Here is a 55,626-nt window from a genome sequence, read left to right as displayed (position 1 = left end):
TGGTCCTTTTTCATCTAACAGGAAGTAAAAGGGTTGCTTGATAACCCCTGCACTTCTCGAAAGCCCGTCTGTTCCCGCAGCCGGGCTTTCCCTTTTTCAAGGGTAGCCGTTAGTCTGGGGACTTGGTAACGCGAGTGGGTCAAAGGTAATAGCGCTTTTCTGGCGTAGCCCTACGAATACATCATATTTTCCATCATTCCTTTCATCATACTTTTTCTAATTGCTAGGACAGCTAAGAAAAGCTCTCACAGCTAGTTGACTGTGAGAGCTTTTTTGTGGAGTAAGCCATCTGCTGGCACGGGATTCAAGGAGGAAAGCCTCCACGATGAATCTCGTCCAGTTCGCACTAGACCTCAAGGATAACCTGACCGCCCCGCTCCAGCGCGCGTCGAGCTCGGTGAGCGACTTCGTGGCCAAGTTCAAGGGCGCACAGGAGGAAACCAAAAAGGGTAGCTCGTCGATGGGTGGGGCCTTGGGTGGACTAGCCCGCATGGCCGCCGGCGCGTTCGCAATCGGTGCGGTGGTCTCGTTCGGTAAGAGCATCATCAGCGCTGGGGCCGACATGGAAGCGACCCGGGTCCGCTATGAGGTGTTCACGGGCTCGGCGAAAGCAGCGGGGGAAGCAATCGATGTCGTAGCGAAACTGGCCACCAAGACGCCATTTGCTAAGACCGAATTGTTAGAGTATGGTCAGCAACTGTTAGGGGCCGGCCTTACCACGGACGAGATGGGCAAGAAGCTCACCACGCTGGGTAACATCAGTTCCGCCACTGGCAAGAACCTGGGTGAGCTGACGAGCCTCTACGTCAAAAACCGAGGGAACGGCAAGATTCAGGGCGAGGACCTCAACCAATTGGCCGACGCCAAGATTCCGCTGCAGGACTTTGCCAAGCAGCTGGGCACCAACGTGCAAGGCCTGCGCAAATTGGGCGAGCAAGGCAAGCTCTCGTTTGGGGACCTCGATAAATACTTCGAAAGTTTAGGTGGTACGCAGGGCAAATGGGGTGACCTGAACGGGAAGATGTCCAACACGCTCACGGGCAAGTGGAGCAACCTGCAGGACACCATTGCCCAGATGATGAGCGATGCCGGGGAAGGCCAGGTACCCTTCTTGTCGACCATGCTCGACAAGCTCAACGAGGTGCTGAGCTGGGTGCAAACCAACAAGGCCAAGTTTGGCGCCATCTTCGAGCCGCTACGCATAGCTGTTCAGCCAGTTATCGACTCCATCTCCCAGGTATGGGAGTCAATGGGCGTGGGTGCTGACGTTGGGAAGACACTGGAGGGTGTCTTCAATGGCATTGGCGGGGCCGTCCAGTTGGTGAGTCCCATCATCCAATCAGTGAGCGAGGTGCTGGGTTCTTTCTACTCGAACTTCGCCCGTATTTTCTTGGCCTTCAAGGAGTTCGCGGCTACCAACCAGACCTTCCAGACCATCATGCTCAAGACCTACAACGTCATCAAAATCATCTTTAAAGGTATCGCCGACATCGCGAAGGGCGTGTTTGGTGGCATCGCCGATACCATTCAATCCATCCTCAAAGGTGACATCAAAGGCATCGCCGCCGGGCTGGGTAAGATTGCCTTCACCCCCGGGGAAGTGCTTGCCAACAAGGATACCTATAAGGCCTGGGACGACAAGGCTCCTTCGTTCACCAACTTCTTCCAGAAGAAGGATGAGGCCGCGGCTGGGGCTGCTGCTGGTGGCAAGGGTGCTGCTGGGGCTGGCACCAAATCGTCTACAGACACCAAGCTGAGTACCAAAATCGGCGACGTCGCGGGGACCAAGCTCACTACCATTACCATCAAAATCGACAAGCTGGTGGGCGTTGAAACCCAGCACGTGAGCTCCATGCGCGAAGCCAACTCGATGGCCAGCAAATCCCTGAAGGAAGAACTGCTCACCGCCATCAACGACGTCTCTATCCTTGCTAACCAGAACTAAACTATGGCTATCACCGACATCCTTATCCCTACCAATCCTCCCCGAACCCCAGCACCACAACTCGATTTGGTGCTGGGGGCGTTCGGGCAGCAGTTGCGTACCGTGCTGTTCTTCAATGCCGGAACATATCCCTCCCAGCCCTCCGATAAGCGCGACGTTCCACAGACCTCGCGCGATAATGTGGAGCTGTACGCGGGCAAGCCCGTAGTGGCGAAAATCCAGCTGGAGTACGAACCGTACGACGTCGAGCAATTCAACGAGGTCTCGGGGAAGTATGAGAAGGCCAAGGTGAACCGGGCGATGATTACCTTGGACACTGTACTCGTCGACGTGAGCCTGACCAAGAACATCGTCACCACTGCCCTGAGTGGCCGCAATGGCCGGGTGAAAGAATACATCGCGGACGATGACTATAAGGTCAGCCTGCGCGGGGCCCTGGTCAATGCCGCCGGTACGGCCTACCCGACGGCTCAGGTCAAGCAACTGATGAAGATATTAAAAGCACCAGTCACACTGACAGTCACGAGCGATTACCTCGCTCAATATGGCATCTACTCACTGGTAGTCACTGACTACAATTTGCCACAACGCGAGGGCTATACCAACACCCAGCTATTTGATATTAACTGCCTGTCAGATAACCCGGTGGAGTTGGTAAAACTGAACTAACGCTGCTGAATTCAGGGCTTTATTTTAATTATCTTCCTCCAATCTTCTGTGAAAAAGATGATAGCTATCTGCATCCATATCATCCATGTATTTCACACGAATATGGTTGAGTAAGGCAGTCCTTGCTTTGTCTGACGCAATTATCAGCATGGATTCCTGTGCCATACTAGTCAACAGATGTTGTTCACCATCATTTTTACGTCCGGGCTGTATCTCAAAACCACCTTCACTAGACAGGTTCTCTACAGAATCATATAAGGCATATACCTCTTCATAGTCACCTGTATCAACATTGTCCGTAATCCATTCCTCGTAACTAATTATTCTTTTCATATTATAAAAATATTTAATGTTTAACTATACTGCAAATATAAGTAAAAGTATTCAACTTAAAAAATATAATACAAAATAAATAGGGGGTCTCGCTCGTGGCGGGAAGCCATCCGGGCCCGCGGGATTCAAGGAGGAAACCCCACCTGATGTATCGCCTCACCTCCCGCCTTACCATTGGTAACTATCAAACGACCTACGTCACGCAGGTGGAAACTGAAGAGTCGTGGAAGGACCTCACCTCGACGGCCACTATCACGCTACCTAAGAAGCTGAGTATCGGCGGCAAGCCCGCCGTGAACGGCAGCCAGGCGGTGTTCCGGGTTGGGGACCAAGTGACCATCGAGCTGGGTTATGACTTCAACTACGACACCGTTTTCCAGGGTTACGTCTCGAACGTGAAAACCACCATCCCTCTCGTCATCAAGTGCGAGGACCCGATGTGGTTGTTCAAGCAGTTCAGCGTGAAAAAGACGTACGAGCAAGTCACCGTCAAGGCTTTGGTTGATATGCTCATTAGTAAAATCCCGGCAGCCAAAAGGCCTCGGGTCTTGTATTCTTTCGCTCAGCTCGGGTTAGGCAAGTTCCGCATCTCGAATGCCACCGGCGCCCAGGTCTTCGAGGAGCTACGCAAGAAGTACGGTATCCAGTGCTTCTTCCGGGGCGGCGTGCTGTACGTGGGCTTCGCCTATACCCATTCAGATTCCGACCGCTCCTATCGTAAGACCATCCCGCTGACCTTCCGGGAAAATGTGATTGATAATGACCTGCAATTCAAGTCGCGGGATGAACGCAAGGTGAAAATCAAGGCCACCTGCGTTCTTCCCGACAACAAACAGTTTACCAAAGAGGCGGGGGCGGCTGACGGCCAGGTAGTGCAGCTCTTCTTTTATAACGAAAGCGAGTCGGACCTCCAGGCCCTGGCTACCGCCGCGGCGGCCAAGTACGACTTTGCCGGGCTCGAAGGTTCCTTCACCACGTTTGGTCGCCCCTACGTGCGCCAGGGTGACGCGGTACAGTTAACCGATGACGTGATGCCCGAGCGCAGCGGCACCTACCAAGTGCAGAAAGTAACCCGCCAGTTCGGCAGCGAGGGCTACCGCCAATCCATCCACATCGACCGTCGACTAAGCTAACCCTATGGATTCGATACGTGACATGATTGCCGCGCTGGCGGCTAATCCGAATGCCGATTTATTCTGCACCCCAGCTCGGGTAACCAAGGTCAATAAGGACACTAAGACCATTGACTGCGAACCTCTTGACGATAGCGCAGACCTCCTCGGTGTGCGCCTACAGGCCGGCGCCGGGCACGGCATGGTAGCCTACCCCAAGCAGGGCTCAGTGGTCATCGTTTCCTACTTATCGAAGGATGAGGCCTACGTCTCCCAGCTCGGAGAGATTGAATCCTACGAGCTGTCAACCGCGGCCGGCGAGTCGCTTAAAACGCTGCTCGTCGACTTCATCGATCAGGTGATTAACCTGAAGGTAGCCACCAACTCAGGTGCCTCGCTGAAGGTAATTAACGCCGTGCAGCTCAGCCAGATTAAGAATCGCTTCAACACCTTTTTCAACGCGTAACCATGCCTCTGTTACCTACCACGCTCAAAGCGCAGCTCACCACGCTCTTCAACCAGCTCGCGGCCAACGAAGATGGTGAACAAGGTCGCCAGGTTTTTATTGATGGCCTGACCAACGCGATCGACAGCTATATCCGAACCGCCACGGTGACGGTCACGGTGGCCACTGCGGGCACGGCCGTGGCCCAAACCGGGGGTGGCACGGGACAACTGTCCTAAGCCATCCCCGGTTTGGGGATTCAAGGAGGAAACACTCTTCCTTATGTCGTATCCTGTTGGACAGCTTGTCAGTGGTCCGCTCACAAATGGTAACCCCGCGGCCAAATTCGGTACCCATATCGACTACCTGGGTGTGGGTGGCTACCGCACGCTCGCGACCTTGGCTGAGCGCGACGCTATTCCCGCGAAGGCCAGCATCGAATTCGATGGTCAGGGCTCCGGGCAGCGTCGCCACCTCATGCTGGTTGGCGTGCAGGAAACCAATCAGATTTACATTCTCAGCATTCCCGCCTACCAGGCGATGAGCGATGTCGAGCGCCAGGCGGCCTTGCAGGACAACAGCAACTGGCTGGACTTAAAGGAGTACCTGGGTGCCATTGGTGGTCCCACTGGCGACTTCCTGAAGCTATCTGGAACTGATCCAGGTAAGCCAGTCACTGGCACAGTGCAATTTGGTCCAGATTTCCAGGTTACTGGTGGCGAAGGTAATCTGGTGTTCTACAACATGACAACCACTGGTGCCTATGTGTTTGGTGATGGAGAAATTACTGTAGAGACGCCGTTTCCGGATGGTTTGGGTACCAGTACTACCATCTTGAAGTTTGGACAGGATGGTATGTTAGTTAACAGTTCAGTATTGTTAACGCCTAACTACGTTTACGCTACCACTGTACCAGATAAACAGGCTCAAGTAATAAGCCAGTTCGGACCCAACGATTTATCCACACCTGACGTGTTTTTGCCGGGTACAGTGGATTCGCACGTTGCCAGGAAATTCGCAGACCCTGCGGGAGAATACATCTATGAGTGTTTTCTCTTTGGTAACCAGCGTATTGCCACCTGGTTCCGGACTCCACTAAAAGGAGGTGTTAGCAAGGACTACGTAGATAGTAAAATTGTTGGTGGCTTGTTTCCGCGTGTGGCTGACGCTGCGCCATCTGTCGAAGTCGTGGCGCTGGTGTACGATGAGTTGCAGACCGCGATTGATCGCAACAATACCAACGCCTCCAATCGTCTGGATGACCTGGAAAGCCTGGCTGCCAGCTCTCCTCAATTACGACTAAACAGCGCGGCGTACAATACGTCCAGATTTACCTCCGAGCTGGTAGGCTACACCAGCCTGGCCAATGCGGTTACGGCCGCGACGAACGAGGAAGCCGAGCTAAATGGCCCAGCCGCGCTGACGGGTTCCAGCATTTTCCTCAACCCTATCAACGTCGACAATGCCATTACCACTACGCCGGCCTGCGGCGTGCTCGGTATTATCGCAACCACACCAGACCCTCTCCTTATCAGTCTGGCCACGGGGGTACGACTAGCTGTATCTCAACTAGTTCGTTGCCAGGTTGGTGGGCTGGGTACCTTGGCGCTGGTAGCGAATGGTGGGGCACGTGTGAGTGGTGGTAGCGTTGCCAAGTTGGAATTTGACGTGCCAACTGGTGGCGTACAGAACGTTGAGCTGCGCGACACGCTCATCAGCAGCTGGACAAACCCGTCTGGGAATCCCGTCACTGTGACGTTGCGCGGCCTTACCACGGTCCCCGCCACGGTACCAAATGGGATTACGATTGTAGACCGCCGCAACGTGATCAAGCCGGACCTCACAGACCTTTACAAGGTCCCGAGCGGTCTAAAAACTGCTGTAACACAAGCTGTTTACACCAATGGCGAGGCAACCGGGCTAGGTGGTGCGGTGGGCCAGAAGTTCTTCGATACCAACTACCGCTACGAGGCCATGCTGGCGGCCGACGATACGACAATCACCTGGGTGAGAACCACAAAAGTTTAAGCGAGTCGGTAACGGGCTACTTTCAACCTTCGTAAATGGAGTGTGATTTAAATTAGGGAAAAGAAAAGACCCACCGATGAGTGGGTCTTTTTTCGTTAACAGTTAGCGATGGTCTGCAGGACGCGCTGCTCGTGTTCCCGCTCCCGCAATAGCTTGGCGACGTCGGGGTCCTGCAGGAAGGCATTGACCTGTAACAGCCTGTCAGTCACCAGTCTCAGATCGTCGCACACAGCAAGAAAATCGGTAGTAAGTGATTCATGATCAGCCTGCAGGTCGCGGAGTTGCTGTTGGTAAGTGCAGGTGTTGGTGGTCTTAGCCATGGTGGTGTTGGTTGGAGGTGTGTGCCACTAAGTAGCCTACCTCGCCCGTCCCGCGCCTAAAAAAGCGCTCTTTCAGCGAAAAAAGATTCAAGGAGGAAATGGCCCCTCCTACCCCACCGCGACCTTGAAACGTTTCATTTTTGGCTTCCTTAATTTCCACGATTTGTGGACCACCGTCTTTTCCAAGTCGTGGCTGACTACTGTGGCCATTTCCAGCCTGGTCACCTGGACGAGTGCGGCCGCGGGCTTCATTCATAGCGACCCGCACGTGGTATATGGTCTCGTGTTCTTCATGTTTCTGGACTGGATAACCGGGGTGCTGAAGGCCATTAAACGAAAGGAATTCAACTCGTTCACCTTCCAACGTTTCTTCTTCAACCTGGTGGCTCGCTGCGGTCTCATCGCGTGTGGCCACCATATGGGTGAATGGTACAAGATCCTCGCCTATCTGCACATCCAGGACGTGCTGGCCATTGGCTTCATTCTAACTGAATTCATTTCCATCGCGGAAAACTTGGGACAAATCGATTCCCGGATCGTACCCGCCAAAATGCAAAAATACCTGTCACAAATAACCGACCTCGATACCGTGGTCGCTCGTCTGTGGCCCGGCAATACTTCACCCCAATCCCCTCTTCCAGATGTTACGCCTACACAAACTGAATCTCCTGTGGCCGCTCCTGATCGTGCTCCTGTGCCTGAGCTCGTGCCGAACGAGTAAGGAATCCACCACCATCACCTCCGACTCCACCGTGACCGTGCACCACCGTGCGGTCCGGCTGGCCTTGGCCCGGGATTCTGTCGCCTCACCTGCGCAGCAACTAGATACCTTCACTGAGCTACTGGCCGCCACCAAACCGGATGGCGTCGTTGTCGCTGGCAAGTCTGGTCGCGTCTTGTACAAGGTGCGTCGCAGCTCGCAGATTGGTGCACCACTTGCCTTCCACATCGAGGCTGTCGCCGAGGGCCGGGATACCACCGTGACGGCTACCGATACGACCAAAACGATACGACATACCATTACCAAAACGCGAGTCGTAGAAGAGAAAAAAACGGGGCTATTCGGGTGGTTGAACCGGGCCCGGGCAAACTTCCAGCGAGCGGGTCAGTTGCTGGCCGTCGGGGCTGTTATTACACTGTTGGTCTGGCTAGTAGGCCTCTTTCGCAGACGAAAAGAATAGACAAAAGAAAGCTGACCTCGGTAGGAAAGAGGTCAGCTTTTTTGTTTAGGCCGGCAGGGTCATCCCGTATTTTTTGGCAAGCCAGGTGAGGCCTTTGCCTGTCACTTTCGTGGTCTTGGTGAGCTTGGCGCCGTGGCTGTTGGTGTCGTACACCTGGCTGACCACCTTGAAATAGCCAGCCTGCAAGTAGCTGGCGTACGGTTGGTTGTCCTGCATCAGGATGCGGTCCTTACGCAGCTGGCGCATCAGTTTGGTCCGCCCCAGCTCTTTGTTGTTGAGGCGGGCCGCCACATCCTGGAACGACAGACAGTCGTCTGAGTTGGTGAGCGTGTCGACCACTACCTGATTCTCGCGCGCTTCTTCCTTCACGACCGCCAGCTCGTGCTGTACCTCCACGACACGTGCGCTGGTGGCGATGAGCTTTTGCGTGGCCTCTTCGGCGCGGTGCTGTGCCAGTGCCTTTGCCTCTACTTCGTCGGCCCAGGCCCGTGCGGCCGCAGCTGGATTTGAGAAATCCGGGAGCATAGTCTTGGTGGCCAGCTGGCGAACGAGTTGGAGACACGCGCGGTACACGTCGAAGACCTCGCGGTTCTGGCGAACCACAAAGTATTCCAAGCATGAGACGCTCAGGTAGTAAACGTCCTCTGGACGACCACCCAGAGGGTTTTGCGGAAGTTGCCGTAAAACCTGGTAATCAATGCCTTCCACGAAGTTCTTTTTCAACGCGGCGACGGCATCGGATTTGCGGCTGTAGCTGATACGCCACACGTGGTCCAGTGCTGCCGGGAAATCGCTAAGGGTATCCTGTGTCTGGAACAGGCCTTTGAAGTAACCTTCGAGTTTGGTGGTGGTAGTGTGGTCGCCGTTCTTGAGTTGGATCGTGGTGGCGGAGGTGAGCTGAAGGGTTTCCATGATGGAATTAACTATTTAGGTTCGCCCTAAATAGGGGTCCTCCTTCGTCCTGCGCAGCTCTAAGTCAATCTTTTTGATTACTATTCCCAAAGACAGTAGAATCCTGTAGAGGCGCAGGATTTTTGACCCAGTGGGGGGCACCTTCTTTTCCATACCACCAGGCGAAGCCGATGAAGCTGATAATTGACCCAACGAAGACGAATGACCAAGAAGCATCGCGGAAAATATCGACCAGCGTCTGCTTGAATGACAACACTTCCTGCTTTTCCCTTACGCGAATGAGTGCTATTTTGGACTGATACTCAAGTTCGTGTAGCTGTTTCTCCGCAGCAGAGGCACTGTCCATTGCTGTTTGGTTCAGCAACGCCAGCCGCTGCGCCGATGTAACGGGCATGGACGGGGCTTTCAAAGTATTCGCTCGGCGAGTAATTTGGCGGTATGTGGCGATGAGGGCTTGAGATTCTTGATGAAGGTTTTTGTATTTGAGTTCGACTATTTTGACCTCAGCAGACAAGTGGATGGCGTCCAAGGCGTTTTCTGTGGACAATGTCCACAAATAGGCAGGCGGCACGATTGCCAAGACCAGCCCCGCGATGGCGACAAACTTGTGAAGCGAATCAGTTGGAATTGCAGGTAGATATGGCGACATACAGGCTTATTCGATTCGAGAAACTAATGTACGAAAAGCCCCGCCTTGGCTGTTACGCTGGCGGCTTGGCCTTGGTTAAAAGTTTGGCACAGGTGTTGAATAAGGTCAACAGTACAATAACCTTTAATTTATAAAATATGACAAAGCATACCTCTACTCTTTCTTCTTTACAATCAGCTGGACGCGATATTAACTCAGCGCTCAGCCTTATCAACGTAGTGGACGCTGGCGCTGGCGCCCTGGGCGCAGATGCTAAAACCCGCAAGGAATTAAAGCAAAGTCTTATAGTGGCAAGCTGTGTGTTTGCCATTTTCCTTTTGGTAAGGAAGCTGGTTGACTAGGAGTTATAATATTAATTACCAAATTGTTATCAACAAAAAAAGCTGGACCAAATATCGGTCCAGCCTTTTTGTTGACTAGACCGGCGTACCTTCAACCAGCCCGTCGAGAAAGGCCGTGAAGGAAGGGGCCAGGAAGTGCACGCCCGTACCATAATCCAGCGGGGCGGGCGGGGTCGATTCGTCGGTCTCCTCGTCGTATTCGTACTCGGGGGCCTTATAGAATTCGTGGCCGATGTAGTAGACACTGCCGTAATCCTGCGGGCCCACGCTTAAAACAAACTGGTCGCCGCCTGCTTCGCTGCCAAAAGGTACTAGGTCGGGGTGCAGCTGGTCATACAAATCTTCCAGACTCTCCTCCAGCGTCCCCGTTCCGTGACCCACGGAATAAAAATCACTAATGTCGCGCTCCACCTGTTCCCCGTCCGGTTGTACTTCCACGAACGTGCGGCGCTTGGGCCACCCGCCATTGTAGCGCAACAAGTGCGCTTTGTAATCTTCCGGCAGCGTAAAGCCGTACTGCTGCTCAATAGCTTCCAGGTCGGCCGGGGTAGCGGGCTGCTCTGTGCCGACGAAAGGATTGGTTTCCAGAGGAGAGGGTGTCATAATAGTCTACTTATAAAGTTTACGTCCGACGTGTTCATTGCATTGGTCACACGAGCCAAAATGTTCAAACGTTCCCCGATGTGCTTTATCTTCTACTAATTCCATCGTGCAGGTGCCGTAAGGTGGCGGATTGGAATACGGATTAAAATCGTCGCGGTGGTGCCAGGTGTAGCCCTTGGGTGGTTGGGTCAAGTCCCTGTTTTGTGACGCTATCAAGTCTTCCAACCCTGCCGCGATATTGGCCGCCTTGGTGTCTCCTTTGCGGTGGCCCACCATCTTAATTTGGACTACATTCTTCTGGTTTCCCGTAACCGGAAACATGTGTTCGGTTCCGGCGTAAGTTGGCTCTCCTCCCAAGGTGAGCGGGATGCGCTGGTAGCCCTTGCGGGTGCCGGTAACATTATAAGCTTGCTGGTTCTGAGCATCATACACGTCCGTTACCCGCCCATCGTCGCCCACCCGATACGTGAAGGGGTCGCCGGCAACGTGAATTTCCGAATTGTGATACGGTTGAAGCAGCTTGAATTTCTTCTTCTTGGAAGCATCATTACGCTCCCACCTGCCTTCGATGAGGGCAGCCCACTCGGCTTGGCTCAGATGCACTTGAGCGTGGTCGGGTGAAGGATTGGGAATAGGGGCCGGCAGGTGCGGGGGTACATCGTCCGGGGAGACAAGCTTGCGGGGGCCACTGGGAGAAGACGCTGCTTGACCACCAATGGCCGCATTGAGCAGTGCCGCCACGGGTGGGGTGCCATGGTCCCGGGCCGCAGGCGCCACAAACGCGGCGGCGGGCCCACCGATCTTCATCGTGAAACCACCGGGTCCGGTCAGCTCCACGTAAGCCACGTAGGACCCGTTTTTGCCTTCCTCGAACTCCTCCTCATAGCCCGTACAGTAGGCCGTGGCCATACTCACCGTTTCGATGGCACTGCCCCCGGCGCTGTCGAAGAAGATAACATCGGCCGGGTAATGGGTAGCGTGCGCTGCCGCCAGGGCTTCGAGGAAGGTATCGTTCGGCACATCCAGGACCAAGGCCATCTTACCGTGGCGGACCCGCTCGATGGCCCGGCCCCGCTCACTGGTAGCCTGGTGCACCCCATAGGTACAGGTGATGAGGGGATAGACGTTGCCGGCGATGTGCAGCTCGGCGTAGATAGCACCCATCGGTAGAAAGATATAAAGGTGAAAGGAGACTGCAAAGCTACAGCGCATCCATCTTATTATACCTTTCTACTGTTGGGTGCCATTTTAGGCGGCTTGCGCAAGGTGAGCCAGCGGCGGGGTCGGTCCGGCGGCCAGGATGGCTTTCCACTTCTCTGGTAGCTCGTCGTAGGATCGGTAAACGCGGATGTGGCCCCGGGGCTCGGGTACCTGGCCGCGGAATTCAATAGGTTGGGGTTCTTGGTTGGGGGTGGGCATGGGGATTAACATTGGGGTGGTGACAGTTTGAATGGTTTCGACGTGGTATACTTTACCATCTTTCTTAATCGTGGGCTCATGGCCAGTTGCGGTAAATAGGACCTCGCGCATGATGCGGGCCACTGTCGCCACGTGCTCAGGAAGGCAATAAAAGGAGTCGTGGACGGTAGTAAGAAATACGTCTTCACCGAGCTTGTCGTGCAGGCGCGGAAGCATTGTTTCGAGAAATAAATTGCTTTCTACCCGCTGCAGTTCGATAGCCAGATTATGGTATATTTTCTTACCATTATCCGTCACCTTACCGGTCTCCACGATTTCCATCAGTGCTTGGTTAATAATCGGGTATGCCTTGCTAAAAGCACGACGATAAGGAGTATTGCGATGTTGTTTGGAATACATCACGTTCCGGAAAAACTCCACCTTCGCTTCCGTGGCTGGCGTTTCCAGGTCACTCTGTTGTTTCACTTCGCTCAGAATTTGCTCGTAGAAATCGCCACTGGTAACCTTAGCTGCAAACTGGTCGATGGCCTCCGTGTTAGAGCGGCCAATCGGCGTCTGGCGCATCTTGTGTAGCAGCAAAAACACTTGGCTCGCAGCCAAATCGAGCGAAACCATTTTGATGCGATGACCATCTAGCTTGGTGTAGTCACGACCACATGTGAATAAGCGTGTGAACGCGGTATTGAATCGACCATTGGTCTCGCTCAGCTTGCCTTCCGCCTGGCTTAATTCCGCCCGCTTATTTAACATCAAAATGGTTTCTTTATAGAGCTGACCAATTTCATTGGTGCAGGTACGGTCAGCCTTAATTACGTAGTGATTACCCTCTTTCACGCGCTTAGGACGAAGTGGATAGGCTTGGCCAACCATTTCGTCAATGCGCGCAAAGGCTGCTTCTTGGTCGATGGTGAGGCGATTTAAATTCTTTTTATGCCATAAGTGGTGAGGCGCCGATTCGTTTAGTACGAGCGGGTCATAGCCTTTGCTTTTCAGCGTTACTAGCTTCTCACGCAGTTCCTGGTTTTGGACGGCCCGACTCTTGGTTTTGGACACAGAGGTGAACGTCAGTTCAGCACCTTGGAAGGTGGCACCTATCCTGTACGACTTGCAATGTCCTACCTCATTTTCTGTAGCGAGTGACCACTGATGATGGACCTCCAAGACAGACCAAGCCTCAAGGCGCTCACGAACCACCTTATAACTAAATGGAAGGTCAAAGCCAACATGTGCACCTAACACTGAACCCTTGATTTCGAGTAGCTCGGAATCAACAGCTTGTTTTAGGTGGTGCTCCAGGATGACCGAGTGGACGAATCGAAAGAATCGGTGGAGGTGCTTGTGAAGCTTGCGGTCCGGAAACTCCGCGAAGAAGTTTTCCCGGATGGTTTGCTCGATGCCAGATTTGCTCAGCAGTGCCTCCTGCTCGATGATCTTGCCTTTCGCACGCTTGGCGGCTTTGCGTTCTGCGTCTTTTGCTTTTCTTCGCTCGGCCCGCGTATGGATAATGTTATTCTGCTCCTCTACAGAGCCTTGCAGCACGTTTAGCTTTCCAAGTTCGCGTTCGATAATGCGTACTTCTTCAAAAGATTTGTTGCGACGAGGCTGAGGGCGTCCTGCTGCAGGTTCTAGCGACATGATTATGCGTATTGTAATTAGTTAGTGCATATCCCGGGTTCCAGCCAGGCAATGCGTTCGAAGCGGGCCACCGGGGGCGGTGGAACCCGGGGGGTGGGACGCATTAAAACCACCCCCCGGCCGCCAGCTTTTTTAATGAGGTGCTGGTCCTCGAACTAAATAGGGATCCTCCCTTATGTCTGGTAAATATTTTTTTCAGATTCCATACAAGACCAATCTACAGAATTGAAAATAATTTCCGACCGTGTTTTCGCCCTTCTATCAATAATATTTTTTATTTGATTAGGTGGACTTCACTACTTGAACATTACAAAGTCCAGCATAGGATTATTACGTGCGGACAAATCCAATATCATAGGGAAGCCTGTCAGGTGAAACCGTACTGAATACCGATGGTCGCCTTTTCCTATTATGATATGAGATTTGTCCGCATGGTATTCAGGTATGGGATCCCATACCTGAATACCAACACTACCAAAAGATTGATTGTATAGGCGTAGCGTGTAGTACCGCCCGCGAAGCGGTGAACGTAGCGCAGCGGAGTGAGAGGGACGTCAATAGCTATCCCGGTTTTAATATGTAGCTTAGGGACTCTTTAGCTCTACTCTCAGACGATCAAGGTATATGGCTCCCAAATCTATCCGGAATATTATCCCAGGTTCACACAGCTACCATATTTCTAAAATATTCGATGGTATACACACCGGGCATCCACTGGCGAAACTGAACCTAAAAACAGTTCGGGATTACTACGCCAAGGTCAAGGAAGCATTGGATGAGAAGGACCCATCTTGGCGCGACCGTCAGGGCCTAGCCGGCCAAGTCGATGAGATTGATTACGCATTGGACCGTTTATCGGGATGGACTGAAGCGGGTAACTTAGAGGGCAACCGGGATGCTTCCGTTTTCCTGGATGCATTGGGAGGCTACTTCGAGGTGTTCATTTCAATGCTTGACGAAGTCGATGCCGAATAACGCTTCCTGACTCACCAAATTCATGTAACCTGTTACTTCAACTAACCTTCTACCCTAATGAGTGATAACAAAAACTACCGAGGGAAGATAGACCGCATTCGGGTCGCATTTGGTCAAGACCAACGTTACGAGGTAGACTATTTCGTGTACCAGTATATCAAGAGTCGTGGGTACACAGTAACCTCGAAAAATCAAGGAATTCTACACGAGTATTTAGAAAAGTACCCCCACTCTGGCACCGTAATGCGTGACGCCCTCACTGCGTGGCTCGATGAAAGAATACCCAGAGGCTGGATTCACTCCGCCATCCCAGAACCACAAGAGTAACCCCGCTCCGTTACTACCGCGCGCGATTGGCTTTGTAGAACGCTTCGTAATCCGCCTCCGCCACCCGGTAGGCTGGCCGAGCCAGTGTACCATGGTTCGACGCGTTGATGCGACCAGAGCGGATATAGCGCACGACCGTCTTTTCGTGCAGCTTCAGCCGGCTGGCCAGCTCATCCACGGTAAGTAAAGCAGTCGCGGCCTTGGTTTTGGCTGTAGTGGCCGAAGCCGCGGCTAATTCGCGCCGGATTTCAGAGGTGATCGTTTCAACGAGCGTGGATATAAGATCGGGTGGAAGCGTGATAGTAACTTGCATGTGAAGGTGTTGAATAGATTCTACTACCTTTACGAAAGCTACAAGTAGCCCGTTACCACGCGCTACAGAATAATAGCGACCAGCTTCGCTACTGCCTGAAGAAACCAGAGACTAGTGGAGTACCCGGGCATCCTCTCCCACCGTTCCGGTACTCATATGGTACTAGACTATGAAAAAAGCCCCTCCACATTGCGTGAAGGGGCTTTTTAGTGGTGATGCTAGGAATCGAACCTAGATCAAGAGCTTCGGAAACTCTCATACTATCCGTTGTACGACATCACCAGAACGAGATAGGACTGCAAAAGTAGCCTCAAAAGCGAAGGCGACCAAATTGTAACACTAAATTCCTCATTCCTTCTCTGCAACCAACACAACCCAAGAGCTCAGAATCCAGTTAAGACAACAGTTCTTTCGCTTTAAAACTTCCATTTCACCTTTGTTTATGAAAAAGACTCTGTACACGGCCGATGCCTCGGCCGTAGGTGGCCGCAGCGGCCACGTGCGCTCCGCCACGGGCGTGATTGACATGGAAATGTCCGTTCCCGAAGGCTTGGGCGGAAAAAAAGGTGCTACTAATCCCGAAGAGCTTTTTGCGGCCGGCTACGCCTCGTGCTTTCAGCAGGCGCTGCTCGTCACGGCTCAGCGCGCCGGCGACACGCTCGATAAGGAAAGCTCAGTTAAGTGTTCCGTCACACTTTTTCAGGAAGGCGAAGGCTACGGTCTGAGTGCCATTCTGGACGTGGATCTGAAGAAATTTGACGAAGCGAAAACCATTGAAATGGTGCGCCAGGCTCACAAAATCTGCCCCTACTCCGTAGGCACCCGCGGCAACATGGAAGTAGAACTGCGCGTGCTGGGCAACCCCGTACCGGTCGAAGCCGAAGAAAACGTCGGCGTCGCGGAGGGGAAATAAATACAGTAGTTGTCTCCAGGTAGTGTATACAGCGCGGCTAGAGAAACCTCACCCCCAGTGCCTCGCCCAAGGAGAGGGGAGCCAAACGAAACAGCACACACAGGAGAACAACTCTCCGTTACGAGTTAACAATAAAAAGGCCCGCCTGACGATTCAGGCGGGCCTTTTTATTGTTAACTCGTATATAAGCTACGCAGTCGCCAGCACTTCTTTCACACGGGCGGCGGCATCTTTCAGCAGCACGGCCGAAGATACTTTCAGGCCGCTTTCGTCGATGATGCGGGCGCCTTCTTCGGCGTTGGTGCCTTGCAGGCGCACAATGATGGGCACACGGATGTCGCCGATGGCTTTATAAGCTTCTACCACGCCGTTGGCCACCCGGTCGCAGCGCACAATGCCGCCGAAAATGTTAATCAGGATAGCCTTTACATTCGGGTCCTTCAGGATGATGCGGAAGCCGGCTTCTACGGTCTGAGCGTTGGCTCCGCCGCCCACGTCGAGGAAGTTAGCAGGCTCGCCACCCGAAAGCTTGATGATGTCCATGGTAGCCATGGCCAGGCCAGCGCCGTTCACCATGCAGCCCACGTTGCCGTCGAGCTTCACGTAGTTCAGGTTGTTCTGGCTGGCTTCTACTTCCAGGGGGTCTTCCTCGTTGAAGTCGCGCAGGGCCACGAAATCCTTGTGGCGGTAGAGGGCGTTCTCGTCCAGCGTCACCTTGGCGTCAACGGCCAGGATTTTGTTGTCTGAGGTTTTCAACACGGGGTTGATTTCGAACATGCTGGAATCGGTTTCATCGTACGCCTTGTAGAGGGCAGTTACGAACTTCACCATTTCCTTCTGCGCCTCGCCTTCGAGGCCCAGGTTGAAGGCAATTTTGCGGGCCTGGAAGCCTTGCAAGCCTACGGCAGGGTCAATGTGCTCGCGGTGGATTTTCTCGGGATGAGCCTCGGCTACTTCCTCGATGTCCATGCCACCCTCGGTGGTATAGATAATGACATTTTTGCCGGTGCCACGGTCCAGCAGCACGCTCATGTAATACTCTTTGGGCTGGCTTTCGCCGGGGTAGTACACGTCCTGAGCTACCAATACCTTGTGCACTTTGCGGCCTTCGGGGCCGGTTTGCTTGGTAATAAGCTGCATGCCGATGATGTTGCCAGCCAGCTCTTTCACCTGCTCCAGGTTTTTAGCCAGCTTCACTCCGCCCCCTTTTCCCCGGCCGCCCGCGTGGATTTGCGCCTTAATGACGTGCCAGCTGGTGCCGGTGTCGGCGGTCAGTTTCTCGGCGGCGGCTACGGCCTCCTCGGGCGTATCGGCCACGATGCCTTCTTGCACGCGCACGCCGTATTTTTTCAGGATTTCCTTACCCTGGTATTCGTGAATGTTCATAAAAATGGTAAAGGGGTGGTGATACGAATTGGTGGCCCGCTGCCGGCCGTTGTTGCCGCGAAAGTACGGCGGCGCACCGGGATTGCACTCAGCCCGCAATGTATCCTGCAAAGTGGCACGCAGCCTTTGCTGCGTGGGCGAGCGCAACGAACTAACGGAATCGGGCTCACGCAAGATGCTCGTTGCGCTCGCCCACGCAGCAAAGGCTGCATGCCACTTTGCAGGATACATTGCTGCCGGCTACTGCCCGTACCAGCGGGCCATTACGGCTTCGGCAGGCTTGTGCTGGGGCGTAAAATCGGCGTGGTGCCAGGCGGGGCCATCGGCCGCCAAGCCGGGGTACCACTTCCAGATATACAAGCCCTGAAGCCACGGCAGGCCCCAGCAAGCCCGAAACATGGCTTCGTAGCACCGGGCCTGGGTAGCCTCATCGGGGGCGCTAAATGCACCTATGCGCTCGGGCCATTCCCAAGGTCGGGCGGCGGCATCAGTGGTGGTTTTGTAGCCAATTTCAGTGAAGACAATTGGCTTTTTGATTTTTTTCTGCCAAGCGGATAGGGCGCGCAAGTGCGGCTGCCAGCCCCGCAGCAGTGTATCGAGCGGCGGATTGGCGGTTGGGCTCAGGGGAAAATAAGCTTGAATGCCGACGTAGTCCAGCACGTCCCAGAACCGAATTTGCTGGTACTCGCCACTCCAATTGGCCGCGTACGTAAGTGGGCCATGGTAAACGCGCCGAATCTGGCGGATGAGCGTGCGCCAGGCCTTTTCGTGGGCAGGCTCGGTAGCATGCAACAGTTCGGTGCCAATGCACAGGCCATCGAGGTGGGCCGCTTCGGCCACTCGGGCATAGTGCAGTATAAACCGGGAGTAGCTGGCAAACCAAGCGTTCCAGTCGGCTTCGGTGGTCATGTTTATGTCGCCGGGCCAGGCGTTGCGGCCCCGCACCCACAGATGGGGCTTTAGCAAAGTGCGAATGCCGTGCTGCCGGGCCAGTTGAGCGGTATAGACCAAGCCAGCGTCGCTTTCGCCCCACAGGCTCCAACGGCTGGAGCGACGCCCCGTGCTCACCCGAATGGCTGGTTCAGCAACACCATTCTGCCAGCCAAAGGGCATTTGGGCAATCCAGGTGACGTGGGCTTTGTGCAACGGCTCCAAATCGGCGGCCGTAATGGAGTCGCCGCCAACCCAGCTCACGCCCCGCTGCCGCGTGCTATCAAACGTTGTACTTACTTGCGGCGGCGTGATTGCAAGAGCCAATTCGCCTTCCATCTGGTGGGCAGCGGGACCATTTTCTCTGAGGCCCCCGTTCAACCTCCACCAAACCAGTAGCGGCAGCAACACCACAGAAGCCAGCGGCCACCAGCGGCGCCATGAAAAGAAGGGAAAGCTCATAGAAAAACTCAAAGCACTACCAAAATCCTGTTACACCAACCGATTTGGTTGCGTATAAGGTCCGGCTCGGTTGCGCCCGGATTGTGCGTAGCTTTGTCACTACCGCACCATCCACGTTTACCGCTGCCCGCCGTTGCTGCAAGCTATTAATATTCATAAGAGTTACAATGCGCTGAACGTGCTCAAGGGCATTGATTTGACGATTGAAAAGTCGGAAATCGTGAGCATTGTCGGTTCCTCGGGGGCGGGCAAAAGTACCTTGTTACACATTCTGGGCACCCTCGACAGTCCCGACTCGGGCGAGGTCCTATTTGATGGGGAGTCAGTCAGCTCACTGGGACGCAATGATTTGGCGCGGTTTCGCAACCGACACATTGGGTTTATCTTCCAGTTTCACAACCTACTACCCGAGTTCACGGCTCTCGAAAATGTGTGCCTGCCCGCTTACCTGGCCGGCCGCTCCGAAAAAGAAGTACGCGTACGGGCCCGCGAGTTGCTGGGCATGCTGAATATGGAATTCCGGGCCGACCACAAGCCTAGCGAGATGAGCGGCGGCGAGCAACAGCGCGTATCCGTGGCCCGTGCCCTCATCAATTCGCCCGAAATTATCTTTGCTGATGAGCCCAGCGGCAACCTCGATACCAAGAATGCCCAGGAGCTTCACCAGATATTTTTCCTGCTGCGCAAGGAGTTGGGCCAAACCTTCGTCATCGTGACGCACAACGACCAGCTCGCTGAAATGGCCGACCGCAAGATTGTGATGCGCGACGGGCATATTCTGGAAGGCGGCTAGGTTTTCTTTTTCCGGGTACAGATATAACAACAACCGTCCTGCTGAGCCAGTCGAAGCATCTCTACCTAGGTAGTTGATACTCCGACTCGCCTGGCAGGACGGTCTTGTGATTGTAATACTAGCTACCTAGCCTCAGGGCGTGGCAACAAACCACTGGTCACCAGAATCATTGAGATTGTGTCCTTCTACTTTGCCACGAGTGGCGTTGTCGCCAGCGTAATAGTAGAGCGGACGGCCTTTGTAGGTCAACTGCTCGCGGGTGCTGGTAGTGGTACCATACGGCCCGGCAGTGGTGCTCGGGTCGCGGGTGATGGTAGCGAAATCACTCCCTTTCAGAGTAGAAGGCACGGCTGGCACGCTACTGTAGAAAGCAGGCCAGATAGCGGCGCAGCCGCCGGTGCAGTTGGTTGGCTGCGTGGTGGGGCTGGCATTGTCCTTGGCAAAGAAGTATAAGGTGCGCCCCTGAGCGTCGGCCAGGTAGGTTTTCGCGCTCATGACGTGGGTGGTTTTATCCTCCACTACTTTGTTGGCCAAGACCACGCCGTGGCTTGGGTTCACTACGTGCCAGACGCCGCCAATAGCATCGCCGCTCGTTACGCCGGAAGCCTCACGGGTGTAAACGCCGCCGACAGCCGGGGCGAAGTAGTAGAGAGGCCAGCCTTTGTAGGTGGTTTGTGGGCGGCCATCAGCGGTGGTTTTGGTGGCAAAATCTGAGGCCTTCAGGGCCTTTGGCACTTTGAGGTTGGCTTCGTAATACACGGGCCATAAAGGGTTGCAGGTGGCACTAGTGCAGGTGTTGGCACCATCCACGTCGCGGGCAAAGATGTAGAGCGTATTACCATTCGCATCGACCAGATATGTGCCGAGAGTGGCCGAGTTAGCCAGTTTTACGGTGGCCACGACGTCTTGGTCTTCGACCGGCGCAGAGGAGTCTTTCTTGCAGCCGACAACGCTTACGGCGAGGGCGCCGAGCAAGGCCAGGCCCAACCCCAGGGAGCGGAAGCGCCGCAGGATGAAATTATCGAATTTTGCCATGAATGGTGAGTGTTGATGTCGAAAAAAGATGAGAAAAGTGTAGTACCAACTAACTGAAAAACAGGCATAGCAAGTCCCTGGCACAACCAGTAAGGTGGCCGGATGAGTAGGCACAGCGAGGCGCTATGCCTGAAAAGAAAGGGAGGAGCAATTGTCACCCAAGGGTGAGCTGGTAGCGGAAGCCGGCGCCGACTTCTTGCCACTCGGCTCGTGGCCAGCGGGGTCAACAAAACGCATTTCCGGTGGAGGACCGGGCTACCACACCTGTGGCGGGGGATACAACCCCTTACTCGGAGGGCTTTGCAAAAAGGTTGTTTCGGCTACATCAGAAATTGCCGGCGAGCAGGACCGAATCAGCCAAACCTATCGGTAGCGGAACCAATAGCCCCGGCAAAATGGTCTGGTAAAGCTAATTTTTTGGCTACAGCCCGGCTTCCCAACCTCGTTAGTTTTAATAAATTTTGCTATTGTATTTAAATTACTGATATACAACGGTAAAATTTACCAATATTTTTGGCTTTTCTGGCACGTTTCCTACTACCTTTGGGTTATAAACACGAACATCAGTTGGACACATTAAAAAATAACACCGCCATGAACGAGGCCACCAAAACCACCAAGGACGTTACCAAAAAAGTCAAAGTTGAGAGCTACGATATCAGCCGCTCCGACGAAACACTGGATTTGGCGAAGGACCTCGCTAAGTTCATCAAGGACAACAAGCTCACCACGAATGTGCAGGGCAAGGAGTTTGTGAACGTAGAAGGCTGGCAATACGCTGGCTCGCGGCTGGGCATTGTGCCCATCGTGGAGCACGTCATCAACGTAAGCAGCGACCAGGAACTGAAGTATCAAGCGAAGGTGACACTGTTCGACCTCCGCCATCAGACTACTGTGGGCGCCGGCTTTGCCGTGTGCTCGAATAAGGAGAGCGGCAAGAAGTTCTATCAGGAATTCGCCATTATGAGCATGGCGCAGACCCGCGCCATTGGCAAGGCCTACCGCAACTGCCTGGCCTGGATTATCCGCGCCGCTGGCTACGAGCCCACTCCTGCCGAAGAGATGGACTATAATACCAACATGCCGGTTGCCGCGCCCGCCCCTGCGGTTGCCGTGGAGCAGACTGTCCCTGCCATGCAGGTAGTGCCGGCTGAAGTACCAGCCGTTGCCGCCGAGCAAGCTGCTCCTGTACAATACGCTACGGCTTCGCAGAAAGAAGAAATCATCCGCTTGCTGAACCACCCGGTCATCACTCGTCCGGAGAAAACCAAGATGCTGCTCAACATCAACCGGCTTGATGAAGAGCGCGCTATTCAGGCCATTGCTAAGCTGCGCAAGGCCATCGATGACCGTGAGAACGGGGAGAAAGCAGCTGCTTAAGCTTCGGCTGACTCGATACCAAAAGCCCGGCACCTTGCGGTGCCGGGCTTTTTTGTTGGTTGCTGAAAATACCATATCCTCAATCCCTTACTGCTCCTTGCCAACCTCAGCAGCTTGTATTCAATCCGTAACCTTTCGGTCAGTTTCTGCGAAAGAGAACCCGGCCCGGCTATATCGGCCCGGCCTTCTCCGCGTACTCTCCTTTCCATGAGCCACCCCAACAGCCCCCGCGTCAGTCCCGATTCCGCCGCTGCCCTCTCACAAGCCGGCGACGAGCAACCTGAGCCCGCCAACGAGTCCGCCACTACTTCCAACGATGGCGCCACTGAACCGGCCGCCGCTACCAATAGCCCGGCTGCATTGTTGTCCCAGGCCCAGCACTGGGCGCAAGGCGTCCGCCTGCCTGCATCGCTCCAGGAACTGCCCGCGCCCCTCAAGCGCTTGGTCGACCAAGCCGGCAGCGGCTGGCGCCAGCTTTCTACCACTCAAAAGGTGGTGGGCGGAGCCCTACTAGCGGGTGCTGGCTGGCTCTTGTTGCGCCCCGGCAAAGCCGCCCGGCGCCGAAAGGCCATCAATCCGGTCAGCACTCTGCACGAGTTGCTGCTATTCGTCAACGACCGCGTCGAGGGGTACCGGCGCGCCGCCAGCGAAAGCCAGGACGCCGACCTCCGAAACTATTACGAGGACTTGGCGGGCCAGAGCAAGCAGTTTGCCATCCGCCTCAACGGCTACCTGCGCGTGCAGCAGCACGATCCGGAAACCGGCACCACTCTCAAAGGCAAACTCTACCGGGCCTGGATGGAGGCCAAAGCGGCTGTCACTGGCTACAGCGAAACCGCCGTGCTCGGGTCCAACGTCTACGGCGAAGAGTGGGCTTTGAAAGCCTATGAGGAAGCGTTGCGCGACCGTTCCGTGACGGGCACCCTGCGCCGCGAGATAGAGCGCCAGTACGAGCAGTCCCAGCAGACCTACCAGCGGTTGCAACAGCTGCAAGCGCAGTATTAAGGGGCATCGGGCCCCCTTACTACTTCCTTTACACAACACGAGCGGGCGGGCCTGAGGGCTCGCTCGTTTCGTTGGTGCCCTAAACCTACCTACGGTTATTTACCGCTTGTGTAAGCAGTCGTTTTGAATAGGCAATACCACGGTTCGGCTGAACTTATCCAGGATATTTAAGCTCATAGTCAATCAAGTCATAGGCCACACCCATTTTTTCGGCAATGTCTTTATCGGAACACTGGCAAAAGGCTTCGAACAACTTGTCTCGAACGGGCTGTGACATTACCCAGGCGCGAAAAGCCTGGCTTAGCGGGACGGATATCAAGAACGGCCTGTTGAAGTACTTGTTCTGAAAAATCGCGCGGCTGTGCTCGTACACTTCGTCGCTCAACCGGGCCCACGCCGCAGGAGCCGGGCTGACCTCCCACTGTTGCAGCAGTTCCTCAAAGCGTGGGTAAATGCCGGTCACCGCCTCGAAGTAGTCGTGAAAGTGCCACGCCTCGCTGACCAATACAACGTTCCACAAGGCGCGGAAGTATTGCTCGATGGCCTCAGTTTCTGCCAGAGGCCACGTGCGCCAGCAACCATACGCCAGCTTGTCGAAGACTAGGTACTCATAGTAGGGGGCCCGAAACGCAGCCGTCAACTCGAAGAGCCGGGGCAGAAAATGCTTGAAGTCGTCGACCGTGCCCCAGGTGGTCATGGCCTTGCCCGCGTACCGGCCCAGGTCGTCCTCGGTCAACTCCCGCAAGGCCCGGTGCGTGACTTGCTTTTTATCAGCCACCGACACGCAGCATGGGCACCCCTCAACAGACGAGAGCGGGTAGCCACTAAAAGCCAGGTATAACCTCTCGACTGCCTGCTGCAGCACATCAAGGGGAGCAGGGGAAAAGGTAGACATCACGAAGCACGGAACAGATACCAGTCAAACATACGCCACGTTTGACAACAGCTTCATCTACTTTGGGTGAACCACCATGCATGGCCACTTACTGACCTAACAAATAGCGCCTAGTATTCAGCTTGAAGTTAAGATATCTGTCCACCTTTCAACGTTCATGAAACTCGAATGAGAAATGGGTTTCGTACACTCCCTTAGAACACGTTTCTCTGGTCACTTCGCTGATATACACAAAGCACAGCGGTGCTGTAAGGCGAGCACCTAATGGTTAACAGAACGAGGCAGTATCTTCGTCCCATGCCCTCTTCCCCTGCCGAAACTTCGCCCCTGGCGCTGCTGCGCGAACATTGGGGGCACACGGCGTTTCGCCCAGGCCAGGAGGAGATTATCAACTCGGTTTTGAGTGGGCATGATACGCTGGCGCTGCTGCCAACGGGAGGCGGCAAGAGCATCTGCTTTCAGGTGCCGGCTCTGGCCCGGCCGGGCATCTGCATTGTGGTGTCGCCGCTCATTGCCCTGATGAAGGACCAGGTGGACAGCCTGCGGAAGCGTGGGCTGAAGGCGGAGGCCATTTACGCGGGTATGAGCCACCAGGAAATCGACCACGCGCTGGACAACTGCGTGTACGGGCGCAACGTCAAGTTTTTGTACGTGTCGCCGGAGCGGTTGCTGACGGAGCTTTTTCAGGTGCGGGTGGTGAAGATGAGCGTGGGCTTGCTGGCCGTGGACGAGGCGCACTGCCTCTCGCAGTGGGGCTACGATTTCCGGCCACCGTATTTGCGCATCGCGGAGCTGCGGGAGGTACTGCCGGCCGACGTGCCGGTGATTGCCCTTACGGCAACAGCCACGGCGCAGGTACAGGCGGACATTATGGCGAAACTGAAGTTTCGGCCGGGGTCGGGGGTTTTCCGGCAGAGCTTTGCGCGGCCCAAGCTGTCGTATTCGGTGCTGCATACTGAGGACAAGCTGCGCCGGCTGCTGGAAGTGGTACGGGGCGTGGGGCCTGGCAAAACCGGCATCGTGTATGCCCGCACGCGGCGACAAACGGAAGACACGGCCGTTTTTTTGCAGCAGCACAAGTTTGCGGCGGCGGCCTACCACGCAGGGCTGCCGGCCGAAAAGCGCACCCAGGTGCAACAGGACTGGATTGCCGATAAAACCCGGCTCATTGTGGCCACCAACGCCTTCGGCATGGGTATCGACAAGCCCGATGTACGCCTCGTGGCTCACCTCGACGCGCCCGACACGCTGGAGGCCTACTACCAGGAAGCCGGGCGCGCCGGGCGCGATGGCCAGTACGCCTTCGCCGTGCTGCTGGCCGGGCCGAACGATGCCGACGAGCTGCGCCGCCGCACCAATCAATCTTTCCCGCCGCTCGATACGGTGCGGCGCGTGTACCAGGCGTTGGCCAACTACTCGCGTACGGCAGTGGGCGGGGGCGAGCTGGCAGCATTTGAGTTCGACTTGCAGCAGTTTGCCGAAACCTACCGCATCCGGGCGGTGGACGCTCATAATTCGCTGAAGATTTTGCAGCGCGAAGGGTTTATCCAGCTGAATGAGGCGGTGAATACGCCGGCGCGGGTGCACTTGGTACTGAACCACCAGGATTTGTACGCTTTTCAGGTGGCCAACGCACAGCACGACTTGCTGATAAAAGCCCTCCTGCGGCTGCACGGCGGGGAGCTTTTTGCCGATTTCCAGACTATTTCGGAGAATGCGGTGGCTACGCACCTACGCCGGAGCGTGACGGAGGTGCGGCAGCAGCTGCGCTATTTGCACACGGCGGGCATTCTGCACTACCAGCCGCGGCAGGAGTCGCCGCAGGCCATGTTCACCACGCCGCGCTTCGATGCGCCCAAGCTGCCCATGGACCAGGTGCGCATAACGGCTGCCCGCGACCTGGCCCGCCATAAAACCAACGCCGTGGCCCAGTACCTGGCCGGCACGCGCTGCCGCCAGCAGTTGCTGCTCACGTATTTCGACGAAGCCGACCCGGCCCGCTGCGGGGTGTGCGACAACTGCCTGGCCGAAAAAAAGGCCGCTCAGGCTGCGGCTCAGGTACCAGAATTACGCGAGCCACTGTTGCAGCAAATTCGTGAGAGCCCTTTGTCGCCACGGGAGCTACTGGCGGCATTTCCACCCCAGCAGGCAGCGGCGGTGACAGCAGCCGTGCGCGAAATGGTGGAACGGGGCGAATTGGCGTATGCGGCAGATGGCAAACTCCAAATGGCGCGCTGAAGGCGGATGATTTGATTATTGAGCTTTAACAGGCGGCCAGAATTGAGCACCCAAATTCATGTCGCGGAGTAGCCGCAGCGCGGCGACAGTTTTAATAATAGCATAAGGATAAAAAGCCGCATAGCGGTGACAGAAAGCTCTTGATGCCTCTGCCATCGCTATGCGGCTTTTGATGTTCTTTCTTAACAAGGTTGCTATAAACCTGTCACCGTGTTGCGGTTTGTCCGCAGTTGGGGTTACTCAAGCAAAAGAGCCGCCTCATAGGTTTTAAATGCCGGCGGCCGTGTAGGCCTGGAAGCCGCCGACGAGGTTGCGGACATTGGTGAAGCCTTGCTGGGTGAGGTAGGCTTTGGCGGAGGCGGAGCGGCCGCCGCTTTTGCAGTGGACGATAACTTCCTGGTTTTTCCACTCGTCGATTTCGTCGAGCTTTTCGGGCAGGGAGTTGAGAGGGATATTTTGGGCACCGGGGATGCGGCCTTCCTCGTGCTCCCAGGTTTCGCGCACGTCGATGAGGATGGGGGTTTCGCCGGTTTGCTGGCGCTGGTGGAGTTCGGCGGGGGTGATGTCGGCCATAAGAAAGGGGGATGGAAATACGAGAAATGGAAAACGAAAGTACGGCCGAAGTCTTCTTGGTTTCATAACGAGCGGGCTGATGGCAAGGCTGGGCTGAACTTGTATCTTTGCTACTTTCTTCCCCTCTTAATCCTGTTATAGCTCATTCATGAAACACTTTTTCGCTTCGGTACTGGTAGTGCTCGGCCTGGTGCCCGCGGCGCTGCAAGCCCAGACTGCTCCTCCCCTGCCCCCGGCACCGCCAGCCGGGCTGCAAGGACTAGCCCTCCGCACCTGGTACCTCGACAACTGGTACACTGGCAAGCGCACAGTGCTGAACTATAGCGATGCTCGCGGCAGGATGTATAACTACATCGACAACTTCAATAACCAAGTAACGTGCGTGTACTCGGGCTATACCGAAAACGTGCCCTTCAGCGCCACTAGCACCAGCCCCGGCGTGGTGACCGGTATCAATACCGAGCATTCAATTCCGCAGTCATGGTTCGATGAGGTTTTGCGGATGCGCTCCGACATTCATCATCTTTTCCCCACGCGCATCCAGTGGAATTCGGACCGTGGCTCCGACCCGTTTGCCGATATTCCGGATGCCAATACGTTGGGCTGGCTGCGCAACACCACCCGTCTGACTACCATCCCGACCAGCAACATCGACGAGTACAGCGAGGATACCAACAGCCAGTTTGAGCCCCGCGAAGACCACAAGGGCAACTTGGCTCGTGCGGCGTTCTACTTCTACACCATGCACGCCAACGAGAGCTTCGACCCTGGCAAGGGCGTTATCACGGCGCTGTCTGATTTGGCAACCCTGTACCGCTGGCACCTAGCCGACCCGGTGGATGCCCGCGAGATTGAGCGCAACCGCCGCGTGGCCGTTAGCCAGGGCAACTATAACCCCTACATCGAGCACCCCGAAACCGTGGCCACCGCCTGGGGCCTGGCCCCGGCGGGCCCGGCCTTTAGCTTCGCAACCACCACCGGGAACATTATTGAAGACAACGCCGGCACCAAAGCCTACACCTTCACGCTGAGCCTGAGCCAGGCCGCCACCGCGCCCGCCACGGTGCAGGTGAACGTGGACGCCATCAGCTCGACGGCCACCAATGGCATCGACTTCGCCTTCACCTCGCCCACTACCGTCACCTTCCCGGCCGGCAGCACCAGCCAAACGGTGACCCTGACCGTGAACGGTGACACGCAGCCCGAGGCCGACGAAACCGTGGTACTGAGCCTCACCAACCCCAGCACCGGCACCAGCGTGGGCAGTTCCGGCGGACACACGCTCACCATTACCAACGATGACGGAGCCGCCCCGACTGTGGCCTTCGCCGCCGCCTCGGGCAACACCCCCGAAGGTAACACGGGCACTACCACCTACACTGCCAACGTCACCCTGACCAACCCGGCCAGCCTCACGTTCCCCATCACGGTGCCCGTGACGGTCGATGCGGTCGGGACCACGGCCACCAGCCCCGGCGACTACACTCTCGCCACCACCAGCGTGACCTTCCCCAGCGCCACGGCCCTCACCCAACCGGTGACCGTGACTGTGGTGGGCGACCTCACCTACGAGCCCAGCGAGACCGTGCGCCTGCTGTTGGGCACGCCCTCCAACGCCACGGTCATCAGCGGGACTCCCAGCGTGCACGTGCTGACCATTGTGAACGACGAGGCTGCGCCGCCGATTGTGCCTTGCACCAAGCCTTACTTCTCGCAATACGTGGAGTCGCAGACGGGCAACACCAAGGTGATTGAGATTTTCAACCCCACCAACGCATCCGTGCCACTGGCTGGCAAGCGCCTCGTGCTCTACGCCAACGGTGCCACCATTCCCTCCACCACGCTGAACCTTACGGGCACCATCGCCCCTGGCGACGTGTACGTGGTGGCCAACACCGCGGTAACCAACGCGACCGTAGCCGCTCAAACCGACGTGCAGAACGGCGTGGCTTTCTTCAACGGCGACGACGCCATCGCGCTTTTCGATGGCACCGATACGCTCGACGTAATAGGTGTGATTGGCCAAACGCCCGCTGGCAACGCCTGGACGGTGGCCGGCGGCTCAACCCGGGATAACACCCTCGTGCGGCTGCCCACCACCAGCCAGGGCGGCCGGTGGAGTGGCCCGAGTGGCAGCGCTACCTGGTCGGCCATCGGGGTTGACAACTATACCGGCGTGGGCAGCTACGCTAGCACGGCCTGCTCCACTCCCACGGGCACTCGGTCGACGGCGGTATTGCGCAATTCCCTCGAAATCTACCCCAACCCTGCCACCGAAACCGTGCAGGTGCGCCTGCCTGGCCAAACCACTACCCGCGCAGCCAGCGTGGCCGTGCTCGACTTGCTGGGCCGCCCCGTGCGCCAGCGCAACGCCCAACTCGGTGCTACTGATGCGGTGCAGGTGGACCTGCACGGCCTGCCCGCCGGCATCTACGCCGTACGCGTGACCTTCGCCGACGCGGAATACACCGGCCGCGTGGTAGTACAGTAGGTCCTACTGATTTTAGGTTTTAACCCAAAAAACCCTCGGCCTTCCCGCCGAGGGCTTTTTGTTGGCGTTAGTTCGCCAGCACGATGTAGAGACGCCAAGGGTGGCGTCTCGGCGTCCGCGCCATTACGGGTATCGTTCAACGCCGAGACGCCAAGGGTGGCGTCTCGGCGTCCGCGCCATTGTGGGTGTCGTTCAACGCCGAGACGCCAAGGGTGGCGTCTCTACATCGTGCTGGCAGGCCGTAGCGGCTCAGTGGCAAGGCTTCTACCACTGGCAACAAGTGCTCCGACAGCCGCGGCAAGGCGTCCGACAGCGCCGGCAAGCGGCCAGATGCCCGCCGCAAGCCATCCGCCGGCGCTGGCAAGTGGCCGGATGCCTATGGCAAGGCATCCGCGAGAGCCGGCAAGGCTTCGGATGTCTGCGGCAAGGCATTCGCCGGGGCCGGCAAGTGGCCGGACGGGGGCCAGAGGCGTGTCGACTCCGTCGAATAGGCTGCGGAAGGCGGTGGGGAGGATGTCGACTGAGTGGTGGGGCGGTTGTATTTAAGCCAGGAGGTCGGCGTACTCGGCGTGGTGGCGCTTGACGAAGCCGGCCATGAATGTGCAGCTGGTTTTTACTTTCAACTGTTCTTTGCGAGCAAAATCCAGAGCGGCGCGGGCCAGCTCGTCGGCCACGCCCTGGCCGCGCAGTCCCTCATCCACGAAGGTGTGGGTGAAATCGATGACGCCGTCGGCGGGGCGGGCGTAGGCTAGCTCGGCTTCGTAGCCGTGGCGGGTGGTGGTAAATTCCTGGTCGTCGGCGTTGTGTCGGATAGCCATGGGTACAACTGATAAAGGGGGGGGAAGAATGTTTGGGAGATGGGAAATGAACGGCGGCGGCTGGTTTGCGTACAGGGAGGAGAAAGACGGGCTTGGCCCGTTTGGTTTTCTTCTCTTTCTTCTTTCCCATGGATACGCAAGATACTCCCCTGCCGCCGGCCAATGATTTCCGCCCGCAGGACCAGCAAGACCGTGCCGCCGCCGCTCGCCCCAACCCGAACGACCCCATTCTAGAGGCCCGTAGCCCCAACTACGGCGACTTTGGGGGGGTAAACCCGGCCAATTCCACTGGTGCTGATGGACCGGCCATTGCCCCGGTTTCGCAGCAGGCCGGCCGCAGCGGTGCCAACGACAACCCGGACGAGTTCAGCGAATTTCGCGACCGCGAAAAAGACGCCCGCCAGGCGCCCGCCAACCCCGCCGACCAGCCCGGCCACGTGGAGCAAAACCAGGACCCTGCCGCCGTGCGCGCCACCCAGGACGAAGACAACGACGAGCAGCGCGCCGCCTGGGCTCGGGACGACCCGCGCTACGCCGGCGGCGGCACACACAACACCCGCGAAGAATCGGCCAGCACCAAAGACGGCCAGGATTAACGAGTGGCTGGTATTGGTGGCTCGGTCACCCGACTCCACTAATCACTACCCACCGCCCATCAACTGCTAACCATCCCTTTCCATGTCCCCCGAAACTCCTGATAACGACTCCCAAGACCCGAACATCGGCGACGGCCTGTCGACTCCGATGCTCGAATCCGAAACCTACGGCCAGATAGTCGACGACAATAAGCCTTCCGGTGGCCAGACCCAGGCCGATATGGAGGACGACTCCCTGCGCATGGACCGCGAAGCCCGCACCGCTACCGGCCCCGCCCCCGCAACCGATGAGAACCTGCCCCGTGAGCTAACCGACCCCAGCGACCGGGCATTTACGCTGCCCGAAGAGCAGAGCTAGGAACCTCACCCCGGAGCCGTTGCACCTCCCTCGGCCCCCGGATATCTCTGCCGTGAAGAGAGGAGCCGGTGTCGGTGTCCCGTAGCGCGAACTTTGTAGTTCGCGTGCCCGAACGAGGCCCGAATGACTGCCGAACGGCGCGGGGACGCGAACTACAAAGTTCGCGCTACTGCTCGCCGTACGCTGCTGCCGAAACCGCGCTAGTATGGCCAGAAAACAGCTTCAATTATAAGACAAAGCCCCGACGCTGTGCAACGCCGGGGCTTTTGCTTTTAACTCAAGTAGCGGTGTATTGAAACATAGCCCCAGCGGGGCGACCTATCGGTAGAAAATGCACTGCACAGCCATTCTTCCAGCCCAGGAGGGGCGGGCGACACTTGTCGGCCGAGTGTCGCCCGCCCCTCCTGGGCTGGAAAAGTTCACGAATGCCCCCTTACTACCGATAGGTCGCCCCGCTGGGGTTATGTGCGCCGCAGCTTTAATTGGCTAATTGCCGGAGGATTCCTCCGCAATACCGACGGGGGCGGTTCGGGTTCGCTATGCTCGCCATGACTGACGCGGCCTTAAAAACGCCAGCCTACCTGGGCGCCAGTGTACCAGTTGCGGCCGGGGGCGGGCTGGAAATACCGGCCGCCGAACGCGTTCAGGTCGTTGCCGAGGCTGTAGCGGCGATTGGTGGCATTGTCGAGGCCGGCGTAGAGGTTGGTTTCGAGGTGGCCGGCCAGGGTGCGCCGCCAGCCGCCCCGCGCCCCAAATACCCAGTAGCCGGGGGCCTCTTCGGTATTGGCATCGTCGAGTACGATGCGGGCCTGATGGCTCAGGTTGGGGTTGAGGTAGAAGCCAGTGGCATGGCTAAAATCGAGGCCAGCGCTGAGAGTGTGCGGAGTGGTGCCGGTGAGGCGGTTGCCGCGCAGGTCCTGCCCGGCGCTGGGGTAGCGGCCGAAACGAAAGCTGTTGTAGGCGTAGCTGGCCCAGGCGCGCAAGCCGGTGGGGGCATCGGCGGGGATGTTGCTGGCGGCCGAAACGGGCGCGGCCACCTGCCAGAGCCAGCCGCTCAGAGCGGCTTCGAGGCCGCGCTGGTGGGTGCGGCCGGTATTGCGAAACACCACCGCACCCTGGTCGGTGGTGCTGCTGACGATGGTTTGGCGCTGCTCCAAATCGAATACGCTCACGTCGTAGCGCAGGCGGTTGGCGAAGAAACTGCCCCGGGCGCCCACCTCGTAGCTGGTGCCGCGCTCGGCCTGCAAAGTGCCGTTCAGGCTGGCATCGGAGGGCCGGATTTCCTCAATGGAAGGCGGGGAAAAGCCGGTGCTCACGCTGGCGTACGCCGATAGGTTTGGGCTAAACTCCTTGAGCAGCGCCACCCGAGGCGAGACCTCAGGCCGGAAGTCGCGGGCAAACTGGTAGGCATCGGGGCGCGTGGCGGCGTTGCTCAGCCGCTCGATGCGGTAGCGCAGGCGGTTGTAGCTGGCGGCTACGGTCAGCAGAAAATCCGCGGGCAGGTTGTAATCGGCCTGGGCAAAGACGAAGCCGGTGGTCGTCGTGATTTCGTCGTCGTAGCGCAGCGCGCCGGGCCTGCCGCCTTGATTCTGGTAGCTGCGCCCATCGGTGAAGCTACCCTGAAACTCGCCGCCACCTTGCAGCCGCAGCACCCGCCCGGCTAATGAGGTGCGGTAGCTCAGGGCCGTACGGCCGCCCAGGCCCAGGGAAGTGTTGCGCTCATAATCCACCAAAAAAGGCGTGCGAATGGCCGTGCCACTGCCGTAAAGCGTGGTTTGCAGCTCCAAGCCTTCTGTAAACCGATACTCGTGGGTGAGGCCGACCAAGCCGGTGCGCGAGGCATAAAACGCCCGCTGCGCCACCGTACCGGGCGCCGTCTGGGTGCCCGGCCGCGCCTGCCGCGGGTCGGCCCCAAACTGGGCGCGGGTGAGGCCACCGGGCAGCTGGTAATTGATATCCGTGTAGAGCAAATGGGCCGCCAGTGTCGTTTTGGGCAAAGCCACGCTGCGAAGGTCAAGGGCAAAAACATCGCGCCGCAGGGCACTTTGCACACGGTAGCCATCCAGTTCCTGGTGGGCGTACTGGGCACGTACGCTGCTGGTAGCACTGCCGGTTTCGGCACTGATGGTGGTACGACGCAAGCCGTAGCTCCCCACCGTGGCGCCGGCCGCAACCAGGCTGGTACCCATCGCCACCGCCGGCGTGCCGAACAAGGCCACGCCGCCCGTGCCGGCGCCATACACGCTGCCGGCCGGCCCCCGCAACACCTCTAGCCGCCCGATAATGGCCGGGTCGAGCAGGTTCAGCGGCGTCGTGCCACTGGCTTCGGTGAAAGGAATGCCGTTGTAGTACACCTTCACGTTGCGGACTCCGAAGGGTGAGCGCAGCGTGCTGCCCCGAATACTGAGCCGGTAGCTGGCCGTGGCCCGCTCCTCCAGCCGCACGCCGGGCAGCGTGTTTACCGCCTGCGTGAGGGCGATGGGGCTGAACTGCTCAATCACGCGGGCATCAATCACGCCCACGGCCGCGGCGGTGCGACGCAGCGGCAGGCGCTGGCCGTAGCCGGTCACGGTGGCTTCGGGCAGGGCCACGGCGCGGGCAGAATCGGGGCGGGTTTGGGCGGAAGCAGGTAGCTGCGGCAGCCACAGCAACAAAAGCAACAGGTAACGGTAGGGCATGGTGGGCAATGGCAACGGAACGATGCAGACCAGCGGAGTACGCGAATTGTTGGTGGATGACGTGTGCGGACGCAGTTTTTTGCGTTTGGCACCGGAGTAATTCATAACTGACTCCGGCCGCTACCCACCTTCACGGGGCACGCTATCAACTTTGCTATATGCCCCTCCGCTTGCCTCGCCGCCATCGCCGTCAGCTATTGTTCCCGCCAGGTCTGCTTGCCCTGGCGGGGTTGCTGTGGCTGGGCTGCGTGGCGGTGGGCTTGTGGCGAGAGCAGCTTAAACGGTGGTACCGAATACAGTTAACAGTGCCCAGTTATCCAGCGCGCGCCGAGAAACCATCCATTCATTTCTTCCTACCTAATCCCGATACAATATGCCCGACCTGCTCCTGGAAAGATATTTACCTCACAGGCAGTAATGATTCGATAGACAAGCGCGAGCTGATACGCACGGAGAATACTGTACACGCCATGATGAGAAATGTCGAACAGGGCAGCGGAGTACGAATTCATCTTATGCGGTCAGCACGTTTCAAACACCTCATTTTTGCACTGAATACACTGAACCGAGAAGGTGTTAGAAAATATTGGGTCGACATTTACCATACCCCTGCTACGCTCTATGCCTTTAACGAACCGCCTACGCTTACGCCTCCACGATTAGAGCCGGCTTGCTTGCTTTGTGACGACGTCTTACCCTACGTGTCGCCTACCTCTCAAACTCCCTTTTGGGTGCGATTTGACAACCAGGTAACAGCATTTTGGCAGTTTGAGTGGCTACGAAGCTAGCTACAGCCGCTACGTCAACCAGAATGGCGGAACTCTGTATGGCTGCTGACGGCAATAGCTACCCTCGGTAGCTGGCGCATCATTCGAACTTGGCGCACAGCATAGCCGACGTTATTTTGAGGCTGCATTGTCTTAGAAGCTCCTGTTTAAGTTACCTAAATTCTTTTGGAACGGTCATGCTGAGCGCAGTCGAAGCATCTCTACCGCTTCGTTAGAGGCTTTTCTACGAAGCGGTAGAGATGCTTCGACTGCGCTCAGCATGACCGTGTTTATTAACTTAAACAGCTTCTAAGAAGCTGTTTAAGTTAATCGGGGCTTTTTAGCGTTGTATTCATGCAAGCGAAGCGATAGAGTTCGGATTTAGCCGCGCGGCAAGGGCAGCGGTTGGCGCCGCTGCTGGTGGTGCGGCGCACAAGCAAGTGGCCGTTACGGGCGGTGGTCAACGGCATGTTCTACGTGCTCAAAAACGGCTGCGTGTGGCGCGACGTGCCCGCCGAGTTGCCGCTCTGGCCCACCGTGTACTACTAGTTTACCAAGTGAACGAACGACAGCACATGGGCGCGGGTCAGCGGGTGGCTGACGATTGACGCCCGGGAACGCGAAGAAAAAGCGCCCACCCCTCCTCCGACCGCCAAGCGAGGGACGAGGGAGCCACACCGGCTGGCCGCCGATTCCCTATATTTACAATAACGGAATCGCTTCCTTCATTCCTTGCCCAGGTCCCTCATGAAAAAATACTATCACTCCCTCGCGCGCGCCGTGCTCGTTCTGTGCTGCTGGTGCGCCGTTTTCGGGACCCGCGCCCAACCGGTGCCCACCTATCGGGTCGCCGGAAACCGCATCCTGAAAAATGACGTGCCCACGGTCTGGCGCGGGGCCAATGCCCTGCACGTGTTCGGCGGTGATCAAGCCTCCCGCGAGCAGATGAGCACCTGGAACATCGATATCGTGCGCGAGTTTATTGGCACGCTGCGCCAGCAGCCCGTGGCCGGCACCCACCCGGTGGCCGTCTACGTCAACGGCGCCCCCTCGCCTAGTTACTTGCGCCCGCTCGAACTGCTGGCCCAAACCAATCGGGCCCACGGCAAAATCACGATTTTTTGCCCTTTCGGCTGGAACCCTACCCCGGCCGAGACCTTCGTGGGCCTGACGCCTTCCCAGACGCCGTTCTGGAACGAGTACAAAGCCAAGATGCGGGAAATTGCCACCTTCTTCCGCGACCAGCCCGACGTGTGGCTGGAGGTGTGGAACGAGCCGTACTGGTGGGACCGCAGCCACGGCTACTCCGACGAGCTGTGGCGGGCCGACATGCAGCAGATGGTGGACAACATCCGCAGCACCGGCAACCAGAACATCGTGCTCGTGCCCGGCGCCGAGAGCGGCCAGGACGACCAAGTGCTCCTGGCACAAGGCGCGGCGCTGCTGCAAAGCCAGCACAACAAAAACGTGGTGTTCGACCTGCACGCCTACGAAAATTGGCTGCACGAGAGCCAGGCCACCGTCGAAAGCCGCATTCGCGCCGTGCAGCAGCGCGGCCTGGCCGTGCTGTTCGGGGAAGTAGGCCCGCACAACGCGAGCACGCTCATGAACCCGGTTCCCTTTCTGCAGGCGGTCCGCACCACCCGGACCAGCACCTGCGCCTGGCTGTGGAAAGCGGACGAAAATGATACGGATGCCCTCTTGCGCTCCGATGGAACCACGCCCAACGACCAGCAGAACAACACCTGGGGCTCCACCTTTCGAGCGTTCACGCGTGAAAACCATAACCCGCCAAGCTCCTTCAGCGGGGTGTACCGAGTGGTTGCGCGGCACTCGGGCAAAGTGCTGGACGTGCCGGGCGGGTCCTGGGCGACGGCGACGGGCGTGCAGCAGTGGACGTATCATGGCGGGGCCAACCAGCACTGGCAAGTGACGGCCTTGCCCGACGGCTCCTACACGCTCACGGCCCAGCACTCGGGCAAGTGCCTGGAGGTCAGCAGCAGCACCGCCGACGGCGCGAAGGTGCAACAGGGCGACAAGAATGGCACCCCCGCGCAGCGCTGGCACATCGACGCGACCACCGACGGCTACTCCCAACTCCGCAACGTGGCCAGCGGCAAGGCGCTGGATGCGTCCGGCGGCTCGGCGGCCACGGGTGATGGCGTAGCAGCCATTCAGTGGACGGCCACCGGCGGCACCAACCAACAATGGCGGCTGGAGCCCGTCGCTTCGGCCGGGGGCGCCGCACGGGCCACCCCCTCCGCTGCGGGGGCTCCTGCCCTCGCGGCCCCTAGCTGGCAGGTCTACCCCAACCCGGGCTCGCCGGAACAGCCGGCCACGCTGGCGTTCTCAGCTGGCCAGGCCCAAGAGGTAACCGTCTCGGTCCATAACGCGCAAGGCCATCTGGTGCGCCGCTTCACGGTGCCTGCCCCAGCCGGCCGCACCACCTACCGCCTGCCGGCCGTCTTGCCCGTTGGCCTCTACTACCTGCGCGCCACCATCGACCAGCAGCCCCAGCGGTTCACCCTGCAGGTGAAGTAGCCGCCCCCGCCTCGTGCCAGACTAGCCGGGCGATGCGATACCTAATTCATCAGGGGTGAGTTTGCCTTCTTCCCGGAAGATACGGGGTAGGTCTTCCAAGTCGGGGTCGAGCGCTTCTTTGGGGGAAAGTTGGTAGTATGCTGCCCGCTGGGCGGGGGTGATATTGCCGCCGCAGGTCTGGGTCCGACGGTGCCGACCGCCGCGGCGGGGCCGCTCCATGTTGATGCACACTCCGTCGTTGTTACTTATATAATCGTTCCAGCTGAGCCAACCGTAGCTGCGAGGGCGTTAGGGGAGGGCCGTATTGCAGCTACATATTGCGACAAGCTCCCATTCGGAGGTGTAGCCGGGGTCATCGCGGCTGTCAGCGAGGCCGTGCGGGCAATGGCGGCCAGGCCTACGCCAGCTAGCTCAGTGGCCACTTCCCCGGCCGGATTGAGCACCTTCCGGAGCAAGCCCGCTTCAAGCCCCTCTGCTTTGAGCCTGACCGTGGCCAGCATCGCCGCCAGGTGGGCCGACGGCTGGGGGTCAGCAGGCTTGGTCAGGACCCGAAAACACGTCTGCGGGTCTGTTCTCCAGGGGATGCTGTTGTGGGCTTCGTAGCGGACACCATCCACGTCCACCATGGTCAGCGAGAAGGACAACTCTACCCGGGTGGTGGCCAGCCGTGCCCGTGCCGTCGTAGTCGAACTTCAGGTCAACCAGAGCTGCGTTGTAGAGGGTGTAGCGCTTGCCCGTTTGGCCCAAGTTACGAAAGAAGACCAGATGCCCGCTCTCGCGCCGGCAGGGGTTAAGTCTGATTTCCTCCCAGCGCGACTAGCCCGCCGCCATGCCGCTGACGAAGACGTTGAGCGGGCCCATTCGCACGTTCGCACGGTGGGGCTGGGCCGGCCCTTGTCATCGGTGAACTGCTCGAAGGAGAAGCTCACGTGGTCGCAGGCTACTTGCCGGCCAGCGATTTGCAATTCAGCGTAGAGGATAAGCACAGCGGGTAGAATAGAAGAGACGCGCAACAATAGCGTCGTTTATTTCATGGCGTGCTGGCTGGGGTGCTTCAGCTAGGCGTGCTAATCGACTTACGTACAATCATCCTTTCCGAAGAATTGCCCGAGTACAACCACCGGTAAGTAGACTAGCCGTAGCTAGTCGTAGCGCGGCACGAAGAAAATTAGTGAGCAAGCGCTTCAACGGAAGTGGAGAGAATCAGGAAAAATAATTCACATTGTCTCCAGCTTAGGAGAGGACCTGAAATATTTTTTTCGATTCTCTCCTAGGTTGGAGACATTGTGAATTATTTTTCCTGATTCTCTCCCCAATCCTCCCAGTTCCCCGTGCCCTCCCCTATTCTAGGGTGTGTGGACAGTAACGAAGTAAACCGTCATGCTGAGCTTGTCGAAGCATCTCTACCGCTTTAGTAGCCCCAAATTGTTCGGTAGAGATGCTTCGACAAGCTCAGCATGACGGCCTGTTAGCATGGAAAAGGCCAGTTTCCGATTACGGTCCACACACTCTAGGGCATCCTCTTACGTGCTACTGGCCGTGCGCGCCAATTTCAGGCTCGCCCAGGCCGAGTTAGACCATTATTCAGGGATGCGCGGTACCTACGTGGCTGCTAACGGGAATAGCCACCCTCGGTGGCTAGCGCATCATCCAAACTTGGCGCACGGCATGGCCGACGTTATTTTGGGCTGCTATTTTCCCACAATTCTAATGCCCGCCCTCCAACCCGACCTACGCCGCGCGCTTTTCAACCTTCCCGAAAAAGAGAAAGACCAGCTCCTGGCCCGCCTCGTGGCCCAGGACGCGCTGCTGACCGAGCAGCTAACCTTTCGTCTGCTCGAAGGGCCCGATGCGCTCGAAACCCGCCGCGCCGTGCTACGCGCTCAGGTCGACGACCCCGTGCGCGGCTTCCACCAAACGCCCAACGACCTGCTGGTCATCCTGCGGCAGCTACAGGCCCGGCTGGCCTACCACACCAAGGTTACCGACGACGCTTACGGCGAGCTGGAACTGAGCTGGCGCTTGCTGGCCAACGTGTTTCGCCACCAGCAGGAAGTCACGGCGCGGCTGCATGGCCCCACACAGCCGCTGCTTCAGCACCTGACCAAGCGCACCCAGGAAGCCCTGAAGCAAACCACCCGCCTGCACGAAGACTACCACGTAGAGCTGGCCGAAACCGCCAACGCCGTACTGGCCGCGCTATGGCAATCGGGCGCCGCGCCATTGGCCCGAGAAGCCGGCCTGCCCCGGTCGTTTATTATTTAACAGGCGCCGTATCGCGCATTGGCCGCGTGGCGGCTTTGATTCCGCCGCCCCTATTCGTTCTACAAATCTGTCGCCGCTACGCGGCCAGTGCGCAACTGGGATCTGTTAAATGATGCAGCAGCTCTCAGGTTGATACACCGCCACCAGGCGCTCAACTCCTCGGGAGAGGAGCTGGGGGTGAGGTTTCCCAGCCGCGCTTACCAGGAATTATCCTTCCGTTGCGCTTATGTTGGTAACATGGCGGCCAGGAACAGGCACTCAGCCAAGCATCTTTTCGGCGCCGAAAGCAGTAGAATAACCTGCTTCTTTTCACTGCCCCGATTTTCAACTGCCATGTCCAGCACTCCCGGCCCCGACGCCCAACGCCCACCCCAACTATCCGAAACCGACCTACGCCAAGCCCTCGAAGAGCTTGATGTGAAGATTCGCACCCTCCACAACCGCGCCCACGCCACCGCCGCCGGCTCGCCCAATACCTACTTGCAGCACGCCGAAGCCCTCGAAGCCAAGCGCGCCCGTCTGGCCGAGCAGCTCGGCCAGGCACCCGCGCCGGCCGACGGAGCCGAGCCCGGTGTGTGGGCTCAAATTCGACACGGTATCGAGTCGTTGCGCGACGACATCCGCTCCATCTGGTAGGTCGCTGCGCTGGCCAATCTTACCTCTATTGCTAGTAGTAATTCTTGTCCGCCCTTGCTATCTAACTTCTTAGCTATGAAAACGCTTATTCCCTTCCTGATTTTTTTTGGCATTGAGGCCATCGCCCCGGCCATTGCCCAATCCCGACCCAAAATCAAGGCCAGACGTGCCTTTGTCCACAATTCGGAGGCAAGCCGGGGCAAAAACAGCAAAGCCCGCTTCCGGCGCAACAGCAAGCCCCCGGTCATCGACCTTACTCCCGGCAAGCTAGAAAAATTCAAGACCGCGAAGGCCAACAAGCCCTATAAATTTCCCAACCCGCATTAAAGCCACGACGAGGCATTCCAAGCAGGAGGTCTTGCTAAAAAAACGGTCATGCTGAGCGGAATAAAACGTCATGCTGAGCGGAGCCGAAGCATCTCGCGTGCCATCACTAATCCAATCGGTCAACGATGCGAGCAAGATGCTTCGGCTCCGCTCAGCATGACGTTCTATTTGGTGCGCTTACCATCAATTCTTCATTCTTCCTTAAGCGCCGGTATCAGGCGGGTTCGCGGAAGCCTACCCAGGTGAAGCGCTTGACGACGAATTCCGGATTGGTGAAGCTGGCGTTGCCGGCGGGGTTACCCCCGGTCACGTGGAAGTCAGAGAAGCCCGCATTCTGATTGACGTAGATTCCGCCGGTGAGGTTGAAGCTGACGGGCGTGCCGGCCAGACTCATTTCATCCATTATCTGCTCTTTAATGACGGGGTCGGTGGTGTAGGCGCCGCATGAAATAGCGCCGCACTCGCGCGCCAGCTGGGCGGCAAGGCGGATGCTTTCCTGCGTGTCCTTGGTTTTGATGACCAGCATAATTGGCCCAAACAACTCCTGGCTGAATTGCTCCACCTTATCGGCCCCAATTTCGTGGATGCTGGGCGAGCAGGTGCGGGCATTTTTAAACGTAGGGTTATCCACGGGGCCGTGAGCCAGGATGCTGCGCCCCCCGTCGAAAGCCAACTGCTTCACCCGCTCGTGGGTGGCCGCGCTCTGGATGGCGCCCAATACGTGCGGGGCCGCCTTCGGATTGGTAGCCAGCCCAGTCACGGCGGCCGAGAGACGTTGCACCACTTCTTCGTAGGGCACCAGGGCATCACCCACCTGCACGCCCGCTGCGGGAATGAAGAAATTCTGGGGCGCGGTGCACATCTGGCCCGAATAGAGGCTCACGGAAAAGGCCAGATTCTGGGCCACCTGGTCGAGGTCGGCGCAGCTATCCAGAATAATGCTGTTCACGCCGGTTTTCTCGGTGAATACGGTTTTGCCTTTCAGCCCTTCGAGGTAGTTGCCGAAGGGCGAGCCGCCGGTGTAGTCAATCAGCTTCACGGCGGGGTTTTCGGCCAAATCTTTGGCGATGAGGCGGTCGGCGGCATCCACCGCCAACTGGCAGATGCAGGGGTTCAGGTTGTGTTCCACCAGCACTTTCTGCACCTCAGCAATTACAATGGCCATGGGCAGCACCGCCTTGGGATGCGGCTTGATGATGGTCGGGTTGCCAGTTACGAGCGAAGCAAACATGCCCGGCACGCTGTTCCAGGTCGGAAACGTGGAGCAGCCGATAACCAGCGCCAGGCCCTTGGGTACCGCCCGCCAGGTCTTGGTCAGGGCGATGCTGTACTTACCCATGGGCTTCTCCCAGCGGGTGTCTTCGGGGAAGCGGGTTTGCTCCTCGTAGCCAGCGGCAATGGCTTCCAGGGCCCGGTCGGCGGCGTGGGGGCCGCTGGCCTGAAACGACATCATGTAGGCCTGCCCCGTGGTGTGCATGGTGGCGTAGGCTATTTCGAAAAAGCGGCTTTTCATACCCTCTAGCGCCTCCGTAAGTAGGGCCGCGCGCAAGGCGGGCTTCAGCTTGCGCCACTCGGTGAAGGCGTCTTGCGCATTCTTTATCAGCGTTTCGGGTGAGTAGTATGGGTAGGTTATGCCCAAGGGCTGCTGCTCGTACGGCGATTCTTCCTCCCCGACCCAGCCCTCGGGTGCACCCTGTAGCAGCTCAGCGAAAGGCTGATCCCGAAGCGCGGCAAACCTTGCGCGGCCTTGCGCGTCGGCATCGGCCCCGTAGATTTCGGGCGACGGGTTTTCGGGGAAAGCAGCGAAGAACGTGCGCCCGTGCAAGGCCTGCACGGCAGCATCGATGGTGGCGAGGTGCTTGTTAATCATCGGGGTAGGACGGGTTGTTGAGTGGCAATTGAATGACGGGAGGGCAATTTACGGCAGGTACGCAACCTTACTACGGGTGGCCAGGCCCGTTGGGCTGATCCTACTGGGCCAATTGCAGGCCTTGGGGGCGTTATTATTTTACGGCTGATGGCAGTCCGAACCGGGCGGCAACGACGTAAAGAGGTATCTTTACTACCACTGTAAAACCTACTATTCTGCCTGATGAAAAACGCGTTACACCTATTGCTATTTCTGCTATTAGTTGGATCGAGCCAGCCGGTTAGGGCGGTGGCCGGTCCCCCCACCATACCGGGCCGCTTCGTGCTCAAACTACGCCCCGGCCAGCAGCCGGCCGCGCTGGAGGGCGCCTTGCGCACGCTGGGAGCCGGGACCTTGCGCCAGAAATTCCCGCACACGCTGGCCCCCAACCCCGAACGGCCCGGCAGCGTGGATTTGCGCGGCATCTATCAGTTTGAAATTGCGCCCACCCTAACCATCGACCGCGCCCGGACGGTGCTGCTGGCCACCGGCGCCGTGGAGTACGTGGAGCCGCTCTACATCCGCAAGCCGCAGTACCAGCCCAACGACCCGCTGGCCGATTCTACGCTCACCAGCCTCACGGGCAGCCAGTATTATTTGAAACAGATAAAGGCCTACCGGGCCTGGGACGTGAGCAAGGGGGACAGCTCCATCGTCATTGGTATTACCGATGGCGGCGTGCGCCTCACCCACGAAGAATTGCGCCCGCAGATTAAGCACAACTACGCCGACCCCATCAATGGCATCGACGACGACGGCGACGGCTACGTGGACAATTTCACCGGCTGGGACCTCGCCAACGACGACAACAACCCTGGCTACGACATTACCATTGTGCACGGCACACTGGTGGCGGGCGTGGCCGCGGCCCGCGTCGACAACGGTGCGGGCATTGCCGGCCTGGGCAACAGGTGCCGGTTTCTGCCCCTAAACATCTACCCCAATACGCCCACGGGCTCGTTTGCCGGTATTGAGGCTATCGTATACGCCGCCGACCACGGCTGCCAGGTTATCAACATGAGCTGGGGCGGGCCAGGCGGCTACTCCCGCTTCGAGCAGGATGCCATCACCTACGCCGCCGTGAACCGCGACGCCGTGCTGGTGGCCGCCGCCGGCAACACCAATGCTGACCTGCTCTTCTACCCTGCTTCCTACGACCACGTGCTGTCAGTATCGGGCGTGAACAATACCGACCAGAAAAGCCCCAGCGCCACCTTCAGCCACCGCGTCGACCTCGTGGCGCCGGGCATCAGCATTCTGACCACTTACGGCTACCACGCCGACAACGGCGGCGGGCCGGCCGATGGCGACTACACGGCCGTGGGCGGCACTTCGTTTTCGGCACCGCTGGTGGCAGCGGCGGCGGCGTTGGTGCGGCGGGTTTTCCCGGGGTTCACGGCGGCGCAGGTCGCGGCCCAGCTCCGCCAAACTGCTGACAACATCGATGCCCTGCCCGCCAACGCGGCCTGGGCAGGGCGCCTCGGCACCGGCCGCCTCAACGTGCTGCAAGCCCTCACCCAAACCACCCGCCAGGAAGCCCGCGTAGTGACCAGCACCTTCGCCCCGGCCCGCACCGCCTACGCCCCCGGCGACACCGTGCGCCTGACCGTGGCCGTGCAAAATCTGCTCCAGCCCGTAGCCGGCCTCACGGTGACAGTGACCTCGCTTTCGCCCTACCTCACGGTGCGGCAAGGCAGCTTCGCGGTGGGCAGCCTGGCCACTCTGGGCCGGGCCAGCAATACCGCCGCGCCCTTCCGCCTGGCCGTGGCCACCAGCGGCATTCCTCTAAATACGAAGGCCACGCTCCGCTACCGCCTCACGGCCACGGGCGGCTTTCAGTACGACCAGTTCGTGGATATTCTGCTCAACCCTGACTATGTGGTGCTTGATGCCAATGACTTGACCCTTACCCTCACCAGCCGGGGCAACCTGGCTTTCGACAACCTGGCGGGCACCATTGGTGCGGGTGTGACGTACCGGGGCAGCGACAACTTACTGAGCGAAGGCGGCCTGCTGCTGGCCACCAGCCCCACTCGCGTGTCGGACCGGTTGCGCACCAGCGGCGGGCAGTCGCGGCAGTCGTTTTTCAGCCTCCGCCAGGCTACGCACCAGCAGCCCGGCCCCCGCGCCGAGCAGGAAGCCCGCGCCGCATTCCAGGATACCATTCCGGTGGCGGGTAGCCGCGTGCGGAGTGTGGGTGTGGCCGTGCGCCAGCGCGCCTACGCCTGGGCCACTCCCGGCCGACGCGACTTTGTGGTGCTGGAATATTCGCTTAAAAACCTGACTGCTGACACACTCAAGCCACTTTATGCGGGAATATTCACTGATTGGGACCTGCCCGGCCCCGACGGACCTGGCCGCAATGCTGCCGACTGGGACAACACCCGGGACATGGGCTACTGCTACGCATTGGGCCTGCCCGCCACGCCCACCCCAGCCGCCGCGTACGCTGGCGTGCGCCTGTTGCGCGGTGGCCTCCCAACCATCTACTCCATCAACAGCAACGCCCCCGTGGGCACGGCCGTGCGCCTGGCCGACGGCTTTTCGCCCGCCGAAAAATTCCTGACCCTGAGCAGCGGCACGGCCAGCGCCCAGCGCAGCGCCGGCCTCCCCGGTGGCGCCGACGTAACCCAGGTTGTCGGCACGCAGCTGGCCAAGCTTGCCCCCGGTGATTCTACTACTGTGACGTTCGCCATCCTGGCGGCCCCTACCCTGGCGCAGCTGCAAGCCGCTGCCGACGCGGCGGCCCAAGCGTATACTACCACCGTGCTTCCTATGCGCCCAGCTACCTTGGCAGCGGGTTTTAATGTATATCCCAACCCCACTGCCGGCCCGTTACGAGTAGAATTACCCCTCAAATTTGGGCTGACGGAAGTTCGGGTATTGAATGCACTGGGGCAGCTCGTGCTACGCCAAGCCAGCAGCGGTAACCTCATCAACCTGAATCTGACCGGCTTCCCGGCTGGTCTGTACACGTTACGCCTGCAAGGAACGAGTAGGGTATTAACGCGGGCGGTAGTGGTGCACTGAGTTTTAGTCTTCCGATACCGGCGGCATACCAGGCGCTTATCTACTTGCCAGCGGGTAGCCTGCAAGTAGGAGCTGTCACCCTAGCGAATGCCGAGTTTGGGGCTTACTCGACCAAACGAGAAAGACATTTTTATCAGAAAATCAAGATGACACGGCCCAGGACGTGCTACTCCAAGCTGTCGAAAACCGCCATTTGCCATTTTTTTTAGCAAAACTGCATTTACTCGCCCCAATCCGTAAAACAAGCCTTGTCGTATATGCCGTGCGCCGTGGGATAATTATGTTGAGCTTACGCAATCAGCATTATCATCTCTGAAAAAGACTAAAATTATTGTCTCAATTTTTTAGTTTTATCAAAAATCATTATCTTTGGGTATGTCAAACGTCAAGCTCCCTACGCCGCTGCCTTTGCAGCAATTTGCTCGTTGCGTGAACAACGCGCAACGCCCGGCCGACTACATTGGCGACTGGCCCGAAGCCGGCCGCGTATACGCCGTACGCGTGTTGCCACACGTACGCACCGGCCAGCCCCAGGTGCACGTACTCGGTTTTTATGCTGAGCGGCCCTATGGTGCCTTCGCCGCCCATCGCTTCGAGCAAGTGGCCGATGTGTGGTTGAATTAATCGGCATCGGTCGCCGACTACTCAATAATTTCTTTCAATTGGCCCCGCTGGCTTCATTGCTGGCGGGGCCAATTCGTGTTCAGACAGACGCTCACCAACTGGGCCAGTTTCGGCGCTGCTTGGTAAGATGTGAGTTGCTTTTTTGAGTTGCTTGAGCTACCCCTCCTCTATCGGCCGTAGTGGTACAAGATGCCCTTGTCGGCGGGGGTCCAGAGGCAGGCTTTTTGGCCGCAGGCTTTGAGGGCGTTGTTGGTCCAGGTGTTGCAGGTGTAGAGGAAGCTGTAGACGCGACGGGCTTCGTAGAAAGCATCGTTGCGGCCGTAGCTGTGGCCCGCAATGTGCTGCACGCCGCCAACGGCATCGTAGCGGAAACTGCTTTGGATGTAGTCAATCAGGCGGGCGTACTCGGCATGGCTAAGGTAGAGCGGCACGGTATCGGGGCCCGGCGTGAGGGCGTGCAGGTAGGTGGTATGCATAGCCGACGAGCCCAGCCAGAAAGCCGCCGCGAAAGCCGTGCTGAACTTGAGGTCGGCCCAGGTGGGCGTATCGAGGTAAAATCCTTTATCGCCCCAGCCGAAGGCAATGTAGCGCATGGTAGTATCGCCGGACGGAATGTTGCGGAAGGGCAGTTGCTGACTCCAGTCCAGCTGGCTGGTTTTGATGGGCAGCACGATGTCGGTGTGCACGCCGTTGGTGTGAAGGTACACCAGCACGTCGGGCGAGGCGTTGAGTTCGGTTTTCGCCACCGGGATGCGCGAGAGCACAAACGCCGCTCCTAGGTACAGCCCTGCGATGCCCACAAGCCCACCCACTGCGTATCCTATAAATTTCAGCGCTTTGCGAGTAGTAAACGGCATATAAACAGTAAAAATGAAGCCCTTGGCGGAGCTAGAAACTATTGTGCGCCGCCAGCCCGCTGAGTGTCACGGGTATTCTTCTGTACGGCAATGGCGGCGAATAAGCTCAGCAAAAATGACATTGCGTAGAATCCTTTTTCGCTTAGCGTGAGGGTGGCATTCCACAGGCCGATGGTGAGCAGCAGAATGCAAAGCGCAGTAGAGAACCAGCTCAGGCCGTAGTAGATATTGGTCACGGGAATGCCCTCCAGACGGTCACGCACGCTTTTTTGCAGGGAGATGGCTGAGAACAAGCCGTACATCAGCACCGTGAAGTAGTAGCCCTTTTCGTTGAGGGGCATCTGCGCGTTCCAAAGTCCGATGATGAAGGCGGCCAGACCGGCCAGCAGGGCAACCCAGGAGGCTGCAATAAAAGCGTTGGAAGTTTGAGACTGAGGGTTCATGGTTGCTACTAGATAAATGAATTTACTGCCAATTACGGCACAAATTCGGACAATAAACCCGACCTTGTCGGGCGCCGGGCGGTACGGCCCCGGTCCAGCGGTACCACGGGTACTGGTTGTACTTTTGGCGGGCTGCCCGGTAGTTTGGGTAGTTGCCCTTGCCCATGTGGACCTCAACCGCTGACCGACTAGCCCTGCTCGAAGCCGAATGGCGCCAACCAGCGCCGCGCTTTCGCAATTTCGCCCTCATTGGTCGCTATCACGCGGCCTTGCAGCCGGAACCTGCTTATCATCGCCTCGACGGCCAAACCTGGACTGACCTGAACGGCGACGACCTGTTTGCACTACTCGACAGCACTACCAGCCGGGTGGGCCAGCAGTGCCTTTACCACCGCCTGCGCAGCCCGCTCAACGACGAGCACGCCCTGCTGGAATTTGATGCCGCGGCCACGCTTTTGGACCAGCAGCCTACCGAGCGCGGCCAGGCCCAACTTGCTCTGCGCCGCCTCGGCTCCACCGAAGCCTACTACATTGCCGACCTGCTGGCCGGCAACCTGCTGCCTGCCCTGCCTTGGACTAGTGCCGTGCCGGCCATGGTGCTCCTGCTGGTGGCCACGGTGGTGGGCGGGTTCTGGCAGCCGGCGCTGTGGCTGGGCTCCGGGGTGCTGTTTCTGGTGCACACACTACTGCATTTCTGGTACCGCTCGCGCATCATCGCGGGGGTGCGGCCCATGCTGCAGCTGGGCAATTTGCACCGGGTCGGCCGCGAGCTGCTAAAGCTGAAGTTGCCGCTGGCGCCGCTGCGGAACCTGGCCGGGCCGCTGGGTCGCTTGCGGTCCATTGCGGGCAAAGTAACGTTTTTGCAGATCGAAGGCGAGCTACAGTCCGACATCGCGGCCCTGCCCTGGCTACTACTGCAATACCTGAAAATCCTGCTGCTGCTCGATTTCATCGTGTACCACAACTGTCGGCGCGAGGTGCAGCAGCACGCCGAGGTCATCCGCACGGTGTTTGAGGCCGTGGGCTACGTCGATTGTGCAGTGGCGGTGGCCGGGTTCCGGCAGCGGCACCCGCACTGCACGCCCCGGTTCCGGCCCAATGGCGCGGCGCTGCATTTCACGGCGGCCTACAACCCGCTAGTACCCGGCTGCGTGCCCAACGACCTGGCCGTGGACGGCCCCAGCGTGCTGCTCACCGGCTCAAATATGTCGGGTAAAACCACCTTTATGCGCACCATTGGTCTTACCGCGCTGCTGGCCCAGACCATTGCCACCTGCCCGGCAACGGCTTACGCGGCGCCATTTCGCAAGGTGGTGTCCAGCATCAACCTGGCCGACAGCCTGACCGAAGGCAAGAGCTATTACTTCGCTGAAGCCGAAGTAGTGCTGGGCTTCGTCCGGGCAGCGGAGGCGGATAGTGACTACCTGTTTATTCTAGACGAGCTATTTAAGGGCACGAATACCGTTGAGCGCATCGCGGCCACTAAGGCCGTGTTGGCTTACCTGCAGGCCCGCAGCTTCGTAGTGGCTTCCACCCACGACGGCGAGGTGGGCGAGTTGCTGCACCCTCACTTCACCGAGTACCATTTCTCCGAGACCGTGACCGAGACGGACTGGTTTTTTGACTACCAGCTCAAGCCTGGGCCGCTCACCACCCGCAACGCCATCCGCCTGCTGGCCCGCACCGGCTACCCCGAGGCCATTGTGCAGGATGCCCTGGCCCTGAGCCGCTCGCTCGACGCGGCCGATGCCAAAGCCTGAGAACGGGCGCGGCCTGCAATGCCTGACAAACCCTGATTCCATAAAAAGTAGCTGTTGTGCATTTCTGATACCTTTTGCTAAATTTCGCTTTATGAAACGCCTTCTCTTTGCATTCTTCCTGCTTGGCAGCTCGCCCTACCTGGCCTTGGCCCAAAGCGCCTTCGACGTACCGGCGCGACTCTCCCTCAGTAAGCCGGAAGATTATGCGCAGTACGAGCCCCAGGTCATCAGCACCATCAACTGGCTCGAAGAAACACCGGCTAACCAGGATGTAACCCGGCGGCAGCAGGCCCAGCGTTTCCTGCTGACCTGGGCCAACGGCAGCCCCAAGGTATCTATGGGCCTACAGCCGTACGTGGGCGAGCTGTATGACAAAAACACCGCCTTGCTCATGGCCTTCATGGGCGGCTGGACGCGCTTCAGCCTCCAGCACCCTAATGAGAAGGATGTAGTCAGGCTCAATGCTGAAGGCGTGAAATCCATGCTCAAAGTGTATGAGCTGGGGGGCAGCGAGAAGAATAAGGCCATGGAAAACCTGCGCGACGTCATCAACAAAGGCGAGCTGGAGACTTGGCTGAAAAGTAAAATCACCAAATAATCGCCTGCAATAAAGATTACTCAGAGGCACTACGGTCTGGTTTCCCGAAGGCTGACGGCAACTTTTTTCTCCTTCCAGTCGATAAGCAGGCCATGCATTTTTCTGTTATTACCCCCACCCACCAGCGCCGGGAACTACTTCCCGAGGCCGTGGCCAGCGTGCGGGCCACCGTTAGCGCTCCGCTCGATTTCACGTTTGAGCACCTGATTTACGACAATGGCTCGCGCGATGGCACGGCGGCCTACCTGCGCGAAGCCGCCACCCAGCCCGGCCCGCCGCTGCGCCACTGGCATTCGCCGGGCCGCCAGCTCGCCGGGCTCGCCCGCAACCACCTCATCCGGGAAGCGGCCCCCGAGGCCTGGCTCGTACCGCTCGATGACGACGACATCCTCCTCCAGCGCACGCTGCACCACTACGCTGCGCAAATCGAAGCCCATCCCGACCGCCCGTGGTTCGTTGCTGACTTCCTGCGCGTAGATGAGCACGGCCGCTACCTGCCCGGCGAAGACTACTATGCCTGGGCTTTCGAAACCCCGGCCGATATGCTGCGGGCCATCTTCCGGGCCGAGCACTTTTTGCAGGGCAACGTCTGCTTCAGCCACGCCTTCCTCGACCAGGTGGGCGGCTACGACGGCGAGCTGGCCATGGCCGAAGACCTGGACCTGTACGTGCGCTTCCTGCTGGCGGGCCAGCTGCCCGTGCTTTGCCCCCACATCAGCCATCTGCACCGCTTTCATGCCCGCAACGTAAGCCGGGGCGTGGATGCAGCTAAGCACAACGCCGATTTGCGGGTGATTTATGACAAATACGCCCAGCCGCTGCAGGACTTAGGAATTGACGCTCCCGGCTAGCCACTGCCTAGTGCCACAACTAAAAAGCGCCTCCCGAACTTTCCGGGAGACGCTTTTTAGTTGTGATGCCGGGCCACGTTAGAGCTGGCAGGGCATTCTAGAATGGCTGATGCGGCTTAAAGAAGGTTGCCTAAGCCAGCGTGCGGGAAGGCCGGCTCAGGAACCAGAGTAAAGGGAGGCAATTGTCCCGTTGTTGATTATAAATAAACCGACCCCGTTATTGCTAACGAGTACCAGGAGGGGCGTTCTGCCATTGATTCCAACGCGACCACTAGCATACACGGGAGCATTTGCCGTGTTGTACACGACAAAGTTGCCGTCGCTCTGCATGATGCAGCGGGCGCCCGGGTTGCCCTGCGTGCCGGTGTTCCACAAGGCCCGGTTGTCCGCAGTCCGATAGAGCACCAAGTTGCCGTCGCCCTGCATCACCAATCTGTATTTCCCATCCGAGGTTATCAGAAACTGCTCCGAGGTTAGGGTTTCGTTGGTGCGCAACTGGCTTTCACCGCTGGCATCGGCGGTAACCTGTGTTTTGGGTGCCGCGGGTTGCGGATCGGCCTTTTTCTCGCAAGCCGTCAGGCTCAGGCCCAGCAGGGCCGCGAAGAGGGGGTACTTAGCAACGTTTTTCATACTAGTAGAAGGGTAAAGGGTTAGGGAAAGGAAACACGCTCCGTCGAACGTGCTGAAAAAGCAATACTCTGGAGCAGCCACATACTAAAGATGAGCAGGAGCTACAGAGGAAAAGAGGCGCAGTCAGCGCGTCATCCTACCAAAATGCGGGCTAGGAAACACCAGGAAGTTGGGGTTGGAGGCGAAGTAGTAACTGGTAGCAGTTGCCGTAACCAAGGAGTTGTGGGAGCCCCGGTTATGGGCTGGCTTTTTCCTCGCCGGCCGGTAGGCTTAGGCCGAGCGGGGCCGGGAAAAAGAGGGATTTCAGCAAGCGTTTCCACTCAGGTAGCAGGTAGAGAGAAAGAGATAGAAGGAAAAGATGAGGCGAATATAAAAGTGTGCTCAGCGACCAGACAAGCACCTCTAAGGCGAATTCAGAGCGAGTTTAAGACAGTAAAACGAAGAAAAAAACAACGGTCGGAATCACCTGACTGGAAAACAAAAACCAAAGTTTAACGGCGCATGTTCGTTAGCGGCAAAGACAGCTCAGGCTTTTCCGGACCTGGCTTGGCTGCGCTGGAAGAGCGATTTTAGCTTTTTAGGGGTATTAAGTTTTAGTGAACTTCCCGGGGTGGCGAGGTAGCGTTGGTGAGGCAGTGCTTCCCGATGGTAGGCGGGTGCTTGACCACCGAATCGGAAACAATAACTTGAGCCGCTCCGAGCCTGGGCCACGCGGACGCGACTCGGCATTAGCCACCCGTACCGCCGTCGCCTTGCGGATGATTAGCTCAGAAATTTTGGCAGTTGTGTAAAGCAGGGATTGAAGCCAGTGCTATTGCAAACGAAAAGCGCCTCCTGGGAAGTCCAGGAGGCGCTTTTCGTTGGGCTAACAGGCCGGGTTAATTTGATGGCTCTGCGACGAAGCCAAGTCTTTTGTAAAAAATACGGTAAATAGGGCTAGTGCTCGATTGTACTTCTAACCGGACATCTCCAGAAGTAGAAACGAGCCGCAGCGTATGCGTACCCTGGCCCTTGGCAGGAGATCTATAGAGCACTGCATTTGAGCGGCTCAATACCACCAAGCTACCATCGGACCGCAGGGTGGTACGTGCACCTGAATTACCCTGGGTGCCCGTCCTCCAAAAGACTTGATTAGTAGCTATTTGAATCAACACCAGATCACCATCATTTCGCTGGATCAGGCGGAATGCCCCATCTCCTCCCGATACCAGAGACTGACCAGCGGTCAAGGTTTCACCGACACGGAGGACAGACTCACCGTTGGCATCGGCGGTGACCTGCGTTTGAGGTGCCGCTGGTTGTGGTTGTGGATCGGCTTGCTTCTGGCAAGCCGTCAAGCTCAGGCCCAGCAGGGCCGCGAAAAGGGGGTACTTAGCAACGTTTTTCATGTTGGTGGGATGAAGTGAAGCACGGCATTATTGCCGTTTCAAAGGTAGAAAGGCAACCTGCCTTATAATACCTAGCTGACTCCATAGAAGGATGAACGGTTCAAATGCCTACACAAACTCCACGTCTATGGTGATAAACGACAACAAAATCAATGTAAGCTACTCTCAAACAAATATTCCACCTGGTAAACCCGGCAGCAAGTCGTGTGAACCTATTGCTTTCTGGAACCGCCTCTAGCGAAGCTAAAAACCGCGGAGCCGCGTCAATAGCGTGCTTCTTATTTTTGAGTTTTAGCCCGCCCATGCCCGCCCCTCCTCCCGCCGCAGAAGTATATAGCATCCCGGCCGCCTACCGGAAGATGGAAAACACCCACATCCTGTTCTGGCTGCTGAAGGACATTGCCTGGTGCATGATTTGGCGGCCCCTGGGCCTGCTCATGGTCGTGCCCACGCTGGGCATTGCCCTGGTCATTGCCTGGCGCACCCGCGCCTACCCGTCGGAGCGGGCCCACAACCTGGCCATCGTGTTCTGGATAACGGCCAACTCGTACTGGATGAGCAGCGAGTTTTTCGGGTTTGATACCGCGCAGGTGGCGCCCCACGTCACGGGCAAGCACCTGGCCCTGGTGCCTTTCCTCATTGGGCTGGCCATTCTGGCCTACTACTACCTGGTGCACAAGCCCCGGGAAGGCCGGGCGGCAGCAGCCACGCTATAAAGTCCGCGCTACACATGACTTTCGAAGAACAGCAGGCCTACACTGAGCTGCAAGCCTGGCAGCAGCAAATGCAGCGCCCTCCCTCCTTCCTGAACAACTTCGCCCGACGGGTGCAAACCCGCCTCAACGCCCTGCTGCCCGAGCGGGTGCACCAGGCCATTACCGTCACCATCAAGCAAATGGTGCGCGGCGTGTTGTTCGGCTCCCAATACACCACCAGCCAGCCCCTAGCGGGTGCGTCGTTTGCCAAACGGGAAAGCGAAGTGCGCGCCCGCATCCGCGACTACCGCACCATGGCCACCGCCGAAGGCGCCGTAACGGGCGCGGGCGGCTTCCTGCTCGGCCTCGCCGATTTCCCGCTGCTGCTGGGCCTCAAAATCAAGCTGCTCTTCGACGTGGCCGCCCTCTACGGCTACGACGTGCACGACTATACCGAGCGGCTGTACCTGCTCCACGTCTTTCAGCTGGCCTTCAGCAGCCAGCACACTCGCAACGAAACCTACCGCCGCCTCGCCGACTGGAACGCCTACCGCCGCGCCCTTCCCCCCGACCCCACCGAGTTCGACTGGCGCACTTTCCAGCAAGAATACCGCGACTACATCGACCTGGCCAAGATGGCCCAACTGGTGCCCGTCATCGGGGCCGCCGTGGGGGCCGTGGCCAATTACAAGCTCATCGAACAGCTCGGCGACATGGCCATGAACTGCTACCGCCTGCGGCACTTCGCCGCCGAGGAAGCCCCGCGCCTGGCAGGCGCATAGCTCAGCGCAAGCCGGCCGGTTTGCGAGGCCGACTTACTTTTCGGCCTCTGGCACCAGACGGTAAGCCTCGGCGATGACTTGGTGGGCAGCGGGCTTACGGGCATCGGCGGGGCTGTCGAAGGTTATCAGCACGTGAGTGTCGTCGAGCAAGGCCATGCCCTCGGCCCGGTCCTGGCCGGCGGTGGGCCCGTGGCCGTGGGGCACGTCGAAGAGGCGGTGCAGGTGCTTGCCGCCCACAAGGCTGTCGGTGGGCTGCGTGGTGGCGTGGGGCCACCGGTACACCGCAATGGTGCCGTCGAGGTCCATGGTGGGGCCAGCCAGTACCAGCAGGTCGGTGCCCTGTAAGTGCAGTTCGCGCAGGCCCATACCGCCCAGGTCGAGAAAATGCTTTTTGTAGTGGGTTTCGGTCGCGCCCGGCACCTTGCCCAGGCGCAGGCGCCCGTGCCGGTCCTCTTCCAGGCGCAGTTCCACCACCAGGGCCCAGCCACGCAGCACGGGACCGCGCAGGCCCACAAATACCTGGCCGGCGGGCGTGGCCGCCAGGCCCTCAATGTCGATGCCGTTGTCTTTGCCGGGAATGCCCGCGAAGAGCTTCAGATGGGGGTCCTGCGCCAGGGCGTCGAGCAGTTCATTGGTTTCGCCGTTGCCGTGCAGCTGGGCGGCGCGCAGCGTTTGGGTGGCATCGGTGGGGTGCGGCGCCTCTTTGTGCAGCTCAAATTCGCCGGTGGCAGCGTTGCGCAGCAGCGGAATGCGGGCCAGCAGGTAGCGATTGGCGTCGGCTTTCACCTTGGCCAGCTTGGCAATCTGCTTGACGGTGTCGTCGCTCTGCTCGTCGGGCTTCTTGCGCTTGAGGCTGTGCGAGCCCACCAGCCAGAGGTAGTGGTTGGCTTCGGCCAGACCCTCGATGTCGATTTCCACGGCTTCGTCGGCCGGTAAATCCAAAAAGTCAGCCAGTTGGTAGGAGCAGTGCTCGCCAAACTCGCGGGGGCCGGTGCGGCGCAGGCGCTCGATGCTGGTGCGCTCGTCGCAACTCACCCACAGGTTATCGCCGGTCAGCAGCACGGCGGAAAGCCCATCGCGCACGTGTTTGCCGTCGGCGTTGAGACTGAGTTTGGGGTTGAAGTGCAAGGTATGGCCTTGGGAGTGCATGGTGAATAGATGAGAATGGGCGATGAAACAGCAACCGTTTTTCAAACAAGGTAGTTGTAAAAAAGACTCGACGGCTCGGCCACATGACCACGAACTGCTACCGCCCGCGGCACTTCGCCGCCGAGGAAGCCCCGCGCCTGACCAGCTAAGGGGGCTCTCTTGCTCCTTCTAAGCTGCACTCCGCCCGTATGCAGAAAGAGCGAAAGAGAGCCCGTCGATTGGCGGCGGTTGCTAAGCGGGTAGCTCAGTCTTGCGGGCCGCTACCGGCGGGCAGGGTGCGCGCCTCGTTTGGGGTGATGAGGCGCGCGATTTCGGCGGCGCGCCAGCCGACGTTGCCAAAGGTGATGACCGAGCTGGTCAGGCGCTGGTACTCGGCTGCGGATTTATTGGTGGGGCAGCCGGCTCCTGGGCTTCGAGAGCGGCGGCTAGCACGGCGGCTTCGGCGCGCAGGCCGGCCAGGCGGGCCTGCGCCAGCAGCGTGGGGGCCCGGCCGCTGGTGCCGAGCAGTTCCTGCCGGGCCTGGCTGAGCAGCAGGGCCCACTGGGCGCGTTGGGCCCCGAGGCGGGCCGGGGGCAGCGGGTCGGTGACATCGGCCGGAGCCAGGGCGGCGGGCACG

56 protein-coding genes and 1 tRNA gene (1 of these 57 only partly in view) are annotated in these 55,626 nt (G+C 58.3%); 31 read left to right on the top strand and 26 right to left on the bottom strand.

What is annotated here, in order from left to right; genetic code table 11:
* On the bottom strand, positions 1 to 14 hold the 5' portion of the coding sequence (locus tag WX88_RS31800) for a hypothetical protein (RefSeq protein ID WP_262489841.1). 121 nt of this gene lie to the left of the window's left edge; the window shows 14 of its 135 coding nt (coding positions 1-14); the start codon lies at positions 12 to 14; its stop codon lies off the left edge, out of view.
* Between the two features lie 311 nt (positions 15 to 325).
* On the opposite strand from WX88_RS31800, the gene WX88_RS13980 reads away from it, so the two are divergent.
* Together WX88_RS13980 and WX88_RS13975 are read left to right on the top strand one after the other, a co-directional pair.
* Positions 326 to 1,945: a tape measure protein gene (locus WX88_RS13980; RefSeq protein WP_046245009.1), complete on the top strand. Its 1,620-nt coding sequence runs from the start codon at positions 326 to 328 to the stop codon at positions 1,943 to 1,945.
* Positions 1,946 to 1,948: 3 nt separating this feature from the next.
* The gene (locus WX88_RS13975; protein WP_156176133.1) at positions 1,949 to 2,614 is read left to right on the top strand and encodes a DUF6046 domain-containing protein; all 666 of its coding nucleotides are present in this window, start codon (positions 1,949 to 1,951) and stop codon (positions 2,612 to 2,614) included.
* A gap of 24 nt (positions 2,615 to 2,638) precedes the next feature.
* On the opposite strand, the gene WX88_RS13970 is transcribed toward WX88_RS13975, so the two are convergent.
* On the bottom strand, positions 2,639 to 2,947 hold the full coding sequence (locus WX88_RS13970; protein ID WP_046245007.1) for a hypothetical protein: 309 nt from the start codon (positions 2,945 to 2,947) through the stop codon (positions 2,639 to 2,641).
* 146 nt (positions 2,948 to 3,093) lie between these two features.
* Here WX88_RS13970 and WX88_RS13965 point away from each other — a divergent pair, with 146 nt between their 5' ends.
* Genes WX88_RS13965 through WX88_RS13950 form a run of 4 tightly spaced genes read left to right on the top strand, consistent with a single transcriptional unit; the run spans position 3,094 to position 6,532 of the window.
* Positions 3,094 to 4,080 carry a hypothetical protein gene (locus WX88_RS13965; RefSeq protein ID WP_046245006.1) on the top strand — a complete coding sequence of 329 codons (987 nt, stop codon included), beginning with the start codon at positions 3,094 to 3,096 and terminating at the stop codon, positions 4,078 to 4,080.
* A 4-nt stretch (positions 4,081 to 4,084) separates the two neighbouring features.
* Positions 4,085 to 4,525, top strand: a complete 441-nt coding sequence (locus WX88_RS27685) for a hypothetical protein (protein ID WP_156176132.1) — start codon at positions 4,085 to 4,087, stop codon at positions 4,523 to 4,525.
* Between the two features lie 2 nt (positions 4,526 to 4,527).
* A complete protein-coding gene (locus WX88_RS13955) occupies positions 4,528 to 4,743 on the top strand; it encodes a hypothetical protein (RefSeq protein ID WP_046245005.1) in 216 nt (71 codons plus the stop codon).
* Between the two features lie 43 nt (positions 4,744 to 4,786).
* Positions 4,787 to 6,532, top strand: coding sequence for a hypothetical protein (locus tag WX88_RS13950; protein WP_052732686.1), 1,746 nt, complete (start codon positions 4,787 to 4,789; stop codon positions 6,530 to 6,532).
* A gap of 95 nt (positions 6,533 to 6,627) precedes the next feature.
* Here the strand turns inward: WX88_RS13950 and WX88_RS13945 are convergent, their stop codons facing one another.
* Positions 6,628 to 6,852 (bottom strand): hypothetical protein, encoded by a 225-nt coding sequence (locus WX88_RS13945; protein ID WP_046245003.1) that lies wholly within the window; start codon positions 6,850 to 6,852, stop codon positions 6,628 to 6,630.
* Between the two features lie 124 nt (positions 6,853 to 6,976).
* Between WX88_RS13945 and WX88_RS13940 the strand changes: the two genes are divergently transcribed.
* The gene (locus WX88_RS13940; RefSeq protein ID WP_156176131.1) at positions 6,977 to 7,573 is read left to right on the top strand and encodes a phage holin family protein; all 597 of its coding nucleotides are present in this window, start codon (positions 6,977 to 6,979) and stop codon (positions 7,571 to 7,573) included.
* Entirely contained in the window at positions 7,539 to 8,033 is a 495-nt protein-coding gene (locus tag WX88_RS13935; protein ID WP_156176130.1) for a hypothetical protein, read from the top strand. Before WX88_RS13940 ends, WX88_RS13935 begins: the two co-directional genes overlap by 35 nt.
* A gap of 45 nt (positions 8,034 to 8,078) precedes the next feature.
* On the opposite strand, the gene WX88_RS27680 is transcribed toward WX88_RS13935, so the two are convergent.
* Both WX88_RS27680 and WX88_RS13925 read right to left on the bottom strand, forming a co-directional pair.
* Positions 8,079 to 8,945 (bottom strand): phage antirepressor KilAC domain-containing protein, encoded by an 867-nt coding sequence (locus WX88_RS27680; RefSeq protein WP_052732685.1) that lies wholly within the window; start codon positions 8,943 to 8,945, stop codon positions 8,079 to 8,081.
* 64 nt (positions 8,946 to 9,009) lie between these two features.
* Positions 9,010 to 9,594 carry a hypothetical protein gene (locus WX88_RS13925; RefSeq protein WP_046245000.1) on the bottom strand — a complete coding sequence of 195 codons (585 nt, stop codon included), beginning with the start codon at positions 9,592 to 9,594 and terminating at the stop codon, positions 9,010 to 9,012.
* A gap of 137 nt (positions 9,595 to 9,731) precedes the next feature.
* Here WX88_RS13925 and WX88_RS13920 point away from each other — a divergent pair, with 137 nt between their 5' ends.
* Positions 9,732 to 9,935 carry a hypothetical protein gene (locus WX88_RS13920; protein ID WP_046244999.1) on the top strand — a complete coding sequence of 68 codons (204 nt, stop codon included), beginning with the start codon at positions 9,732 to 9,734 and terminating at the stop codon, positions 9,933 to 9,935.
* A gap of 75 nt (positions 9,936 to 10,010) precedes the next feature.
* Here WX88_RS13920 and WX88_RS13915 read toward each other — a convergent pair whose 3' ends face one another.
* The 3 genes from WX88_RS13915 to WX88_RS13905 form a co-directional block, all read right to left on the bottom strand.
* Positions 10,011 to 10,538 (bottom strand): SMI1/KNR4 family protein, encoded by a 528-nt coding sequence (locus WX88_RS13915; protein WP_046244998.1) that lies wholly within the window; start codon positions 10,536 to 10,538, stop codon positions 10,011 to 10,013.
* 6 nt (positions 10,539 to 10,544) lie between these two features.
* Positions 10,545 to 11,702, bottom strand: a complete 1,158-nt coding sequence (gene tssD / locus WX88_RS13910; protein ID WP_046244997.1) for a type VI secretion system tube protein TssD — start codon at positions 11,700 to 11,702, stop codon at positions 10,545 to 10,547.
* Between the two features lie 84 nt (positions 11,703 to 11,786).
* Entirely contained in the window at positions 11,787 to 13,592 is a 1,806-nt protein-coding gene (locus tag WX88_RS13905) for a hypothetical protein (protein ID WP_156176129.1), read from the bottom strand.
* A 624-nt stretch (positions 13,593 to 14,216) separates the two neighbouring features.
* Between WX88_RS13905 and WX88_RS13895 the strand changes: the two genes are divergently transcribed.
* The gene (locus WX88_RS13895) at positions 14,217 to 14,567 is read left to right on the top strand and encodes a hypothetical protein (RefSeq protein ID WP_046244994.1); all 351 of its coding nucleotides are present in this window, start codon (positions 14,217 to 14,219) and stop codon (positions 14,565 to 14,567) included.
* A 340-nt stretch (positions 14,568 to 14,907) separates the two neighbouring features.
* Here WX88_RS13895 and WX88_RS13885 read toward each other — a convergent pair whose 3' ends face one another.
* Together WX88_RS13885 and WX88_RS13880 are read right to left on the bottom strand one after the other, a co-directional pair.
* Positions 14,908 to 15,207 carry a helix-turn-helix domain-containing protein gene (locus tag WX88_RS13885; RefSeq protein WP_046244992.1) on the bottom strand — a complete coding sequence of 100 codons (300 nt, stop codon included), beginning with the start codon at positions 15,205 to 15,207 and terminating at the stop codon, positions 14,908 to 14,910.
* A 210-nt stretch (positions 15,208 to 15,417) separates the two neighbouring features.
* A tRNA-Arg gene (locus tag WX88_RS13880) sits at positions 15,418 to 15,489 on the bottom strand.
* 160 nt (positions 15,490 to 15,649) lie between these two features.
* Here WX88_RS13880 and WX88_RS13875 point away from each other — a divergent pair.
* Entirely contained in the window at positions 15,650 to 16,120 is a 471-nt protein-coding gene (locus tag WX88_RS13875) for an Ohr family peroxiredoxin (protein ID WP_046244991.1), read from the top strand.
* A 189-nt stretch (positions 16,121 to 16,309) separates the two neighbouring features.
* Here the strand turns inward: WX88_RS13875 and sucC are convergent, their stop codons facing one another.
* Both sucC and WX88_RS13865 read right to left on the bottom strand, forming a co-directional pair.
* Entirely contained in the window at positions 16,310 to 17,506 is a 1,197-nt protein-coding gene (sucC, locus tag WX88_RS13870) for an ADP-forming succinate--CoA ligase subunit beta (RefSeq protein WP_046245102.1), read from the bottom strand.
* 240 nt (positions 17,507 to 17,746) lie between these two features.
* Entirely contained in the window at positions 17,747 to 18,898 is a 1,152-nt protein-coding gene (locus tag WX88_RS13865) for a glycoside hydrolase family 113 (protein ID WP_052732684.1), read from the bottom strand.
* A 133-nt stretch (positions 18,899 to 19,031) separates the two neighbouring features.
* Between WX88_RS13865 and WX88_RS13860 the strand changes: the two genes are divergently transcribed.
* The gene (locus WX88_RS13860; RefSeq protein WP_046244990.1) at positions 19,032 to 19,691 is read left to right on the top strand and encodes an ABC transporter ATP-binding protein; all 660 of its coding nucleotides are present in this window, start codon (positions 19,032 to 19,034) and stop codon (positions 19,689 to 19,691) included.
* A 132-nt stretch (positions 19,692 to 19,823) separates the two neighbouring features.
* Here WX88_RS13860 and WX88_RS13855 read toward each other — a convergent pair whose 3' ends face one another.
* On the bottom strand, positions 19,824 to 20,726 hold the full coding sequence (locus WX88_RS13855; protein WP_046244989.1) for a COG4315 family predicted lipoprotein: 903 nt from the start codon (positions 20,724 to 20,726) through the stop codon (positions 19,824 to 19,826).
* A gap of 594 nt (positions 20,727 to 21,320) precedes the next feature.
* Between WX88_RS13855 and WX88_RS13850 the strand changes: the two genes are divergently transcribed.
* Entirely contained in the window at positions 21,321 to 22,106 is a 786-nt protein-coding gene (locus WX88_RS13850; RefSeq protein ID WP_046245100.1) for a hypothetical protein, read from the top strand.
* A 207-nt stretch (positions 22,107 to 22,313) separates the two neighbouring features.
* Positions 22,314 to 23,111, top strand: a complete 798-nt coding sequence (locus tag WX88_RS27675; RefSeq protein ID WP_052732683.1) for a ferritin-like domain-containing protein — start codon at positions 22,314 to 22,316, stop codon at positions 23,109 to 23,111.
* Between the two features lie 154 nt (positions 23,112 to 23,265).
* Here WX88_RS27675 and WX88_RS27670 read toward each other — a convergent pair whose 3' ends face one another.
* Positions 23,266 to 24,006 carry a hypothetical protein gene (locus tag WX88_RS27670; RefSeq protein WP_052732682.1) on the bottom strand — a complete coding sequence of 247 codons (741 nt, stop codon included), beginning with the start codon at positions 24,004 to 24,006 and terminating at the stop codon, positions 23,266 to 23,268.
* Between the two features lie 297 nt (positions 24,007 to 24,303).
* Here WX88_RS27670 and WX88_RS13835 point away from each other — a divergent pair, with 297 nt between their 5' ends.
* Positions 24,304 to 26,244, top strand: a complete 1,941-nt coding sequence (locus WX88_RS13835; protein WP_046244988.1) for a RecQ family ATP-dependent DNA helicase — start codon at positions 24,304 to 24,306, stop codon at positions 26,242 to 26,244.
* 267 nt (positions 26,245 to 26,511) lie between these two features.
* Here the strand turns inward: WX88_RS13835 and WX88_RS13830 are convergent, their stop codons facing one another.
* Entirely contained in the window at positions 26,512 to 26,817 is a 306-nt protein-coding gene (locus WX88_RS13830) for a rhodanese-like domain-containing protein (protein WP_046244987.1), read from the bottom strand.
* Positions 26,818 to 26,965: 148 nt separating this feature from the next.
* On the opposite strand from WX88_RS13830, the gene WX88_RS27665 reads away from it, so the two are divergent.
* Positions 26,966 to 29,308, top strand: a complete 2,343-nt coding sequence (locus tag WX88_RS27665; RefSeq protein WP_052732681.1) for an endonuclease — start codon at positions 26,966 to 26,968, stop codon at positions 29,306 to 29,308.
* A gap of 542 nt (positions 29,309 to 29,850) precedes the next feature.
* Here the strand turns inward: WX88_RS27665 and WX88_RS13820 are convergent.
* Positions 29,851 to 30,126, bottom strand: coding sequence for a GNAT family N-acetyltransferase (locus WX88_RS13820; RefSeq protein WP_046244986.1), 276 nt, complete (start codon positions 30,124 to 30,126; stop codon positions 29,851 to 29,853).
* Positions 30,127 to 30,254: 128 nt separating this feature from the next.
* Here WX88_RS13820 and WX88_RS13815 point away from each other — a divergent pair, with 128 nt between their 5' ends.
* The gene (locus WX88_RS13815; RefSeq protein ID WP_046244985.1) at positions 30,255 to 30,722 is read left to right on the top strand and encodes a hypothetical protein; all 468 of its coding nucleotides are present in this window, start codon (positions 30,255 to 30,257) and stop codon (positions 30,720 to 30,722) included.
* A gap of 82 nt (positions 30,723 to 30,804) precedes the next feature.
* Positions 30,805 to 31,080 (top strand): hypothetical protein, encoded by a 276-nt coding sequence (locus WX88_RS13810; protein WP_046244984.1) that lies wholly within the window; start codon positions 30,805 to 30,807, stop codon positions 31,078 to 31,080.
* Positions 31,081 to 31,643: 563 nt separating this feature from the next.
* Here the strand turns inward: WX88_RS13810 and WX88_RS13805 are convergent.
* Positions 31,644 to 33,863 (bottom strand): TonB-dependent receptor, encoded by a 2,220-nt coding sequence (locus WX88_RS13805; RefSeq protein ID WP_082116031.1) that lies wholly within the window; start codon positions 33,861 to 33,863, stop codon positions 31,644 to 31,646.
* A gap of 1,067 nt (positions 33,864 to 34,930) precedes the next feature.
* Between WX88_RS13805 and WX88_RS28795 the strand changes: the two genes are divergently transcribed.
* Positions 34,931 to 35,074, top strand: a complete 144-nt coding sequence (locus WX88_RS28795; RefSeq protein ID WP_082116030.1) for a transposase — start codon at positions 34,931 to 34,933, stop codon at positions 35,072 to 35,074.
* 198 nt (positions 35,075 to 35,272) lie between these two features.
* Complete coding sequence (locus tag WX88_RS27660; protein WP_052732680.1) at positions 35,273 to 37,066, top strand: RICIN domain-containing protein; 1,794 nt, start codon at positions 35,273 to 35,275, stop codon at positions 37,064 to 37,066.
* A gap of 21 nt (positions 37,067 to 37,087) precedes the next feature.
* Here WX88_RS27660 and WX88_RS13795 read toward each other — a convergent pair whose 3' ends face one another.
* Together WX88_RS13795 and WX88_RS13790 are read right to left on the bottom strand one after the other, a co-directional pair.
* Positions 37,088 to 37,297, bottom strand: coding sequence for a hypothetical protein (locus WX88_RS13795; protein ID WP_156176128.1), 210 nt, complete (start codon positions 37,295 to 37,297; stop codon positions 37,088 to 37,090).
* Positions 37,298 to 37,311: 14 nt separating this feature from the next.
* Positions 37,312 to 37,710, bottom strand: a complete 399-nt coding sequence (locus tag WX88_RS13790; RefSeq protein ID WP_156176127.1) for a hypothetical protein — start codon at positions 37,708 to 37,710, stop codon at positions 37,312 to 37,314.
* Here WX88_RS13790 and WX88_RS13785 point away from each other — a divergent pair.
* The 4 genes from WX88_RS13785 (at position 37,691) to WX88_RS13770 (ending at position 40,294) form a co-directional block, all read left to right on the top strand.
* Complete coding sequence (locus tag WX88_RS13785; RefSeq protein WP_046244981.1) at positions 37,691 to 38,041, top strand: hypothetical protein; 351 nt, start codon at positions 37,691 to 37,693, stop codon at positions 38,039 to 38,041. The genes WX88_RS13790 and WX88_RS13785 overlap by 20 nt on opposite strands.
* Positions 38,042 to 38,776: 735 nt before the next feature.
* Positions 38,777 to 39,331 carry a hypothetical protein gene (locus tag WX88_RS13780; protein WP_156176126.1) on the top strand — a complete coding sequence of 185 codons (555 nt, stop codon included), beginning with the start codon at positions 38,777 to 38,779 and terminating at the stop codon, positions 39,329 to 39,331.
* 333 nt (positions 39,332 to 39,664) lie between these two features.
* Entirely contained in the window at positions 39,665 to 39,967 is a 303-nt protein-coding gene (locus WX88_RS13775) for a hypothetical protein (protein WP_046244979.1), read from the top strand.
* 75 nt (positions 39,968 to 40,042) lie between these two features.
* Complete coding sequence (locus tag WX88_RS13770; RefSeq protein ID WP_046244978.1) at positions 40,043 to 40,294, top strand: hypothetical protein; 252 nt, start codon at positions 40,043 to 40,045, stop codon at positions 40,292 to 40,294.
* A 214-nt stretch (positions 40,295 to 40,508) separates the two neighbouring features.
* Here WX88_RS13770 and paaN read toward each other — a convergent pair whose 3' ends face one another.
* Positions 40,509 to 42,164: a phenylacetic acid degradation protein PaaN gene (gene paaN / locus WX88_RS13765; RefSeq protein WP_046244977.1), complete on the bottom strand. Its 1,656-nt coding sequence runs from the start codon at positions 42,162 to 42,164 to the stop codon at positions 40,509 to 40,511.
* 222 nt (positions 42,165 to 42,386) lie between these two features.
* On the opposite strand from paaN, the gene WX88_RS13760 reads away from it, so the two are divergent.
* The gene (locus tag WX88_RS13760) at positions 42,387 to 45,233 is read left to right on the top strand and encodes a S8 family serine peptidase (protein ID WP_052732678.1); all 2,847 of its coding nucleotides are present in this window, start codon (positions 42,387 to 42,389) and stop codon (positions 45,231 to 45,233) included.
* A 375-nt stretch (positions 45,234 to 45,608) separates the two neighbouring features.
* A complete protein-coding gene (locus WX88_RS13755; RefSeq protein WP_046244976.1) occupies positions 45,609 to 45,857 on the top strand; it encodes a hypothetical protein in 249 nt (82 codons plus the stop codon).
* Positions 45,858 to 46,024: 167 nt separating this feature from the next.
* Here WX88_RS13755 and WX88_RS13750 read toward each other — a convergent pair whose 3' ends face one another.
* Positions 46,025 to 46,714 (bottom strand): TIGR02117 family protein, encoded by a 690-nt coding sequence (locus WX88_RS13750; protein ID WP_046244975.1) that lies wholly within the window; start codon positions 46,712 to 46,714, stop codon positions 46,025 to 46,027.
* Between the two features lie 38 nt (positions 46,715 to 46,752).
* Positions 46,753 to 47,157, bottom strand: coding sequence for an inner membrane protein YiaA (gene yiaA, locus WX88_RS13745; RefSeq protein WP_046244974.1), 405 nt, complete (start codon positions 47,155 to 47,157; stop codon positions 46,753 to 46,755).
* Between the two features lie 164 nt (positions 47,158 to 47,321).
* On the opposite strand from yiaA, the gene WX88_RS13740 reads away from it, so the two are divergent.
* The 3 genes from WX88_RS13740 to WX88_RS13730 all read left to right on the top strand — a co-directional run bounded on the left by WX88_RS13740 (position 47,322) and on the right by WX88_RS13730 (position 50,366).
* A complete protein-coding gene (locus WX88_RS13740; protein WP_156176125.1) occupies positions 47,322 to 48,917 on the top strand; it encodes a MutS-related protein in 1,596 nt (531 codons plus the stop codon).
* Between the two features lie 91 nt (positions 48,918 to 49,008).
* Complete coding sequence (locus tag WX88_RS13735; protein ID WP_046244972.1) at positions 49,009 to 49,515, top strand: hypothetical protein; 507 nt, start codon at positions 49,009 to 49,011, stop codon at positions 49,513 to 49,515.
* Between the two features lie 92 nt (positions 49,516 to 49,607).
* Positions 49,608 to 50,366 carry a glycosyltransferase family 2 protein gene (locus WX88_RS13730; RefSeq protein WP_046244971.1) on the top strand — a complete coding sequence of 253 codons (759 nt, stop codon included), beginning with the start codon at positions 49,608 to 49,610 and terminating at the stop codon, positions 50,364 to 50,366.
* A gap of 156 nt (positions 50,367 to 50,522) precedes the next feature.
* Here WX88_RS13730 and WX88_RS13725 read toward each other — a convergent pair whose 3' ends face one another.
* Positions 50,523 to 50,996 carry a hypothetical protein gene (locus tag WX88_RS13725; protein ID WP_052732677.1) on the bottom strand — a complete coding sequence of 158 codons (474 nt, stop codon included), beginning with the start codon at positions 50,994 to 50,996 and terminating at the stop codon, positions 50,523 to 50,525.
* An 878-nt stretch (positions 50,997 to 51,874) separates the two neighbouring features.
* Positions 51,875 to 52,384: a hypothetical protein gene (locus WX88_RS28790; protein ID WP_072053016.1), complete on the bottom strand. Its 510-nt coding sequence runs from the start codon at positions 52,382 to 52,384 to the stop codon at positions 51,875 to 51,877.
* A 302-nt stretch (positions 52,385 to 52,686) separates the two neighbouring features.
* Between WX88_RS28790 and WX88_RS13715 the strand changes: the two genes are divergently transcribed.
* Positions 52,687 to 53,100: a hypothetical protein gene (locus WX88_RS13715; protein ID WP_197076785.1), complete on the top strand. Its 414-nt coding sequence runs from the start codon at positions 52,687 to 52,689 to the stop codon at positions 53,098 to 53,100.
* Between the two features lie 14 nt (positions 53,101 to 53,114).
* A complete protein-coding gene (locus WX88_RS13710) occupies positions 53,115 to 53,861 on the top strand; it encodes an EcsC family protein (RefSeq protein ID WP_046244969.1) in 747 nt (248 codons plus the stop codon).
* 33 nt (positions 53,862 to 53,894) lie between these two features.
* Here WX88_RS13710 and WX88_RS13705 read toward each other — a convergent pair whose 3' ends face one another.
* Together WX88_RS13705 and WX88_RS30840 are read right to left on the bottom strand one after the other, a co-directional pair.
* Positions 53,895 to 55,010, bottom strand: coding sequence for a DUF3616 domain-containing protein (locus tag WX88_RS13705; RefSeq protein WP_052732676.1), 1,116 nt, complete (start codon positions 55,008 to 55,010; stop codon positions 53,895 to 53,897).
* Between the two features lie 357 nt (positions 55,011 to 55,367).
* The coding region (locus tag WX88_RS30840) for a hypothetical protein (protein ID WP_046244968.1) at positions 55,368 to 55,626 on the bottom strand (259 nt) is incomplete at its 5' end.

It is taken from the genome of Hymenobacter terrenus, from assembly GCF_000972495.1.
Classification (GTDB): domain Bacteria; phylum Bacteroidota; class Bacteroidia; order Cytophagales; family Hymenobacteraceae; genus Hymenobacter; species Hymenobacter terrenus.
This window is presented reverse-complemented; position numbering and strand designations above follow the sequence as displayed.

Excerpts from the sequence above, each read along its gene's own strand:
- WX88_RS27675 (WP_052732683.1), top strand. The coding sequence starts at position 22,314 with ATGAGCCACCCCAACAGCCCCCGCGTCAGTCCCGATTCCGCCGCTGCC.
- WX88_RS13980 (WP_046245009.1), top strand. The coding sequence starts at position 326 with ATGAATCTCGTCCAGTTCGCACTAGACCTCAAGGATAACCTGACCGCC.
- WX88_RS27660 (WP_052732680.1), top strand. The coding sequence starts at position 35,273 with ATGAAAAAATACTATCACTCCCTCGCGCGCGCCGTGCTCGTTCTGTGC.
- WX88_RS13710 (WP_046244969.1), top strand. The coding sequence starts at position 53,115 with ATGACTTTCGAAGAACAGCAGGCCTACACTGAGCTGCAAGCCTGGCAG.
- WX88_RS13925 (WP_046245000.1), bottom strand. The coding sequence starts at position 9,594 with ATGTCGCCATATCTACCTGCAATTCCAACTGATTCGCTTCACAAGTTT.
- WX88_RS13785 (WP_046244981.1), top strand. The coding sequence starts at position 37,691 with ATGGTCAGCGAGAAGGACAACTCTACCCGGGTGGTGGCCAGCCGTGCC.
- WX88_RS13740 (WP_156176125.1), top strand. The coding sequence starts at position 47,322 with ATGTGGACCTCAACCGCTGACCGACTAGCCCTGCTCGAAGCCGAATGG.
- WX88_RS27670 (WP_052732682.1), bottom strand. The coding sequence starts at position 24,006 with ATGTCTACCTTTTCCCCTGCTCCCCTTGATGTGCTGCAGCAGGCAGTC.
- sucC (WP_046245102.1), bottom strand. The coding sequence starts at position 17,506 with ATGAACATTCACGAATACCAGGGTAAGGAAATCCTGAAAAAATACGGC.
- WX88_RS27685 (WP_156176132.1), top strand. The coding sequence starts at position 4,085 with ATGGATTCGATACGTGACATGATTGCCGCGCTGGCGGCTAATCCGAAT.
- WX88_RS13705 (WP_052732676.1), bottom strand. The coding sequence starts at position 55,010 with ATGCACTCCCAAGGCCATACCTTGCACTTCAACCCCAAACTCAGTCTC.
- WX88_RS13965 (WP_046245006.1), top strand. The coding sequence starts at position 3,094 with ATGTATCGCCTCACCTCCCGCCTTACCATTGGTAACTATCAAACGACC.
- WX88_RS13975 (WP_156176133.1), top strand. The coding sequence starts at position 1,949 with ATGGCTATCACCGACATCCTTATCCCTACCAATCCTCCCCGAACCCCA.
- WX88_RS27665 (WP_052732681.1), top strand. The coding sequence starts at position 26,966 with ATGAAACACTTTTTCGCTTCGGTACTGGTAGTGCTCGGCCTGGTGCCC.
- WX88_RS13885 (WP_046244992.1), bottom strand. The coding sequence starts at position 15,207 with ATGCAAGTTACTATCACGCTTCCACCCGATCTTATATCCACGCTCGTT.
- WX88_RS13715 (WP_197076785.1), top strand. The coding sequence starts at position 52,687 with ATGCCCGCCCCTCCTCCCGCCGCAGAAGTATATAGCATCCCGGCCGCC.
- WX88_RS13915 (WP_046244998.1), bottom strand. The coding sequence starts at position 10,538 with ATGACACCCTCTCCTCTGGAAACCAATCCTTTCGTCGGCACAGAGCAG.
- WX88_RS13810 (WP_046244984.1), top strand. The coding sequence starts at position 30,805 with ATGTCCCCCGAAACTCCTGATAACGACTCCCAAGACCCGAACATCGGC.
- WX88_RS13895 (WP_046244994.1), top strand. The coding sequence starts at position 14,217 with ATGGCTCCCAAATCTATCCGGAATATTATCCCAGGTTCACACAGCTAC.
- WX88_RS13875 (WP_046244991.1), top strand. The coding sequence starts at position 15,650 with ATGAAAAAGACTCTGTACACGGCCGATGCCTCGGCCGTAGGTGGCCGC.
- WX88_RS13955 (WP_046245005.1), top strand. The coding sequence starts at position 4,528 with ATGCCTCTGTTACCTACCACGCTCAAAGCGCAGCTCACCACGCTCTTC.
- WX88_RS13905 (WP_156176129.1), bottom strand. The coding sequence starts at position 13,592 with ATGTCGCTAGAACCTGCAGCAGGACGCCCTCAGCCTCGTCGCAACAAA.
- WX88_RS13725 (WP_052732677.1), bottom strand. The coding sequence starts at position 50,996 with ATGAAAAACGTTGCTAAGTACCCCCTCTTCGCGGCCCTGCTGGGCCTG.
- WX88_RS27680 (WP_052732685.1), bottom strand. The coding sequence starts at position 8,945 with ATGGAAACCCTTCAGCTCACCTCCGCCACCACGATCCAACTCAAGAAC.
- WX88_RS13780 (WP_156176126.1), top strand. The coding sequence starts at position 38,777 with ATGCCCGCCCTCCAACCCGACCTACGCCGCGCGCTTTTCAACCTTCCC.
- WX88_RS13820 (WP_046244986.1), bottom strand. The coding sequence starts at position 30,126 with ATGGCTATCCGACACAACGCCGACGACCAGGAATTTACCACCACCCGC.
- WX88_RS13770 (WP_046244978.1), top strand. The coding sequence starts at position 40,043 with ATGAAAACGCTTATTCCCTTCCTGATTTTTTTTGGCATTGAGGCCATC.
- WX88_RS13835 (WP_046244988.1), top strand. The coding sequence starts at position 24,304 with ATGCCCTCTTCCCCTGCCGAAACTTCGCCCCTGGCGCTGCTGCGCGAA.
- WX88_RS13945 (WP_046245003.1), bottom strand. The coding sequence starts at position 6,852 with ATGGCTAAGACCACCAACACCTGCACTTACCAACAGCAACTCCGCGAC.
- paaN (WP_046244977.1), bottom strand. The coding sequence starts at position 42,164 with ATGATTAACAAGCACCTCGCCACCATCGATGCTGCCGTGCAGGCCTTG.
- WX88_RS13850 (WP_046245100.1), top strand. The coding sequence starts at position 21,321 with ATGAACGAGGCCACCAAAACCACCAAGGACGTTACCAAAAAAGTCAAA.
- WX88_RS13830 (WP_046244987.1), bottom strand. The coding sequence starts at position 26,817 with ATGGCCGACATCACCCCCGCCGAACTCCACCAGCGCCAGCAAACCGGC.
- WX88_RS28790 (WP_072053016.1), bottom strand. The coding sequence starts at position 52,384 with ATGAAAAACGTTGCTAAGTACCCCCTTTTCGCGGCCCTGCTGGGCCTG.
- WX88_RS13735 (WP_046244972.1), top strand. The coding sequence starts at position 49,009 with ATGAAACGCCTTCTCTTTGCATTCTTCCTGCTTGGCAGCTCGCCCTAC.
- WX88_RS13805 (WP_082116031.1), bottom strand. The coding sequence starts at position 33,863 with ATGAATTACTCCGGTGCCAAACGCAAAAAACTGCGTCCGCACACGTCA.
- WX88_RS13755 (WP_046244976.1), top strand. The coding sequence starts at position 45,609 with ATGTCAAACGTCAAGCTCCCTACGCCGCTGCCTTTGCAGCAATTTGCT.
- WX88_RS13730 (WP_046244971.1), top strand. The coding sequence starts at position 49,608 with ATGCATTTTTCTGTTATTACCCCCACCCACCAGCGCCGGGAACTACTT.
- WX88_RS13815 (WP_046244985.1), top strand. The coding sequence starts at position 30,255 with ATGGATACGCAAGATACTCCCCTGCCGCCGGCCAATGATTTCCGCCCG.
- tssD (WP_046244997.1), bottom strand. The coding sequence starts at position 11,702 with ATGGGTGCTATCTACGCCGAGCTGCACATCGCCGGCAACGTCTATCCC.
- WX88_RS13970 (WP_046245007.1), bottom strand. The coding sequence starts at position 2,947 with ATGAAAAGAATAATTAGTTACGAGGAATGGATTACGGACAATGTTGAT.
- WX88_RS13950 (WP_052732686.1), top strand. The coding sequence starts at position 4,787 with ATGTCGTATCCTGTTGGACAGCTTGTCAGTGGTCCGCTCACAAATGGT.
- WX88_RS13750 (WP_046244975.1), bottom strand. The coding sequence starts at position 46,714 with ATGCCGTTTACTACTCGCAAAGCGCTGAAATTTATAGGATACGCAGTG.
- yiaA (WP_046244974.1), bottom strand. The coding sequence starts at position 47,157 with ATGAACCCTCAGTCTCAAACTTCCAACGCTTTTATTGCAGCCTCCTGG.
- WX88_RS13865 (WP_052732684.1), bottom strand. The coding sequence starts at position 18,898 with ATGAGCTTTCCCTTCTTTTCATGGCGCCGCTGGTGGCCGCTGGCTTCT.
- WX88_RS13920 (WP_046244999.1), top strand. The coding sequence starts at position 9,732 with ATGACAAAGCATACCTCTACTCTTTCTTCTTTACAATCAGCTGGACGC.
- WX88_RS13760 (WP_052732678.1), top strand. The coding sequence starts at position 42,387 with ATGAAAAACGCGTTACACCTATTGCTATTTCTGCTATTAGTTGGATCG.
- WX88_RS13775 (WP_046244979.1), top strand. The coding sequence starts at position 39,665 with ATGTCCAGCACTCCCGGCCCCGACGCCCAACGCCCACCCCAACTATCC.
- WX88_RS13855 (WP_046244989.1), bottom strand. The coding sequence starts at position 20,726 with ATGGCAAAATTCGATAATTTCATCCTGCGGCGCTTCCGCTCCCTGGGG.